The organism is Mesorhizobium sp. CO1-1-11 (assembly GCF_020164995.1).
Taxonomy (GTDB): Bacteria; Pseudomonadota; Alphaproteobacteria; order Rhizobiales; family Rhizobiaceae; genus Mesorhizobium; species Mesorhizobium australicum.
Window position 1 is genome coordinate 1 of the sequence record NZ_JAIUHE010000012.1, and the last position, 56,132, is coordinate 56,132.

General features: G+C 60.3%; 58 protein-coding genes and 1 pseudogene (2 of these 59 only partly in view). 34 read left to right on the forward strand and 25 right to left on the reverse strand.

Features of this window, described 5'->3' with window-relative positions:
• Positions 1 to 784 precede the first annotated feature (784 nt).
• Entirely contained in the window at positions 785 to 1,096 is a 312-nt protein-coding gene (locus LB554_RS15445) for a DUF736 domain-containing protein (protein ID WP_140787357.1), read from the forward strand.
• Positions 1,097 to 1,190: 94 nt separating this feature from the next.
• Here the strand turns inward: LB554_RS15445 and LB554_RS15450 are convergent, their stop codons facing one another.
• Positions 1,191 to 1,715, reverse strand: coding sequence for a MucR family transcriptional regulator (locus tag LB554_RS15450; protein WP_411962631.1), 525 nt, complete (start codon positions 1,713 to 1,715; stop codon positions 1,191 to 1,193).
• 428 nt (positions 1,716 to 2,143) lie between these two features.
• Between LB554_RS15450 and LB554_RS15455 the strand changes: the two genes are divergently transcribed.
• Positions 2,144 to 3,349, forward strand: a complete 1,206-nt coding sequence (locus LB554_RS15455) for a DUF932 domain-containing protein (protein WP_411962632.1) — start codon at positions 2,144 to 2,146, stop codon at positions 3,347 to 3,349.
• 167 nt (positions 3,350 to 3,516) lie between these two features.
• Here the strand turns inward: LB554_RS15455 and LB554_RS15460 are convergent, their stop codons facing one another.
• Positions 3,517 to 3,744 carry a helix-turn-helix domain-containing protein gene (locus LB554_RS15460; protein ID WP_224585390.1) on the reverse strand — a complete coding sequence of 76 codons (228 nt, stop codon included), beginning with the start codon at positions 3,742 to 3,744 and terminating at the stop codon, positions 3,517 to 3,519.
• A gap of 77 nt (positions 3,745 to 3,821) precedes the next feature.
• Here LB554_RS15460 and LB554_RS15465 point away from each other — a divergent pair, with 77 nt between their 5' ends.
• The 7 genes from LB554_RS15465 (at position 3,822) to LB554_RS15495 (ending at position 7,639) form a co-directional block, all read left to right on the forward strand.
• A complete protein-coding gene (locus tag LB554_RS15465) occupies positions 3,822 to 4,100 on the forward strand; it encodes a DNA -binding domain-containing protein (RefSeq protein WP_224585392.1) in 279 nt (92 codons plus the stop codon).
• A gap of 135 nt (positions 4,101 to 4,235) precedes the next feature.
• On the forward strand, positions 4,236 to 4,445 hold the full coding sequence (locus tag LB554_RS15470) for a transcriptional regulator domain-containing protein (RefSeq protein ID WP_224585395.1): 210 nt from the start codon (positions 4,236 to 4,238) through the stop codon (positions 4,443 to 4,445).
• Positions 4,446 to 4,515: 70 nt separating this feature from the next.
• A complete protein-coding gene (locus tag LB554_RS15475) occupies positions 4,516 to 5,034 on the forward strand; it encodes a DUF2285 domain-containing protein (protein WP_224585397.1) in 519 nt (172 codons plus the stop codon).
• A 132-nt stretch (positions 5,035 to 5,166) separates the two neighbouring features.
• Complete coding sequence (locus LB554_RS15480) at positions 5,167 to 5,442, forward strand: helix-turn-helix transcriptional regulator (RefSeq protein WP_224585398.1); 276 nt, start codon at positions 5,167 to 5,169, stop codon at positions 5,440 to 5,442.
• Between the two features lie 24 nt (positions 5,443 to 5,466).
• The gene (locus tag LB554_RS15485) at positions 5,467 to 6,228 is read left to right on the forward strand and encodes a replication initiator protein A (RefSeq protein ID WP_224585401.1); all 762 of its coding nucleotides are present in this window, start codon (positions 5,467 to 5,469) and stop codon (positions 6,226 to 6,228) included.
• Complete coding sequence (locus LB554_RS15490) at positions 6,225 to 7,415, forward strand: TrbI/VirB10 family protein (RefSeq protein WP_224585402.1); 1,191 nt, start codon at positions 6,225 to 6,227, stop codon at positions 7,413 to 7,415. Before LB554_RS15485 ends, LB554_RS15490 begins: the two co-directional genes overlap by 4 nt.
• A complete protein-coding gene (locus LB554_RS15495) occupies positions 7,412 to 7,639 on the forward strand; it encodes a DUF2274 domain-containing protein (protein WP_224585405.1) in 228 nt (75 codons plus the stop codon). The genes LB554_RS15490 and LB554_RS15495 overlap by 4 nt, the downstream gene beginning before the upstream one ends.
• On the opposite strand, the gene LB554_RS15500 is transcribed toward LB554_RS15495, so the two are convergent.
• The 5 genes from LB554_RS15500 to hisC all read right to left on the reverse strand — a co-directional run bounded on the left by LB554_RS15500 (position 7,631) and on the right by hisC (position 11,605).
• Positions 7,631 to 8,077 carry a LysR family transcriptional regulator gene (locus LB554_RS15500; RefSeq protein WP_224585407.1) on the reverse strand — a complete coding sequence of 149 codons (447 nt, stop codon included), beginning with the start codon at positions 8,075 to 8,077 and terminating at the stop codon, positions 7,631 to 7,633. The genes LB554_RS15495 and LB554_RS15500 overlap by 9 nt on opposite strands.
• 83 nt (positions 8,078 to 8,160) lie before the next feature.
• A complete protein-coding gene (locus tag LB554_RS15505) occupies positions 8,161 to 8,757 on the reverse strand; it encodes an acyl-homoserine-lactone synthase (protein WP_140787389.1) in 597 nt (198 codons plus the stop codon).
• A gap of 81 nt (positions 8,758 to 8,838) precedes the next feature.
• Positions 8,839 to 9,618, reverse strand: a complete 780-nt coding sequence (locus LB554_RS15510) for a helix-turn-helix transcriptional regulator (RefSeq protein WP_140787391.1) — start codon at positions 9,616 to 9,618, stop codon at positions 8,839 to 8,841.
• Between the two features lie 82 nt (positions 9,619 to 9,700).
• A complete protein-coding gene (locus tag LB554_RS15515; protein WP_224585408.1) occupies positions 9,701 to 10,480 on the reverse strand; it encodes a TetR/AcrR family transcriptional regulator in 780 nt (259 codons plus the stop codon).
• Between the two features lie 9 nt (positions 10,481 to 10,489).
• Positions 10,490 to 11,605 (reverse strand): histidinol-phosphate transaminase, encoded by a 1,116-nt coding sequence (hisC, locus tag LB554_RS15520; RefSeq protein WP_224585411.1) that lies wholly within the window; start codon positions 11,603 to 11,605, stop codon positions 10,490 to 10,492.
• 225 nt (positions 11,606 to 11,830) lie between these two features.
• On the opposite strand from hisC, the gene LB554_RS15525 reads away from it, so the two are divergent.
• The 8 genes from LB554_RS15525 (at position 11,831) to LB554_RS15560 (ending at position 21,129) form a co-directional block, all read left to right on the forward strand.
• Complete coding sequence (locus tag LB554_RS15525; protein ID WP_411961419.1) at positions 11,831 to 13,474, forward strand: ABC transporter substrate-binding protein; 1,644 nt, start codon at positions 11,831 to 11,833, stop codon at positions 13,472 to 13,474.
• 33 nt (positions 13,475 to 13,507) lie between these two features.
• On the forward strand, positions 13,508 to 14,560 hold the full coding sequence (locus LB554_RS15530; RefSeq protein WP_224585413.1) for an ABC transporter permease: 1,053 nt from the start codon (positions 13,508 to 13,510) through the stop codon (positions 14,558 to 14,560).
• Positions 14,561 to 14,645: 85 nt separating this feature from the next.
• Positions 14,646 to 15,572: a nickel transporter permease gene (gene nikC / locus LB554_RS15535; RefSeq protein ID WP_224585617.1), complete on the forward strand. Its 927-nt coding sequence runs from the start codon at positions 14,646 to 14,648 to the stop codon at positions 15,570 to 15,572.
• 17 nt (positions 15,573 to 15,589) lie between these two features.
• Positions 15,590 to 16,435, forward strand: a complete 846-nt coding sequence (locus LB554_RS15540) for an ABC transporter ATP-binding protein (RefSeq protein WP_224585415.1) — start codon at positions 15,590 to 15,592, stop codon at positions 16,433 to 16,435.
• Positions 16,432 to 17,196 (forward strand): ABC transporter ATP-binding protein, encoded by a 765-nt coding sequence (locus LB554_RS15545; protein WP_224585417.1) that lies wholly within the window; start codon positions 16,432 to 16,434, stop codon positions 17,194 to 17,196. Before LB554_RS15540 ends, LB554_RS15545 begins: the two co-directional genes overlap by 4 nt.
• A 51-nt stretch (positions 17,197 to 17,247) precedes the next feature.
• The gene (locus tag LB554_RS15550) at positions 17,248 to 18,306 is read left to right on the forward strand and encodes a porin (protein WP_224585419.1); all 1,059 of its coding nucleotides are present in this window, start codon (positions 17,248 to 17,250) and stop codon (positions 18,304 to 18,306) included.
• A gap of 103 nt (positions 18,307 to 18,409) precedes the next feature.
• Positions 18,410 to 19,585 carry a serine hydrolase domain-containing protein gene (locus tag LB554_RS15555; RefSeq protein ID WP_224585421.1) on the forward strand — a complete coding sequence of 392 codons (1,176 nt, stop codon included), beginning with the start codon at positions 18,410 to 18,412 and terminating at the stop codon, positions 19,583 to 19,585.
• A gap of 62 nt (positions 19,586 to 19,647) precedes the next feature.
• A complete protein-coding gene (locus tag LB554_RS15560; RefSeq protein ID WP_224585423.1) occupies positions 19,648 to 21,129 on the forward strand; it encodes a M81 family metallopeptidase in 1,482 nt (493 codons plus the stop codon).
• 32 nt (positions 21,130 to 21,161) lie between these two features.
• Here LB554_RS15560 and LB554_RS15565 read toward each other — a convergent pair whose 3' ends face one another.
• Positions 21,162 to 21,602 carry an Lrp/AsnC family transcriptional regulator gene (locus tag LB554_RS15565; protein ID WP_140787409.1) on the reverse strand — a complete coding sequence of 147 codons (441 nt, stop codon included), beginning with the start codon at positions 21,600 to 21,602 and terminating at the stop codon, positions 21,162 to 21,164.
• A gap of 134 nt (positions 21,603 to 21,736) precedes the next feature.
• Between LB554_RS15565 and rocF the strand changes: the two genes are divergently transcribed.
• Complete coding sequence (gene rocF / locus LB554_RS15570) at positions 21,737 to 22,672, forward strand: arginase (RefSeq protein WP_224585425.1); 936 nt, start codon at positions 21,737 to 21,739, stop codon at positions 22,670 to 22,672.
• Positions 22,669 to 23,724 carry an ornithine cyclodeaminase gene (locus tag LB554_RS15575; RefSeq protein WP_224585427.1) on the forward strand — a complete coding sequence of 352 codons (1,056 nt, stop codon included), beginning with the start codon at positions 22,669 to 22,671 and terminating at the stop codon, positions 23,722 to 23,724. The genes rocF and LB554_RS15575 overlap by 4 nt, the downstream gene beginning before the upstream one ends.
• A 52-nt stretch (positions 23,725 to 23,776) precedes the next feature.
• Here LB554_RS15575 and LB554_RS15580 read toward each other — a convergent pair whose 3' ends face one another.
• Genes LB554_RS15580 through LB554_RS15595 form a run of 4 tightly spaced genes read right to left on the reverse strand, consistent with a single transcriptional unit; the run spans position 23,777 to position 27,784 of the window.
• Positions 23,777 to 24,709 (reverse strand): 3-keto-5-aminohexanoate cleavage protein, encoded by a 933-nt coding sequence (locus LB554_RS15580; protein ID WP_224528416.1) that lies wholly within the window; start codon positions 24,707 to 24,709, stop codon positions 23,777 to 23,779.
• Positions 24,710 to 24,751: 42 nt separating this feature from the next.
• On the reverse strand, positions 24,752 to 25,600 hold the full coding sequence (locus LB554_RS15585; RefSeq protein WP_224585429.1) for a carbohydrate ABC transporter permease: 849 nt from the start codon (positions 25,598 to 25,600) through the stop codon (positions 24,752 to 24,754).
• Positions 25,597 to 26,532 carry a carbohydrate ABC transporter permease gene (locus tag LB554_RS15590; RefSeq protein ID WP_224585431.1) on the reverse strand — a complete coding sequence of 312 codons (936 nt, stop codon included), beginning with the start codon at positions 26,530 to 26,532 and terminating at the stop codon, positions 25,597 to 25,599. Before LB554_RS15590 ends, LB554_RS15585 begins: the two co-directional genes overlap by 4 nt.
• 1 nt (position 26,533) lies before the next feature.
• Positions 26,534 to 27,784 (reverse strand): extracellular solute-binding protein, encoded by a 1,251-nt coding sequence (locus LB554_RS15595; protein ID WP_224585433.1) that lies wholly within the window; start codon positions 27,782 to 27,784, stop codon positions 26,534 to 26,536.
• 138 nt (positions 27,785 to 27,922) lie between these two features.
• On the opposite strand from LB554_RS15595, the gene LB554_RS15600 reads away from it, so the two are divergent.
• From LB554_RS15600 to LB554_RS15615, 4 genes are all read left to right on the forward strand, one after another.
• Entirely contained in the window at positions 27,923 to 28,858 is a 936-nt protein-coding gene (locus LB554_RS15600) for a BadF/BadG/BcrA/BcrD ATPase family protein (RefSeq protein ID WP_224585435.1), read from the forward strand.
• Positions 28,855 to 29,877, forward strand: a complete 1,023-nt coding sequence (locus LB554_RS15605) for an SIS domain-containing protein (RefSeq protein WP_224585437.1) — start codon at positions 28,855 to 28,857, stop codon at positions 29,875 to 29,877. The genes LB554_RS15600 and LB554_RS15605 overlap by 4 nt, the downstream gene beginning before the upstream one ends.
• 127 nt (positions 29,878 to 30,004) lie before the next feature.
• Positions 30,005 to 31,210: an ROK family transcriptional regulator gene (locus LB554_RS15610; protein ID WP_224585439.1), complete on the forward strand. Its 1,206-nt coding sequence runs from the start codon at positions 30,005 to 30,007 to the stop codon at positions 31,208 to 31,210.
• Positions 31,211 to 32,542: 1,332 nt separating this feature from the next.
• Complete coding sequence (locus LB554_RS15615; protein ID WP_224585440.1) at positions 32,543 to 32,683, forward strand: hypothetical protein; 141 nt, start codon at positions 32,543 to 32,545, stop codon at positions 32,681 to 32,683.
• Between the two features lie 5 nt (positions 32,684 to 32,688).
• Here the strand turns inward: LB554_RS15615 and LB554_RS15620 are convergent, their stop codons facing one another.
• Entirely contained in the window at positions 32,689 to 32,895 is a 207-nt protein-coding gene (locus LB554_RS15620) for a hypothetical protein (RefSeq protein ID WP_181763205.1), read from the reverse strand.
• Positions 32,896 to 33,241: 346 nt separating this feature from the next.
• Between LB554_RS15620 and LB554_RS15625 the strand changes: the two genes are divergently transcribed.
• Positions 33,242 to 35,983: a PAS domain S-box protein gene (locus tag LB554_RS15625; protein WP_224585443.1), complete on the forward strand. Its 2,742-nt coding sequence runs from the start codon at positions 33,242 to 33,244 to the stop codon at positions 35,981 to 35,983.
• Complete coding sequence (locus LB554_RS15630) at positions 35,973 to 36,470, forward strand: response regulator (protein WP_224585446.1); 498 nt, start codon at positions 35,973 to 35,975, stop codon at positions 36,468 to 36,470. The genes LB554_RS15625 and LB554_RS15630 overlap by 11 nt, the downstream gene beginning before the upstream one ends.
• Positions 36,471 to 36,937: 467 nt before the next feature.
• Here the strand turns inward: LB554_RS15630 and LB554_RS15635 are convergent, their stop codons facing one another.
• Positions 36,938 to 37,672 (reverse strand): Crp/Fnr family transcriptional regulator, encoded by a 735-nt coding sequence (locus LB554_RS15635; protein WP_224585448.1) that lies wholly within the window; start codon positions 37,670 to 37,672, stop codon positions 36,938 to 36,940.
• Positions 37,673 to 37,882: 210 nt separating this feature from the next.
• On the opposite strand from LB554_RS15635, the gene LB554_RS15640 reads away from it, so the two are divergent.
• From LB554_RS15640 to LB554_RS15650, 3 genes are all read left to right on the forward strand, one after another.
• On the forward strand, positions 37,883 to 37,987 hold the full coding sequence (locus tag LB554_RS15640; protein ID WP_224585450.1) for a putative RiPP precursor: 105 nt from the start codon (positions 37,883 to 37,885) through the stop codon (positions 37,985 to 37,987).
• 309 nt (positions 37,988 to 38,296) lie between these two features.
• On the forward strand, positions 38,297 to 38,620 hold the full coding sequence (locus LB554_RS15645; RefSeq protein ID WP_224585452.1) for an ArsR/SmtB family transcription factor: 324 nt from the start codon (positions 38,297 to 38,299) through the stop codon (positions 38,618 to 38,620).
• Positions 38,621 to 40,248: 1,628 nt separating this feature from the next.
• Positions 40,249 to 40,452 carry a hypothetical protein gene (locus LB554_RS15650; protein ID WP_140792069.1) on the forward strand — a complete coding sequence of 68 codons (204 nt, stop codon included), beginning with the start codon at positions 40,249 to 40,251 and terminating at the stop codon, positions 40,450 to 40,452.
• Between the two features lie 312 nt (positions 40,453 to 40,764).
• Here the strand turns inward: LB554_RS15650 and LB554_RS15655 are convergent.
• The 3 genes and pseudogenes from LB554_RS15655 to LB554_RS15665 form a co-directional block, all read right to left on the reverse strand.
• Positions 40,765 to 41,484: pseudogene (locus tag LB554_RS15655) on the reverse strand (NADH dehydrogenase ubiquinone Fe-S protein 4); the annotation flags it as partial.
• A gap of 74 nt (positions 41,485 to 41,558) precedes the next feature.
• Positions 41,559 to 42,068: an Hsp20/alpha crystallin family protein gene (locus LB554_RS15660; RefSeq protein WP_141907422.1), complete on the reverse strand. Its 510-nt coding sequence runs from the start codon at positions 42,066 to 42,068 to the stop codon at positions 41,559 to 41,561.
• 87 nt (positions 42,069 to 42,155) lie between these two features.
• A complete protein-coding gene (locus tag LB554_RS15665; protein ID WP_141907421.1) occupies positions 42,156 to 42,632 on the reverse strand; it encodes an Hsp20 family protein in 477 nt (158 codons plus the stop codon).
• 1,066 nt (positions 42,633 to 43,698) lie between these two features.
• Between LB554_RS15665 and LB554_RS15670 the strand changes: the two genes are divergently transcribed.
• Complete coding sequence (locus tag LB554_RS15670; protein ID WP_224528394.1) at positions 43,699 to 43,908, forward strand: helix-turn-helix domain-containing protein; 210 nt, start codon at positions 43,699 to 43,701, stop codon at positions 43,906 to 43,908.
• A 48-nt stretch (positions 43,909 to 43,956) separates the two neighbouring features.
• The gene (locus LB554_RS15675; protein WP_224585454.1) at positions 43,957 to 44,220 is read left to right on the forward strand and encodes a hypothetical protein; all 264 of its coding nucleotides are present in this window, start codon (positions 43,957 to 43,959) and stop codon (positions 44,218 to 44,220) included.
• Here LB554_RS15675 and LB554_RS15680 read toward each other — a convergent pair.
• The 5 genes from LB554_RS15680 to LB554_RS15700 all read right to left on the reverse strand — a co-directional run bounded on the left by LB554_RS15680 (position 44,210) and on the right by LB554_RS15700 (position 48,429).
• Entirely contained in the window at positions 44,210 to 44,995 is a 786-nt protein-coding gene (locus tag LB554_RS15680; protein ID WP_224585456.1) for an anti-sigma factor family protein, read from the reverse strand. The two genes, LB554_RS15675 and LB554_RS15680, sit on opposite strands and share 11 nt — an antisense overlap.
• Positions 44,982 to 45,515, reverse strand: a complete 534-nt coding sequence (locus LB554_RS15685) for a sigma-70 family RNA polymerase sigma factor (RefSeq protein WP_140792079.1) — start codon at positions 45,513 to 45,515, stop codon at positions 44,982 to 44,984. The genes LB554_RS15680 and LB554_RS15685 overlap by 14 nt, the downstream gene beginning before the upstream one ends.
• Before the next feature lie 938 nt (positions 45,516 to 46,453).
• Entirely contained in the window at positions 46,454 to 46,942 is a 489-nt protein-coding gene (locus LB554_RS15690; RefSeq protein ID WP_224528389.1) for a hypothetical protein, read from the reverse strand.
• A gap of 259 nt (positions 46,943 to 47,201) precedes the next feature.
• A complete protein-coding gene (locus LB554_RS15695) occupies positions 47,202 to 47,759 on the reverse strand; it encodes an SH3 domain-containing protein (protein ID WP_224585458.1) in 558 nt (185 codons plus the stop codon).
• Positions 47,760 to 48,021: 262 nt separating this feature from the next.
• Positions 48,022 to 48,429, reverse strand: a complete 408-nt coding sequence (locus tag LB554_RS15700) for a hypothetical protein (protein ID WP_224585460.1) — start codon at positions 48,427 to 48,429, stop codon at positions 48,022 to 48,024.
• 1,036 nt (positions 48,430 to 49,465) lie between these two features.
• Here LB554_RS15700 and LB554_RS15705 point away from each other — a divergent pair.
• Both LB554_RS15705 and LB554_RS15710 read left to right on the forward strand, forming a co-directional pair.
• Positions 49,466 to 49,882: a BA14K family protein gene (locus LB554_RS15705; protein WP_411908856.1), complete on the forward strand. Its 417-nt coding sequence runs from the start codon at positions 49,466 to 49,468 to the stop codon at positions 49,880 to 49,882.
• Between the two features lie 651 nt (positions 49,883 to 50,533).
• The gene (locus tag LB554_RS15710; RefSeq protein ID WP_224585466.1) at positions 50,534 to 51,643 is read left to right on the forward strand and encodes a helix-turn-helix transcriptional regulator; all 1,110 of its coding nucleotides are present in this window, start codon (positions 50,534 to 50,536) and stop codon (positions 51,641 to 51,643) included.
• A gap of 258 nt (positions 51,644 to 51,901) precedes the next feature.
• Here LB554_RS15710 and LB554_RS15715 read toward each other — a convergent pair whose 3' ends face one another.
• The gene (locus LB554_RS15715) at positions 51,902 to 52,363 is read right to left on the reverse strand and encodes a cupin domain-containing protein (RefSeq protein ID WP_140792130.1); all 462 of its coding nucleotides are present in this window, start codon (positions 52,361 to 52,363) and stop codon (positions 51,902 to 51,904) included.
• Between the two features lie 105 nt (positions 52,364 to 52,468).
• Here LB554_RS15715 and LB554_RS15720 point away from each other — a divergent pair, with 105 nt between their 5' ends.
• Complete coding sequence (locus tag LB554_RS15720; protein ID WP_224585468.1) at positions 52,469 to 54,031, forward strand: winged helix-turn-helix domain-containing tetratricopeptide repeat protein; 1,563 nt, start codon at positions 52,469 to 52,471, stop codon at positions 54,029 to 54,031.
• A gap of 637 nt (positions 54,032 to 54,668) precedes the next feature.
• Here LB554_RS15720 and LB554_RS15725 read toward each other — a convergent pair.
• Entirely contained in the window at positions 54,669 to 55,415 is a 747-nt protein-coding gene (locus LB554_RS15725) for a hypothetical protein (RefSeq protein WP_224585470.1), read from the reverse strand.
• Between the two features lie 371 nt (positions 55,416 to 55,786).
• Between LB554_RS15725 and LB554_RS15730 the strand changes: the two genes are divergently transcribed.
• Positions 55,787 to 56,132, forward strand: partial view of an isochorismatase family protein gene (locus LB554_RS15730; RefSeq protein WP_224585472.1) — the 5' portion only. Its footprint extends 26 nt past the window's final position; the window shows 346 of its 372 coding nt (coding positions 1-346); it begins with the start codon at positions 55,787 to 55,789; its stop codon lies off the right edge, out of view.
• On the reverse strand, positions 56,090 to 56,132 hold the final stretch of the coding sequence (locus tag LB554_RS15735; RefSeq protein ID WP_224585644.1) for a hypothetical protein. It continues 143 nt past the right edge of the window; only the last 43 of its 186 coding nucleotides appear in the window; the start codon falls outside the window, past its right edge — the gene reads right to left on this strand; it ends in the stop codon at positions 56,090 to 56,092. The two genes, LB554_RS15730 and LB554_RS15735, sit on opposite strands and share 69 nt — an antisense overlap.

The window sequence follows — 56,132 nt, forward strand, 5'->3', positions numbered from 1 at the left end:
GGCCGGGTTGCCGGGGGCCCGGAACCTCGACAGCACGACACCATCAATCGGAACAACGAAAAGCCATTCCAAACGCGACACGCTTCAATCCCACGACGCGGCGGACGGCGGGGGACTTTCCCGCCGAAGCTCCGGCGGGGGACGCAGGTTTTTCGGTGGCCGATCATACTGCAACGCTGGGGAGGATCATTTGGGCATCGTCCGCGCTCTGGTCTCGACCAGGCTCGCACAGACCGGGGCGGCGGTCGGATATCCCGCTGGATGTGGCAGTAGTCGCTGCCCTGGCGCGGGTATGGCTTTCCGTGCCGCATCGAATGCAATGGGTTTCAAGGCAAAGAGCGGCGAAAGCCTGGATCTTCCATCGTCACCATCATATTTCCGCGGGGCAGGATCCCTCCCTTGCCGTGTATTGGCTTCCCTGATCCACGAGCCCTTTGCGCTGTGAATCCAATTGACCGCCATTGCGGCGGTTCCTCTTTCGTCTGCCGGCAAGCCACGCCCACGGCGTCCTCGAATGGATTGGGTCTGACCGAAGACCGGCTTCGCCTCGATCGCTTCCCGCAACGGCGGCGCTGCGTTTTCTTCCCCTGGCCGAACCACCCCACCACGAAGCGTGGCGGGGACCCCGGTTTGCGCGGCCATTCCTCGCGGTCCAAGAAAGCCTCGCCCTGCCGTCTTCCACTTCGTTTCAGCCCCTTCGGTATGCGGACCGATCGTCTCCAGTCTCACGACCACCATCGAGGCCGCGATGGGCGCGGCTCGAGCAATAGAAGGAACCACCGCAATGGCTACGATCGGCATCTTCACCAGGACCGCAAAGGGCTTCAAGGGCTCAGTCAAGACCCTCAACCTCAACGTCAAGACCGTCGATTTCGTCCCCGCCGACGGCGACAACGAAAAGGGACCGGACTACCGCATCTTCGCCGGCGCCACCGAATTCGGGGCGGCATGGAAGAAGACCTCGCGCGAAGGCCGCGATTATCACTCCGTCAAGCTCGACGACCCGAGCTTCCCCGCTCCGATCTATGCGAGCCTGGTCGAGACCGAAACCGAAGGCGAGTTCTCACTCATCTGGTCACGCCGCACCGCCGAGTGAAATCAACACCGCCAAGAAGCCCCGGCGCGCCGCGCCGGGGCTTCACCATGCTCAGTCCGCCACCGCCCGACCGTAGTCAGTTCGATGGAGCAGGCTAGGCCTTGGCAACTTTCCGTGTTTTCTTGACCGGCGACTTTGCAGCAGGCGAGGTTATGGTCGCGGCAGCTGCACGAGTCGTCCGTTTCGGCTTCTGCGCCTTGGTTATTTCTGGTGCAACCGGCTTGCGCCCGAGACCGACCGCCTTCGCCAACGCCGAGCGGGTAGCGGCATAGTTCGGGGCGACCATCGGATACTCGGCAGGCAGGCTCCACTTCTGCCGGTATCCCTCGGGGCTCAGATTGTAATGCGTGGCCAGGTGCCGCTTCAGCGATTTGAACTTCTTTCCGTCTTCCAGACAGATGATGTAGTCCGGCGTCACCGACTTCCTGATCGAAACGGCAGGCTCCAGTTTCACCGCAGGTTCGGCCACGGATGTGCCGACGTTCTGCAGAGCGACATGAATATCGCCGATCAGTTTCGGCAGCTCTGCCGCCGGCACCGGATTGTTCGACACATAGGCGGAGACAATATCGGCAGCGATCGATACGAGATCGGCTCTGGTCTGTAGGTCCTCGGACACGGTCATGAAATCTTCCCTCTTGATTCTCTTGGGCAGCAATTAAAAATTTGTGTGGCTGTCTATCTGATCATCAAGCAAATAATTCGTTATCATCTGACGATCGCCATTCTTGCGAATATCAACTCGGCAAGCACCACTACCATGATCTGATCGCAACCGAACGACGCTGGCGATCGTTTTCAGGGAAGCGAGGAGACTTCCCCCTCGCTTCCCCGCCATTGCCGCCTGTGCAGAGCAGGACCGCCGGCTCGCAAAGCGGCCGACCGGTCGCCAACCATCAATCAATCCATCCGCTCCGCTCGACCGTGCAGCCCGGCTCCGCGCGCCGGCAATGGCCCCCATCACTCCCGCGCGCTCACGCGCCCCCGGAAGGCATGCCGAGGGACATGCCTTCGGCATTGACGGAAAAAGGAGCGACCCCAATGAACATGACCACGAACACCAACAGCATCGACAACAGCCAGCAGCAGCCAGTTTCCGGCGGCTTTCGCGTCGACATCTCGCGCGGCGAGCGGATCGGCCGTGTTTCGTCGGAATGGTTCTCGCGCCCCGACGATGAGCGCTATCTGTCGCTGACCGAGCTTTACGATGCGGTGCGCGCCCGCACGGATCACGCCACAGCCCGCACCGTTGAGAGCCGCGCCGTCCGTGTCGAGGCGAGCCGTGAGAATGCGGAAAGGCTTTCGCTAATTGTTCCCGGACAAGACCAGCCGATTGCGCCCACCCATTGGAGCTTCGGCCAACTTTGCAGCCTTGTCGGCGCTCCCGCGACTTACATGCGCCAGCTTCCCGCGCCGCTGGCAGGCATCAACCTGCAGCACGGCCTGCTCAATCACCGCGCCGAGCTTGTCAAAACCTTGGAGGCAGAAGACGGACGCGTCGAGCTTCGTGCCGTCACCGGCCCGGACTACGGGCGCATCTGGGATCACGAGCTAGTCGCCGCCGTCATGAAGATCGCAGGCAACGGAATCGGCGACACCATGTGGAAGGTCCCGGGCATGCTGGATTGGGCGACCATGACGCACAATCCCTTCATGGACATCACCAAGGACACCACCACGCTTTACGCGAGCGATCGCGACGTGTTCCTGTTTCTGGTCGACGACACCCATCCCATCGAGGCGGGACGCCTGCCGAACGGAGAGCCGGATTTGTACTTCCGGGGATTTTATTGCTGGAATTCGGAGGTCGGCAGCAAGACGCTTGGCATCGCCTCTTTTTATCTTCGCGCCGTGTGTATGAACCGCAATCTTTGGGGCGTCGAAGGTTTTGAGGAAATCAGCATCCGTCATTCGAAATTCGCGGCGCAGCGCTTTGCCCACGAGGCGGCACCTGCCTTGACCAGTTTCGCCAACTCCTCACCCGCGCCGTTTATCGCTGGCATCAAGGCAGCCCGCGAGAAGATCGTCGCTCGCTCTAATGACGACCGCGAAACCTTCCTGCGCAAGCGCGGGTTCTCGAAGGCTGAAGCCGGCAAGGTCATCGAAACCGTCTTGCAGGAGGAGGGTAGGCCACCCGAAAGCATTTTTGATTTCGTCCAAGGCATGACTGCGCACCCTCGCACCAAATCCCATCAGGACAGCCGCCTTGAGCTTGAAGGGAAGGCCAAGGCCTTGCTGGAGAAGGCTGCCTGACCGTCCCACACTGCGCGGTCAGCCTCTGACCGCGCAGCTTCATGTCGGAACTCTCCACCATCCACGGCGGCGGGCCCCCCGGGGGGGGGGCCCCCCCCCCCTCGCCGGCTCTGCCCGGCTCGCGATGCGATTGCGGTCACAACGGCGACAAGGACAGCCTAGCTCCACTATCTTGTAGCGCGCAACGGAGGTCGCTTCAGCAGATCCGCTGCCTCGATACCGAGAACTTTTGCCAATTTATCGACGACATCGATCGTTGCTCCATAGATGCTGCGTTCCAGCGCGCTGATGTAGGTGCGATCGACTTCTGCACGGTGGGCCAGCTCTTCCTGCGAAAGCCCAGCCGACTGTCGATGCCGCCTCAGATTGCGGGCAAATACCTCGCGTATCTCCATGCCTGCGACTGCAAGGCATTGTCGAGTATTCAACCACGGAGTATTCTCTACAAAATGATTTCAGCGAGGAATTGCACTTGCTCAAACCTCTGCTCGATCCCGATGTCGCCGACGTTGCGCCGGATGCCTCCATCCTGACCGGATACGACGAGGAGCGTCTGCTCACATACATTCGTCTTCTCGATGCGGCAGCCGAGGACGCCGACTGGCGCGAGGTGGCCAGGATCGTTCTGCACATCGATCCCGAGAAGGAGCCCGATCGCGCCTTCAGGGCTTGGGAAACGCATCTCGCTCGTGCGCGATGGATGACCACCAACGGCTATCGCTATCTGCTGGCCGGTGGCGCACCACACTAGGCCTTATCGAGCCAAGAGTTGTGCTGAACCAACAAACCGGTTTGCTGACTCTCTGACTACCGGAGTGAACCGTCGTCCCGGAAGCTGATTGCGAAGCTCGCTGCCGAATGCGGGCCTCCGATGAGGACCGTTGCCATGTCGCACAGCGATTGGACCGATCCGGCGGCATACGAGCATATGCGCGGCTACGAAGCCGTCGAGTTCGCCGCCGAATACCTGATCCGGAACGTTGATTTCGCGGCCGAATGCGACCGGCTGGCTTCGGTTGCACCGGCAAGCGGAGAACTCATCGGCTCGACGGACTTCGCCATTCGTTGGGGCGCGCGATTTCGCGATCGTTGCTGACAGGCCATTATCCCCAGATCACATCGTCTGGACGGAACAGGCTTGGCCACGAGTTCTTCGCGCAACAAGGTTGAGAGCCGGCGCTGGATCCTCGCAGCCGGCTATTCGGCCTGCTAAGCTCAGCAGCGCTCACAACCGGACCGAAGCCGAGCAAGTTCATGTTCTCTGGCCGTCGGCATCTGCAACGCACCATATCGTCTCCGGTGACCCAGACGGTCTGCTCGACATCAACGCCATTGTCCTGCCGCTCGATGAGTATTTCGAAACGAGGCTCGACGCCGCACGCACGTTCTGGCGGGCGCTGACTGGCCGTCCACCCGGCGCTCGCTACGGTTCCCTGCCTCAACAAACCAGGCTGAGGCATATTCTCAATCTCCGCGCCTTTGATGGAAGAAGCGCGGGGGCTCCGTACCGCCGGCTTGCCGAGGAACTGCTCTCGCGCGAGCGCTTCGCTCCGCGCGACTGGCGCGATCATCATCTTCGCCACAAGGTGCGGGCGATCCTGCGGCGGACCGACCGCCTGATCGCCGGTGGCTATCGCGACCTTCTCCTCTATCCCCAAAGTCGCAGCCGCAAACCGGTCCGCTGAAATCCTTCGGCAAGGGGTAGCAGAAACATGCCCCCCGATCTTTGCCCTCCCTGCCTTTTTCTCAATTCGCCATCGTCCGTTCGCACGTCCCGGCAGGCCAGGGCGACAGCAGAACCGAATGGAGATCAAGCGATGTCGAAGGCGGACGCGCCCCAAAAATATCTTCGCACCAAGGAGGCCGCACCTATCGTTGGTCTCTGCGCCCGGACACTGGAAAAACACCGGACCTATGGCACTGGTCCCAAATACCGCAAGGTCGGTGGCCGCGTTCTATACGACATCGCCGACCTGCATGCCTGGATCGAGCTTGGCGCGCGCACGTCCACCAGCGACACGAACGCCGCCTATGTTCCGCCCGCCAAGCCACATGCGGCGCGCGCGCCTGCCTACGCCGGCAAGTCGCGCTGAGATTTCGAGCTGCGGGATCTGGACATGCGCCCAACACCGACAGACCTGGAGCCGATCGCGCTGTTTCATGCGCGGCCCGGCAAGATGGCGTTGCGCGATGCGCAGGACTTGATGGCCTGGCCATTCTTCTCGCTTGCCAAATCGCGGCGTATCACGCCGATCGATTTCCGAATGGGTGAAATCGCCATCCGTGTCGAGGCTACCATCGAGCACGGCATGGCAACTATCTGGGATGCCGACATCCTGATCTGGGCCGCCTCGCAAATTGTCGATGCCCGTGACAAGGGGCTGGGGACCTCGCGCATGATGGCGGCGACGCCGCACGAAATCCTGACCTTCATCGGTCGCGGTACGTCCGCCCGCGAGTATCTGCTGCTCAAGGCAGCGCTCGACCGTCTCCAGTCGACCACCGTCGCCACCTCGATCCGCCAACCCACCGAGCGGCGCATGCACCGCTTCTCCTGGATCAACGAATGGAAGGAACGGGCCGACCATCGCGCTCGACCGCTTGGCATCGAGCTTGTCCTGCCCGACTGGTTTTATGCCGGCATCATGGTCGAATTCCCGTCCGGTATCGGCCAGGGCGAAATGCCGCCGCTGTTTGTCATCGGCCCGTCAGGGGGCTCGGAACTGGTCAACTACCGTGCCCGCCAAAATTATTACGTCGTCGACCGCCTGTTTGCCGCGGCCGAACTGAGGCTGGGCGACAAGACGAGCGAGAAACGCGTCCGCATCGTGCGAACGGATGGAAGAAAGCCACAGCGCAGCGTGGGGCTGTTTCGATGAGCGACGCCGCGATTTCATCTAACCCGGACGCCCGGGCGGAACTGCGGCTGCGGCCAGAACCGGCCAGGGTGACGCGCCTGTCGCGCAAGGTCCTCATCGGTCTCGGCGGCGTCGCCAGTGTCGCCATCCTCGGAACGCTCATCTGGGCGCTAGACACCAGACGTGTCCACGAGCGAGCATCCGAACTTTTCACCACGGAAAACCGTACCACCGCTGACGGGCTCCAGACACTGCCGAAGGACTATGCTGGTGTTCCCAAGCTGGGGCCCGCATTGCCTGGCGATCTCGGACGGCCGATCCTGCGCGCGCAGGAGCGCGGACAGCCGGTGCCGGACATCGGCGCACCACGCGTCGATCCAGAAGAACAACGCCGCCTAGCTGAGATCGAAGCCGCCCGCGTGGCAAAACTGTTCACCGACGCCAACGCCTCGGCAAATCCCGCCAGACGTGGCGTTGGTCCCGCAGACGCCGTCGTCGAGACCGGCATGGCGCTGCCGTCGGCGCTCGATCCTGGTACCGATCCAAACATGCAGGACCGCAAAACTGCATTCATCAACGCAGCGCCGGACCGTCGTACGGTAAGCCCCGAGCATCTCATGAAAAAAGCCTCGCCCTATGTCGTTCAGGCGGGCACGGTGATCCCAGCGGCCCTGATCACCGGCATCCGTTCCGACCTGCCTGGTCAAACCACTGCTCAGGTCACCGAGAATGTCTATGACAGCCCGACTGGGACGTACCTGCTGATACCGCAAGGTTCGAGGCTGATTGGGCAGTATGACAGCCAGATTGCTTTCGGCCAGTCACGCGTGATGCTGGTCTGGACTCGGCTCATCCTGCCCGATGGCAGCTCCATTGTTATGGAGCGCCAGCAGGGAGCGGACCCGTCTGGGTTTGCCGGCCTTGAGGACGATGTAGACCATCACTGGGGCCAGATGTTTCGGGCCGCAGCACTCTCGACCCTCCTCGGTATTGGGACGTCGCTTGGCTCAAGCGACAACGAAAGCGACATCGCGAAGGCCATTCGTGAAAGCGCTCAGGATTCCGCAACGAACATCGGTCAGCAGATCGTGCGCCACCAGCTTAACGTCCAGCCGACGCTCACCGTGCGACCTGTTTTTCCAGTTCGTGTCCTCGTCAATCGTGACCTTGTGCTGGTGCCGTACGGCGCCGAGAAGGGGCCTGCATGACCAAGCTGAAGCTCTCCGGCATTGTCGATGACCGGCCAGTCAAAGTGACGGTCGAACTGCCGGCGTCCGTTCACCGGGACCTTGTCACCTATGCAGAGGTCCTTGGCCGCCAAACGGGGCAGGCGGTTGCCGACCCGGCCAAACTCATCGCGCCTATGCTTGCACGGTTTATGCTAACTGACAGGGCATTCAGTCGAGCGCGGCGCGACAGCAAGTCAGCGTGACTGTTCAGGGCCAAGCTTTGCCTTCACCAAACGGAGCTCGACGTCCGGGCGCTCCCGAATAAAGTCGACAACCACGTCCAGGAACTCCGTCACCTGCATCAGGGCGTCGGGTCCGGACGTCAGGTTTCCGACAGCTTGTGCCTTTCTGTTTGGCTGCGCTATTGCGAGCGTGTCGTCGAGGTCTGAAAGGACACGACTGAGATTGCGCAGGAGTTTCGCCCCGACCCTGGTTGGACGAACACCAGTCGCATGGCGTTCGAAAAGCGTTACCCCAAGCGAGTCCTCAAGGTCACGGATGCGTCGACTGAGCGCGGAATGGTGCATTCTTATTCGTCGAGAGGCGCCGAGGAAGCTGCCTTCCTCGGCGACAATAAGGGCACAGTCGAGCGAAACGAGTTGGATCCGCCGGCGCGGTGCGCTTGTGTGACTTAGTGACAAATCACGGCTCTATGGCTGAGCAAGGAGGAGTGGTACTTCCTATTCGGCAGGAGCAGTGAGCCGCATTGTGCGACCGCCATCGCCTATACCGAGAGCGCACTCGCCTTGCGGGTCTCATGCAATCGTCTTAGCGTCCGCTCATCAAACCGCGCGGTCACTGCAACCGTCTCTTCGCCCCCGATAAATTGAGGGACCCCGAGCGGCGTTACCCTGAAATGCAATTGCACGAGCCGCAGCAGCCAGAGCGGATTCATCTCAATGATGATTGTGTCGACCCCGCTGCGAAGGCCCCACTCGACGATGCCGCACAGAAGTGCGTTAGCGACCGGGCTGAGCATTCTGCCGCGCTCGCGATGCCCGGCCGCGACGCAGTAGCGCGTCCATTCCCAGATGTGAGGTCCAGCAGGCGGCTCGCCATCGCAGAGGTTCCGCAGAACTTCGGTGAGAAGGTGTGGCCTTGTCGATGGGAGCATCCGCTGATAGCCGATAACCCGGCCATCCGCGATGAAAAGCATGTGGACAGCGTGCTCGTCGTCAAAGCGGTCCCTTTCGCGACCGTCTTCGCGCGCAAGTTCGATCCAGTTCTTTTCTTGAACGAAAACCTGGTGGCGGAGCTGGAAAGCTTGATCCAATTCCGCGCCATAGAGATCGGCATTCTGATTTGTCACGATATGCAGCATTAGGGTTGTCCTCCGTTTTGAGTCCAACCCCAAGGTGCTCTTTACAAAAACAGCGACGTATCACGCGATCCCGTGAGCTGCTCAACTGATCAGGCCGAGGCGCAAGGCTTCCGCCACCGCGTGAATAGTGCTCGAAACGCTCAGCCGCTCCCGGACAGAACGCAGATGGCTGTCTGCCGTGTTGCTGCTGATGTTCAGGCGTTGAGCGATCTCATCGACAGTCAGGCCTTCCGACGCCCACCGAAGAACGTCCCGCTGCCTGGGCGAAAGGTGGACAGACTTACGACACAGTTCTCCACCGACGAGGGCTGAGGCGCAACCAAATGCGTAGGCCATAACGAACTGGAGAGCCAACCTGTCACAAGGGTCGGAATCCAGTTTCTCCCCGGCAATCGAAAACCCAACTGGATTTCGTTCGAGGGTCGAGAAAGCTATCGTAAGTCCCTGATCCAGGCCGAACTCCTTAGCCTCATCCATGATGCGGCGGCCAGACGGGCAGACCTTGCACAGGTCCCCAACCTCGCTCCAGTGAAACGGCGCGCTGGCCTGTCTGACAAGCTGGATCGTCGGGTCCCGGGCAAGATAGCCGTTCGAGAAATAGCGCGCGGTCCACTCCTCGGGCCAGGCCGCCAACACCACATGCGCGAGCTGTTCACGTCCAGACACGAAGGGCGGTGGAATGACGCCGGCAAGCAGGTTCGTGGCGCCAAACCGTCCAACGTAGCCCAACAACAAACTGCAGATGCCCTTGGGACTGCTGCATTTGCGTATCTCGTCGATTGTTACGCAGGTTTCGCTCAGTCTTCGGCGCCAGCTGCCAGAAGCTATTTCCGACCTTGATGAACTGGCTTTTCTGGTCACTGCTTTTCACACGGGCTATAAACGGGCTCAGCAGTCCAGGATGGTTCCGGCGCAGGGCAGATCGACAGTCCCTGGCGCGAGGTCAGCCATCTGCAGTCGGGGCTGGTACATCCGCTTGCCCGTCCCGGACGCCCTTGGCCTGGGCCTCAAGACCAAGGATGAGGGTTTCGATCAGGAAGTTGTAGCCGTCCGCAAGGGGTGCGATATCGCCACTCTTCCAGCGCATCACAAACGATCGGTTGTACATTTGCGGCAGGTGTCGCTTGACCAGCGGAAAGCGCGTTTCGTCGAGCGCATCGAGACCCGCGTTGAAGGCCCCGACCCATTCCGAGTCCTCCGTGGCGCCATCGGCGGCCAGTTCCATCGTGATGTAGCCTTCAAGCGCACCGACCACAGAGTTGAAGGCGTTGATCAGTGTTTGATCTTGGAACCCGGCCTGCGTCAACGCCTTGAGGATGATTTCAACCCAAGGAGCGTTGGGGGCGCCGTTTGAGCGAATATGCGGACCGAGCAGCGGCGCGGCGCGGGGATGCTCGTGGACGCGCGCACGAAGGCGCTGAAACAGAAGCCGGATCGTATCGCGCCAGTCACTTGGAAGGTGGGTCGGCGTCATCAGGGTGGCAATCAGCGCACCCGAGATTTCGGCGAGCAAATCCGACTTGGCGCCGCCGATATGCCAGTAGAGGGCGGCCGGATAGACGTTGATGCGACGGGCGAGGGCACGAACTGAAAAACCCGCTATGCCTTCATCGTCGATCAGCGCGATTGCTGCCTCGATCACGCGCTCCCGGGTCAGGCCGATGGCTGCCGCACGCCCCACGGAGCGCTTCTCCGACACAGCCTTTTTCGTCAATGCACCCACCGTTTTCCCCTAGGCAAGCGCCAGGGTGCGAGCAAGCTCCTGCGCAAATCTCTCATTGTCCTCTGCTTTTCCGACACTGACCCTGAGGTGGTCGGTGTAGCCCGGCTCCATCCATGGTTTGACGATTATGCCCTTTTGGAGCAAGGCGCCAGCCACGCGCGCAGCATCCGTTTCCAGATCGAGGAACAGGAAGTTCGCCTGGGAGGGAACAACCCGAACGCCAAGGCCGCGTAGACGCTCGGCAAGACTGGCGCGGCCGCGGCGCATCTCTGCAGTGGTCTCTTGCATCCAGTCGCTATCCTGGAGCGCGGCAGCGGCAGCAATCTGCGCCGCGGCGTTGACGTTGAAGGGCGTCAGACACGCGCGCATGGCCTGGGCGATGCAACGATCCGATGAGACCCCGTAACCCACGCGCAGACCCGCAAGGCCGTACGCCTTCGAGAATGTGCGCAGCACTACCCAGGACACCCCCTGGCGCTCAATCAGAAACTTCAGACCGTCGGGGTAACCAGGGCCGACCATTTCGAAGTAAGCTTCGTCCAGGACGAACAACGTCCCGGGCGGGACCGCGTCAACCAGGCGGGCGAGTTCCCGCCGCGCAAGCGCCGCTCCGACCGGATTGGAGGGCGAGGAGATGAAAACGATTTTTGGGCCCAGTGCCAATTTCTGCGCCAATGCGTCGACGTCATAATCAAACTCTTTGGTCATTGGCACCTTGACCAGCTGAGCGCCCGCCGCCATGGGCTCGATCTCGTGCAAGCCAAAGCAGGGCGAAATGGTCAGAACAGTGTCCCCTTTTCGCAGATAAGCCCGGCAAAGTGCCGAAATCAAATCCTCCGATCCATTGCCGCACACGATCCGGTCGGGGACGATTCCGAGCTTCTCCGAAAGCGCTTGCCGCAGTGCGCCGCACGCCGGGTCGCTGTAGCGGGATGGCACCAAGGACCCGAGTGCCTCGCTGACCCGCGGTGACGCACCATAGGGATTTTCGTTGCTGGCCAGTGCAGCGATGACATTCCGCCCACTGATCCGCCTCGCGGCAGCAACGGTGATTCCAGCATTGTATGTCGGCAGTGCCGCCACTTCCTCACGCGGCGCGAGGGCGTTCTCGGGATCTGTCTGCATTGTCCTACCTTTCTTGATCTCGGCCAAATCTCGGGAACCGGCCGTCGCGATGCTGCGCCCACGGCGAGCAAAAAAGCACCATTGACACCGGAAAAGTATATACATAATGTTTTTATTGTCCACCGAACAATAAACCACACAGCGGCGGACGAGGGTTCTCCAGGCCGTTTGTCGGCTCAGGATCACCTGGAGTGAGGAGCTCCGGCAAAAAAGGGAACAGTTCACATGATGATGGAAAAGATTGCCTCTCGTCCCCGGCACTGGCTCACAAGTACGGCCCTGTCAGTGCTGCTCATCAGTGCCGCGCCGGCGTTTGCAGTTACGCCCGCCGACACGCTGGTCGAAGGCTTCGCCATCGACGACATAATCACCATGGACCCGGCGGAAGCGTTCGAGCTGTCGACCGGCGAGGTGAGCGCAAACGTCTACGACCTTCTGGTGCGGTTCGACCGTACCGACACCTCGAAGGTCAAAGGGGATCTTGCCGCGAGCTGGAGCATCTCGCAGGACGGTCTAACCTACACATTCAAATTGAGGCCCGGCCTGAAATTCGCCTCGGGGCACCCACTCACAGCTCATGACGTCGCTTGGTCTTTTGAGCGCCTCATCAAGCTCGACAAGAGCCCTGCCTTTATCATTGGCCAGCTGGGCTTGACCGGCGACAATGTGACCGAGAAGGCGAAAGCCCTGGACGATACCACCTTCCAGTTCACCGTCGATAAAGCCTACGCACCGAGCTTCGTGCTGAACTGCCTGTCGACGACCGAGGCTGCGGTGGTGGACAGGGAATTGGTGGTGGAGCACGCCAAGACTGTGACACCTTCCGATGAATACAAATACGACAATGACTTCGGCAATGACTGGCTGAAGATGCATACGGCCGGATCGGGTCCGTTCAAGCTACGCGAATGGCGCGCAAACGAAGCCGTCGTCCTGGATCGCAACGACAACTATAATGGCGAAAAGGGCAAGCTTGCCCGCGTCATCTATCGCCACATGAGGGAAAGTTCCGCCCAGCGCCTCGCGTTGGAGGCAGGCGACATCGACGTGGCTCGTAACCTGGAGCCGAACGACCTTCAGGCCGTTGAAAAGAACCCGGCCATCAAAGTTACCAGCGCCGGCAAGAACACGATCTATTACATCAGTCTCAATCAGAAGAACGAGAACCTGGCCAAGCCCGGGGTTCGCCAAGCCCTCAAATATCTCATTGACTACGATGCCATTGGGGCAACCCTGATCAAGGGCATAGGGCAGATCCACCAGACCTTCCTGCCCAAGAGAATGCTGGGCGAGCTCGATGAGAGCCCTTTCAAGCTGGACGTCGCCAAGGCCAAGGAACTTCTCGATAGGGCAGGGCTGAAGGACGGCTTCAGTGTGACCATGGATGTCCGCAACACCCAGCCGGTGACGGGCATCGCTGAATCCATTCAGCAGACCGCGGCCGAGGCCGGCATCAAGATCGAGATCGTTCCTGGCGACGACAAACAAACGGTGACCAAGTACCGCGCCCGCAACCACGACATCTATATCGGCGAGTGGGGCGGGGATTATTTCGATCCCAACTCCAACGCACAGACGTTCGCGTCCAATACCGACAATTCGGACGAGGGCAAAAACAAGACACTCGCCTGGCGCAATGCATGGGCGGTTCCGGAGCTCTCCAAGGAGACGGAAGCCGCTCTGCTTGAGAAGGACACTGCCAGGCGCGCGCAAATGTACCGGCATCTCCAGCAGGAGGTTCTCGACGCCGGTCCTTTCGCCATCATTTACCAAAAGACCGAAGTGGCGGGACTGCGCGACAGCGTCAAAGGCTTCGAACTCGGGCCAAGCTTCGACACCAATTTCTTGAGCACCATCACAAAGGAATAGCCGGTGGAACCGTCGAGCTTAACCGCTGCTGGAATGCCGGCCGCGAGGAGCCGCGGTGCAGAACGTGCCATTGCGCTTCTAGCATCCGTCGCCTCGTTTCTCGCCATCGCGGCGATCACCTATCTTGGCCTCCTCGCTGTGACGTTTTTCATTGGCAGGGTCATACCCATTGATCCGGTGCTGGCCGTGCTTGGCGATCGGGCACCAGCCAGTGTCGTCGAGCGTACCCGGCGCGAGATGGGTCTCGACCTGCCGTTGCTGGAACAGTTCTACATCTACATCAAGGGAATCCTGAGTGGTGATTTCGGCAGATCGGTCCTGACCACAAACCCGGTGATGGTCGACATCCGCCGCGTCTTCCCGGCTACCGTCGAACTGGCAACGGTGGGTACCCTGATCGGTTCGTTCATCGGTGTGCCGCTCGGCGTCTTGGCGGCTGTCCGGCGTGGCAGCCTTTTCGATCAGCTCGTTCGCGCCATAGCTTTGGTCGGCTATTCAGTCCCCATCTTCTGGCTGGCGCTTCTTTGCCTGCTGCTGTTTTACGCCAAACTGCACTGGGTGGCATTCCCCGGCCGCATCGACATCACATACGAGTACAGCTTCGAGCCGCTTACGGGCTTTTACCTGATCGATGCGGCTTGGCAGGGACAGTGGGATGTCTTCCGGGACGTCTTTCGCCACCTCATCCTTCCGGCAGCGCTGCTCGGTTACTTTTCGATGGCCTACATCAGCGCCATGACGCGCTCTTTCATGCTGAACGAGCTGTCCCGAGAATATGTGGTCGCGGCGCGGGCGAAGGGCCTCTCCGAAACACGCATCATATGGAGGCACGCACTGCGCAACGCCGCGGTGCCGATGGTGACCGTCATCGCGCTTTCCTACGCCGGACTGCTTGAGGGCTCGGTGCTGACGGAGACTGTGTTCTCGTGGCCAGGTATCGGCCTCTACATCACCAACTCGCTGCAGAATGCGGACATGAACGCAGTGCTTGGCGGCACGGTCATCATCGGCTCGGTGTTCATCGCGATCAACTTGTTTGCGGACCTGCTCTATCGGGTCCTCGATCCAAGGACGAAACCGCAGTGACCTGGCTGTCTGCTTTGGCGCTAGGCAGCTGCCCCGCGCCGGACTGTGAGAGGCTCCTTAACGCCATTCCTTGGAACGATCCCTCATGAGCTCGTTAGAACAAACAACTCTGTCATATCGCCACTGGCTGCTTTCGGAGCACCCTTCGTCACGCTCGCAGGCCCGCCTCGGTCGCGCCTATACGATGTGGCGACGTCTGGTTGCAAACAGGCTGGCAATGGTCGGGGCCTTCATTGTCGTGGCCCTCCTGTTCACCGCCGTCTTCTCCTACCAGCTCGCGCCCTACTCGCCGCTCGTCGGTGACTTGAAAAACGCCCGGCTGCTGACGCCGAACGCCGAGCATTGGTTTGGCACCGACGATCTGGGTCGCGACATATTTTCCCGCATCATCCATGGTTCGCGGCTGACGCTTTTCGTGGTTGTGCTGGTCGCCATTATTGCAGCACCGATAGGCCTCGTGGTTGGCACGACGGCCGGTTATGCCGGCGGCTGGGTAGATGCAGTGCTGATGCGTATTACTGATATCTTCCTTGCGTTCCCAAAACTGATCCTGGCGCTGGCCCTCGTCGCCGCTCTTGGCCCCGGCATCGAGAACGCGGTGCTGGCCATCGCTATCACCTCCTGGCCGCCTTATGCTCGCATTGCGCGCGCCGAGACACTGACCGTGCGCAACTCAGACTACATTAAAGCCGTGCAACTCATGGGCGCCTCGCCCCTGCGCATCGTGCTTCGACATATCATGCCGCTGTGCACCTCATCGCTGATCGTCCGGGTGACACTCGACATGGCCGGCATCATCCTGACTGCGGCCGGCCTGGGCTTCGTTGGCTTGGGTGCGCAACCGCCGCTGCCGGAATGGGGCGCGATGATTGCCTCTGGCCGCCGTTTCATCCTCGACCAGTGGTGGGTCGCGGCCGCGCCAGGCGCTGCCATCCTGATTGTCAGCCTCGGCTTCAACCTTCTCGGTGGGGGGCTTCGCGATGCACTCGATCCGCACGGCAACGACCAATGAACATGAGGCCCGCCAACATGAGTGCAGCGAGCGGTGATCTGCTCCAAGTAAAAGATCTGCGCGTCACCTTTCCGACCCGCACCGGCATGATCGAGGCGGTACGCGGCGTCTCCTTTTCGCTCGGCCGCGAGCGGCTGGGTATCGTCGGCGAGAGCGGCTCGGGAAAATCGCAGACTGGCCGCGCCCTCATGGGGCTGACGCCGCCCCAGGCGCAGGTGTCCGCCACAAAACTTACCTTCGACGGGCTCGATCTGCTCACACTGCCGCCGCGCAAACGGCGGAGCTTGCGAGGAAAGCGCCTGGCCATGATCCCGCAGGACCCGAAATATTCGCTCGACCCGGTGATGAGCATCGGCCGCCAGATCGTCGAGACGCTGCGCACCCATGAAAAGGTCGGCAAGGCCGAGGCGCGCGAGCGCGCGCTGGCCATGCTCGAGGCGGTGCAGATCCGTGATCCCTCTCGCGTCTTCGACCTGCATCCGCACGAAGTGTCGGGCGGCATGGGCCAGCGCGCTATGATTGCCATGATGCTGATTGCCGGACCGGAAATGATGATCGCCGACGAGCCGACCTCGGCGCTCGACGTCACCGTGCAGCTCGACGTGCTCGGCATCCTCGACAGGCTGGTCAGTGAGCGCGGCATGGGGTTGATCTTCATCTCGCACGATCTGCGCCTGGTTTCCTCCTTCTGCGACCGCGTCATCGTCATGTATGCTGGCAAAGTCGTCGAGCAGCTCAAGGCATCGGAATTGAGTCAGGCCCAGCATCCCTACACGCGCGGGCTGCTCAACTGCATGCCAAAAATCGGCGCCGACCGTCACCCGCTGCCGGTGCTCGACCGCAAGCCGGAGTGGGCGCAATGACCGCAGCCATCGCCATTTCCGGCCTGGAGGTCACCTTCAAGAGGTTTCGTGCGTTAAAAGGCGTGAGCCTTGTCGTGCAGCCCGGCGGATCATTCGGCCTTGTCGGCGAATCTGGGGCTGGCAAGTCGACGCTGCTGAGGGCTATCGCTGGGCTGGCGCCGATCACATCCGGAACTGCGCTGGTCCAAGGCCGGCCGCTTGGCCACCACCGCGACATTGCATTTTATCGGCAGGTGCAGATGGTCTTCCAGGACCCGTACGGTTCGCTGCATCCGCGCCAGACAGTCGATCGGCTGCTGCAGGAGCCTCTCGCAATCCATGGCATCGGCGATGGCGAGAAGCGGATCCGGCGAGCGCTAGACGAAGTCGGACTGGGCTCTGGCTTTCGTTTCCGCTACGCGCATCAGCTGTCCGGCGGCCAACGCCAGCGCTTGGCAATAGCGCGCGCCCTTATCCTCGAACCATCAATCCTGCTGCTCGACGAGCCGACCTCGGCACTCGACGCCTCCGTGCAGGCCGAAGTGCTGAATCTCCTGCAAGACGTGCGGCAGCAGCGCAAGCTCACTTTCCTGGTGGTCAGCCATGATCTCGGTGTGATCCACCACATGTGTGAACGGCTGATGGTGATGCAGAACGGCGAGAGCGTCGAAGAAGTCGCAGCTGAAGACCTCGTGGCCGGCCAGGTGCGCCAGGAATACACGCTCAATCTGCTTCGGGCCAGCAAAGGTTTCGAGCGCAGCCCGAAAGGCCTTTTGGACTGAGGCGCTCCGAGCCGAAATAGATCAATTCCATAACCAATTAGGTGGGAGATGATGAGACAGGGCCAGATCCTTGAAGGCCAAATTCTTGGCTGGATGAGTGCTTTACTGTTCGAAGTGCCGCTCGTTCACGCGACGGACGCCGTATCTCTCAGGGATTACGATCCCTCTCAAAACGTAAGTATTTGTGCTACAATGGGGGAGGGGTTTGTTCAGCTCCCGCAAAGCCCCACCTGCGTTAGGATCGGCGGATCCGTCGAGTACGAAATTACAGCCGGCGCCGACCCTTCCTCTGGTGAGCGCCGAAAAACTTGGGGCCAATCTACCAGCGCTACCCTGTACGGTGATGTCCGGACCCAAACTGAACAGGGGATGCTGCGCGCACATTTCGAATTGGAATCCAACATCGTTGACGGCGTCAATGAAGGCGTCACCTTTTCTGAGGGGGTGATTGGCCTGGGTGGTATCCAAGTCGGCGCCTCCAGCTCGCAATTTGATAGCTGGCTGGATTCGGCCGGCAATGTTCTAAACGACGATGTCATCCCCTACGCTGGCGGCAAGACAAATCAGCTGAATTACACGGCCAGCCTCGGGAGTGGGATTTCCGCGATGCTTGGCGCCGAGCAAGGGGACGAAGGCGACGATGAAAAGGGCGATCAAGGGCATGCAATCGACAGCTATATGCCTCACCTCGTCGGCGGGCTGAAGCTCGAACGGAACTGGGGGGCGATTGGCACGGTCATCGGCTACGACTCCATGGCTGAAGAAGTCGCGGCAAAGGCGCGGCTGGACCTCAAGCTTGGCGACACCTTCTCAGTGTTCGCCATGGGTGGGTATCAATCAAATCCTGGAATCCCGAATTACTTTGGAGCGTGGAACGGGAGTTACGCGGCCTGGGGCGGCCTTTCTGTATTCCTGTTGCCAAAGCTCACCCTCAATGGCCAAGCGGGCTATGAAGATGCCGGCACCTATGCCTTGGCGTTCAACTTTGACTACGAGATCGCTCCAGGGTTCACCGTAACGCCCGAACTCGATTACACCGTCTTCGGCAGCGATCCCTCGAAGCCCAGCGACGCGCTGGGCGGCATGATCAGCATTCAGCGTGATTTCTGACGGGAACATGTCGCCAAGCGATTGCTCCACTGACGCCACTGATGCGCGGACCGGCCATCAGAAAAATCAATCTGCCAGACACTTCAAGACAAGGAGAAGGATCATGACCTCAACCCGGCGTTCGCTGCTTAAGATGGGACTGGTGGGCTTGCTTGTGCCGCAGGCGAGGGTTGTTTTGGCGGATCAAAAGCCAAACCAGACCTTCGAGACCTGGCGCCGCAACTTCGAAACCGGAGTTCCGGCACGCATGGCCGTGGCCAAGGTGTCAGGAGCCGCCGTGGGGATAATTTCGAAAAATGGCTCAACCAGCTATTCGGCCGGCTTTGGCTTTGCCGACATTCAACAGCAACGAAAATTCACTGCAGACACTCCAACGCATCTGGCATCGGTCAGTAAGTTGTTTACGGCCTCCGCCCTAGTCCAGCTGTTTGAGCGCAAGGGCCTCGACCTGCATCGAGACGTGAACGAGTTCATCGACTTTACCGTTATAAATCCCCACCACCCCAACATCCCGATCACGCCCCATCAACTCATCACCCACACGTCCAGCATCTCTGATGACGGATATGGAGACTACTCCGTCGTGGGAGATCCAACGCAAAGCCTGGCTGACTTCCTTCGCGACTATCTTGTGAAGGGTGGGGACACCTATTCGCCCAGGAAATCGTACTACAAGGCAAAACCTGGCAGGAAGTGGTCCTATTCCAACGTTGCCGTTGCCCTGGCAGGTTACGTCGTTGAGTGTCTCAGCAAACAGGGCTTCTCCTCTTATGTGGAGAAGCAAATATTCGAACCGCTCGGCATTCGCAACGCGCATTGGCATCTGAAACAATTTGCGCCGGACGTGATTTCGACACCTTACAGGTTCGAAAAGGGGGCTTTTGTTCCACTGCCTCAGGAAGGATATCCCGATGTCCCTGCAGGCATGTTGCGCTGTTCGGTCAGCGACCTTGCAAAGATGCTGCGTGCAATGCTCGGGGGTGAAACGGCCAGTCAGGCAATTCTATCGCCTGCCGCCGTCACCGCCATGCTGCGCGACCAGATCGACCCAGCGATCGTTCATTACCAGGGGCTTGGCTGGATCGAGGAGGAAATCAACGGGACACCCTTTGTTGGGCACTCCGGCAGCGATTTCGGCGCTTCCAACATGGTTATCCTGACGAAGGACCATCGCCATGCAGTCGCTGTGCTGATGAACATCGATGGAACGGAAAAGACTGACACGTTCAGGAGTTCGGTAATTGAAGATCTGCTGGCCGGCGCAGACCTCGCAACGTGAATTGGTCCAGAAGGAGACTTACTCCGAATAGCGGAGATTCATGCCTCTAGCAGGAAGAGCAAATGACGCATTGTGTTTTGACGGCCGAATTCACTCACGAAACGAACACCTTCAACGTGATCAAGACGGACTATGAAGCCTTTCGGAGCAGCCGCATCCTGGAAGGCAATGACGCCATTTCGGCTCGCGGCGATGCCAATACCGAATTGGCCGGATTTCTGGATGTTGCGCGCAAATACCAGTGGGATCTGGTGCATACGATCAGTGCCGATGCCGAACCTGCTGGTCCGGTCACGCGTGACGCGTTTGACCGCATCACCGATAAGATACTGGCTAAGGCGGCGGCTTTGGGCGACAAGCTTGATGGCATTTTGCTTGGCGTGCATGGCGCCATGGTGACCGATTTTTCTTCAGATGGCGAAGGTGAATTGCTTGAGCGTTTACGTCGAGTGCTGAAGCGCCGCATACCGATCGCCGTCACGTTGGACCCGCATGCCAACGTTACCGCCAGCATGTGTGAAAACGCGGACGTCCTGATTTCTTTCAAAACTTATCCACATGTCGATATTCGCGAAACCGCTCGCCATGCCGCCGAGTTGCTGCACAAGGCAATTCAAGGTTCCATCAGACCCAAGACTCTTTTGATGCGAAGGCCAATGCTGGAGGAGGCAAATGCCGGCCGCACGGATATCGGGCCAATGATTGATTGGATAGAAGAAGCAAGGGAGCATGAAAGGAGTGCCGGTGCACTCGCGGTCAGCATCAATGGGGCCTTTCCAGGTGCCGATGTGAAGGAAGTCGGCCCCACCGTGGTGGTGACCTATGACGGCGAGCCCGACAGACACATAGCTTTTGCGGAGCGCATCGCCGACAAAATCTGGGACAATCGCGAGAATGTCCTCAACAAGTTCTACACGCCTAAAGAGTCGGCCGAGATTGCTCGCTGCTACATGGGTGAACGGCCGCTCATCATCGCTGACTACGCCGATAATCCGGGTGCCGGCGCGTATGGCGACGCCACCGCGCTTCTCGATGCACTCTTGAAGGCGCGCGTCCAGAATGCGTGTTTTGGCCCAATGGTTGATGCCGGGACAGTTAACCAGCTATCAAATGCGAAGATCGGTGATACCGTTTCCGTTTCCCTGGGCGGCAAGATGGACCCGCGCTTTGGCGGACCACCATTGCAGGTTGAGGCTAAGCTTTTGCGTCTAAGCGACGGAAAGCTTGTAGGCACCGGGCCGCAGTTGGGCGGGCTCCAATTCAGTTTTGGTCCCACGGCCGTCATCTCGGTCGGTGGAGTGAAGGTGCTCGTCGTCACTGAGCGCTCGCAGTTGCTGGATCAGGAGCAATTCCGAGCCTTTAGCATAGAGCCGACGGCACACGACGTCATCGTTGTGAAATCCCAACAGCATTTCCGCGCGGACTTTGAATCTATCGCTGGAGAGATCATCATCTGCGATTGCGGTGCCCTGTCGACGATGGACTACGTCAAAATGCCGTTCAGGAACGTGCCGCGGCCGATTTACCCGCTCGACAAATTCTAGTGCGAGAACACGGACGATCCCGAGCGCCGGTACTATGTTAGGCGTGCTCGCGTCGTGCGCGGCGTAGCTAGCAGAAGGCTGGTTTCGCTCCCGGTTATGCCGCCAATCAGACGGATGCGGCGCAGCACCGCATCGAAATCAGTCAGCGAGGCGGTTCCAAGTTCCACAACCAGATCCCAGCGGCCGTTGGTGGTATGGATAGTCGACACTTCGGGAAACCCGCCCAGTGCCCTGACGACGCGGTCGGCGGCATGACCCTCAATTTCAATAAGCATGATGCCCCGAATGCGTTGATCGACGGCGTCCGCGCGCAGCACCACCGTGTAGCCGATGATGTCGCCGGATCGTTCCAGCCGCTCCATGCGCGTCCTGACCGTGGCGCGCGAGACGCCGAGATCGACGGCAAGATCAGACACGCTGCGCCTGGCGTCATGCCGAAGCAGGGTCACAAGGCGTTCATCGAGAGCGTCCATTGAGGTACCATTTTGATCAATTTCGCTGCCATTACGATAAACAATGCTTTTCGGATTGCCAATTCACCTGCTTCATATCGCCGGCTCACCGTGATCTCATCCCGGCCATTCGAAACTTGGTCGTCGGGAAAACAATGCGTTGCAAAATCGTCGGGGCGCCAGTGCAAGATGGCGCTGGCAGGATGGGATGCGAGATGGGGCCGAGCGCGCTCAGGACCGCCGGGCTGGCCGAGGTGCTGGCCGGCCTTGGCCATATCGTCGAGGATCTGAGGGCCGTCCAGCCGCTTCCGGCAAAGCGCGTCGTGCATGGCAATCTGGCCCTGAAGGCCCTGCCCGAAATATCGGCCTGGACATCTGCCATCGCCGAAGCCGCCTATGCCGCAAGCGAGGACGCCATGCCGATCTTTCTGGGTGGCGATCATTCGATCTCGGCCGGGACCATCGCAGGCCTCGCGCGCCGCGCCGCCGAAACCGGACGTCCGCTGTTCGTATTGTGGCTCGACGCGCATCCAGACTTCCACACGCTCGACACCACCGCCAGCGGTAATCTGCATGGTGTTCCGCTTGCTTACGCCAGTGGTCAGCCCGGCTTTGGGGGCTATTTTCCGGAGCTGCCGGCAGCGGTCGATCCCAAGCGTATCTGCACCATGGGCCTGCGCAGTGTCGACCCGGCTGAGCGAACGGCGCTCAATGAGGCCGGAGTAACCGTGCACGACATGCGCGCCATCGACGAGCATGGCATCGCTCCGCTGCTGCGCGCTTTCCTGGCGCGCGTGTCGGCGGAAGACGGCCTGCTGCATGTCAGCCTTGATGTCGACTTCCTCGACCCGTCGATCGCTCCGGCAGTCGGCACCACCGTTCCTGGCGGCGCGACTTTCCGCGAGGCACATCTGATAATGGAGATGCTGTCCGATAGCGGCCTCGTCTCAAGCCTGGACCTTGTCGAGCTCAATCCCTTTCTGGACGAGCGTGGCCGCACCGCGACGCTGCTGGTCGACCTGACGGCCAGCCTGATGGGCCGCCGCATCATGGACCGCCCCACCCGCAGCCATTCCGGGAGCTTTTCATGAACACGATGAAGCTGAACGTCGTCCCCTTCGTCAGTGTCGACCGCATGATGAAGCTGGTGATCGCCATCGGTGTCGAGCGCTTCCTGACCGAGCTCGCCAGCTACATCGAGGAAGATTTCCGTCGCTGGGAACTGTTCGACAAGACGCCTCGCATCGCCTCGCATAGCCATGACGGCGTCATCGAGCTGATGCCGACAAGCGATGGGCGCCTCTACGGCTTCAAATATGTCAACGGCCATCCGAAGAACATGCGCCAGGGCCTGCAGACGGTGACGGCCTTCGGCGTGCTCGCCGATGTCGGCAACGGCTACCCGATGCTGCTCACCGAGATGACCATCCTGACCGCGCTTCGCACCGCTGCCACGTCCGCGGTCGCCGCGAAGTATCTGGCGCCGAGCGGCGCGCGCACCATGGCCATCATCGGCAATGGGGCCCAATCTGAATTCCAGGCGATCGCCTTTAAGGCGCTGACCGGCATCGATCGGCTCAGGCTCTATGACCTCGACCGGTCCGCCTCGCTGAAATGTGCGAAGAACCTGGCCGAGATGGGCTTCGACATCACCATCTGTGGGAGTGCACAGGAGGCGGTTGAAGGTGCCGGGACTATCACTACCGTTACCGCCGACAAGCAGAACGCCACCATTCTCACAGATAACATGGTCGGGTCCGGCGTCCACATCAATGCCGTCGGTGGCGATTGCCCCGGCAAGACTGAACTGCACAAGGACATCCTGCTGCGCTCTGACATTTTCGTCGAGTTTCCGCCACAAACCCGCATCGAGGGCGAAATCCAGCAACTGGATTCCACCCATCCCGTCACCGAACTCTGGCAAGTGATCGCTGCCAAGGCGCAAGGTCGGCGAGACGCCAAGCAGATCACGCTCTTCGATTCCGTCGGCTTTGCGATCGAGGATTTCTCGGCACTGCGATATGTTCGCGATCAACTGCAGGCGACCGGCCTCTATGAGGAGCTCGATCTGCTGGCCGACCCCGACGAGCCGCGCGACCTCTTTGGCATGCTGCTGAGGGCGGCCCTGCAGCCGGCAGCTTAATGAATCGGCCGAGCTAACGGAGATCGGTGACCGCGCTCATTGGTGTTTTACCTTAGAAAGAGACCTTGTCGCCGCCCTTGAGCTGCAGGATCCGCCGCGCCTCGTCGGGGGTGGCGATGGAGGCGCCGAGCCCCTCGATGATCTGGCGCACCTTGTTCACTTGCTCGGCGTTGGATTTTGCCAGCTGGCCCTTGCCGATCCACAGCGAGTCCTCCAGCCCAACGCGCACATTACCACCCAGCGCTATGGCCTGCGTGGCGATCGGCAACTGGCTGCGGCCGGCGCCCAGCACGGACCAATGATAGTCATTGCCGAACAGGCGGTCGGCGGTGCGCTTCATATGCGCGACGTCCTCCGGATGGCTGCCGATGCCGCCCAGTATGCCGAACACGCTCTGGACGAAGAACGGTGCCTTGACCAGGCCGCGCTCGACGAAGTGGGCAAGCGTATAGAGATGGCCGATGTCGTAACACTCGATTTCAAAACGAGTGCCGCTTTCCGCGCAGGTGCGCAGGATGTGCTCGATGTCACCAAAGGTGTTGCGGAAGATGCGGTCGCGAGAGCCTTCGAGATAAGGGCGCTCCCAATCATGCTCGAAGGTCTTGAAGCGCTCCAGCATCGGATAGAGACCAAAATTCATGGAGCCCATATTCAGCGAGGCGACTTCCGGCGCGAAGGTCGCGGCCGGCTTGACCCGCTCCTCGACGCTCATCGTCGCGGCGCCGCCGGTGGTGATGTTGATGACGCAATTGGAGCGCTGCTTGATCACCTTCAAGAAAGGCGCAAAGGCCTCGGTCGACTGGTCGGGCCGGCCGTCGGCGGGATTGCGCGCATGCAGGTGTACGATGGCTGCACCAGCCTCGGCCGCCCCGATCGCGGCGTCGGCGATCTCTTGCGCGCTCACCGGCAGATGCGGCGACATTGACGGCGTATGGATCGAGCCGGTGACCGCGCAGGTGATGATGATCTTGTTCTGGTTCGCCATTTGAAGGTATCCTGGTCCTTTGAGCGCTTGGTTCACCGCGCCTTATTTCACCGCACCTTGCGTGATGCCTGAGATGAACTGCTTCGACAGCACGACATAGAGCAAGGTGATCGGTAGGGCCGCCAGCGTCAGCCCGGTGAACAGCACGCCCCAGTCGGTGGTGAATTCGCCGACGAAGACCGTGAGGCCCTGCGGCAGCGTCTTGAGATCGTCGGACGTGATCAGCACCAGCGGAAAGAAGAAATCGTTCCAGATCGGCACCGCATTCTGGATCGCAACGATAACCAGGGCCGGGCGCGCCAGCGGCAGCATGATCGAACGCATGATGCGAAATTCGCTGGCACCGTCCATACGCGCCGACTCCTCCAGTTCGCGAGGCAAGGTCCTGAGAAAGCCGGTCATGATGAACACCGCGGAGGGAATGCCCATGGCAACATAGACCAGCACCAGGCCGGCATAGCTGTCGACCAGGCCAAGCGAATCCAACTGGATGAACAATGGAATGATGGCCAGTTTCAGCGGCACGGTCATGCCGCTCAGGAAGAACATCAGCACCAGCGCGCTCAGCCTGAACTGGTAGCGGGCGATGGCATAGGCGGCCATGGTGCTGAACAGAAGGATCAAGGCCACGGCGGCCATGGTGATGCCGAGGGAATTGGCGAGGTAGCGGACGAAATTGGTTTCGCTCCACACACGCTCGGCATTGGCCAGCGAAAAGTGCGCCGGCAGGGCAAAGGGCGACGAGAAGATCTCGGCATTGGTCTTGAAGGATGACATCACCATTACGAACAGCGGATAGATCATGATCAGGGCATTGATCGCCAGCATCAGCTGGATGGCCCCGTTCTTCAATAGCTCGCCGGGTTCCCTGGTGCCGACCGCTGCGCTCACAGTTCGATCTCGCGACGGCGCAGATAGCGAAGCGCGATTGCGGTAACGCCGGCAACGATGACGAACATCATCACCGCCAGCGCGCTGCCCTGGCCGAAATCTTGAATGCCTGTCGTCGTCGAGCCGAAGGCGGTGCGGTAGAAATAGAGGCCGAGCACATCCGTCGCGCCGCCGGGGGACCCGGTTAGGCCGGCCATGACATAGGGGATTTCGAACCAGTTGAAGCTGCCGATGAAGGTCAGGATGGTGACGATGGTGACGCTCGGCGCAATCAGCGGCCAGATGATGCGCGTCATCAGCACATAGTCGCCGGCGCCATCGAGACGGGCAGCCTCGATCACCTCCTTGCCGATGCGCTGCATGCCGGCGAGCAACACCAGCGTCGGGAAGCCGAGCCAGTGCCAGACATTGGCGAACAGGATGCTGCCCAACGCGGTGTTTTCATTGCCGAGCCACGGGATGGCACCGATGCCGACAAGCGCCAGCGTCTGGTTCACAAGACCAAACAGCGGATGCAGGAACAGTTTCCACAGGAATCCGACGATGACGGCCGACAAGACGACAGGCAGAAAGACGATGACTTGGTGGATGCGATGGCCGGGCAGCGCCTTCAGCAATGCGTAGGCAAGCAGGAAGGCGGTGCCGTTCTCGAACACCATCAGGGCCACGAAGGCGATGATGTTGTGTTTCAGGGCATTGTAGGTCCAGCCGCTATAAGGCTGTTCGAACAGCACCTTGCGGAAGTTTTCGAAGCCGATGAATCCGGTCGGCTGCAGGCCGTTGAACTCATAGAAGGCAAGCCGGAAGGCCGAGAGCAGCGGCCACAGCACGAACAGCACCATGACCACCAAGGCCGGTGTCAGCAGCGACGCGATCCAGAGTGACCGGCGCCACGGGAAAGCTTTTGGGGTGTGGCGCCGACCGCTGCTCATCTCACTTGCCCTGGAAAGGCTTGTACCATTTGGCGAGGCCGTCGGTCAGGTCGGCGGCCAGTTGGTCCGGGGTGATCGAACCCGACATCATCTTGGTGATGTCGCCCTGAAGCAGCTCCGATCCCGTCGGCTTCTCGAAACGAAAGTAGACGACATTGATATGCGGCATGGCGGTCTCGTTCAATTTGGCGACCTGGGCGAGCAGCTCGTCCTTAATGACCACGCCCTTGATCGGCGAGATGTTGCCGAGCAACGCCGAGAACTTGTCGCCGAATTCCTTGGTGCCCATCCAGTTGACCAGCTTGAGCGCGGCCTCCTTGTTGGCCGACTTGGCGTTAACGGCGTAACCGCCGTCAAAGAACTTGGTCGCCTGCGGCACACCGCCGGCCTTGGCCATTGGCGGGGCGACGAAGTCCATGTTCATGGCGGGGTTCTGGGTCCGGTAGCTGGCGATGTCGAAGCTGCCGCCGGCCAGCATCGCCGCCTTGCCGCTGATGAACAGCTGGCCAGCGGTGTCGTAGTCGATGCCTTCAAAACCGGGAGGCATGTAGTTGCGCAATTCGAGCAGCTTGCCGAGTGCCGCGATGTAGCGTGGGTCCTTGAAGGTGGTCTTGCCCGACGTCAGATCTGTGACAAAGTCCTGGCCGAGGAACGGGTTGGTGAAGATGGCGACGAACATCTCGTTGAACCAGCTTGTCCCCATGCCGTTGGCCAGGGGATAGATACCCTTGTCCTTCAGCGCCTTGCTGACGGTTATGAATTCGGCCCATGTGGTCGGCGGGGTCAGTCCGGCCTTGGCGAAGACGTCCTTGTTGATGAACAGACCGAGCGTCTGCGAGGCGAAGGGCAGGGAATAGACCTTCTTGTCGGCGCGGTAGGTGCCGGCCACCAGCGCATCGGCGGGCTGGTTGGCGAGTGAAGGAACCGTGGTCAGATCCTGCGGCTCGAAATAGCCTGCTTTCACGAACTGCTCGAGCCAGCCATAGGCGTGGGTATGGATGACATCGCCACCCTTGCCGGCGGCCAGCGCCGTGGAGACGATGGTCGGATAATTCTCGTCCGGGAACGACTCGAACTTCACATGGATGTCCGGGTTTTCCTTGGTGAAGTCGGTGAAAAGCTCGTTGTAGGCGGCCTTGTCTTCCTGACGCCAGGTCCAGAACGAGATGTCGGTAGCGTGAGCCACGCTTGCCGTGAGTCCCCATGCGAAAGACGCGGCCGCGAGGGCCAGACCAATCCTTCTCCTGCTCATGTTGCAATCTCCCAATCGCGCTTGATGCGCTTTTTACGACGATCACCAAATCATAGTTGTTGCCGTCTGGGAAGATAGTTTGTAAAGTTTCCTAACTAAATGATCGGACGCGGCAACCCGCTCTGTCCGGCATGCGCGGTGGATGTCTTGACCCAGAAAATCATTGCAGGCGTGGATATAGGCGGCACCAAGACGCGCATCATGGCATGCCTGGGCGAGCGCACGATCGCCGACGAGGTGCTGGTCACGGAGAGTTGGCGTATTCGGCAGATGGAAACCGATGCCACGAGGCTCGCCGACATCGTCGCCGGGTTGTGCGGTGGCGTGGCGCCCGTTGCGCTGGCAGTCGGCGCGCACGGCTGCGACACGGGTGAACAATGCCTGCGCTTCCAGGCGCTGCTGGCGAGCAGGACCGGCGGCGCGGTGCAGGTGGTCAATGACGCCGAACTGATGGTGCCCGCCGCCGGCCATAGCGATGGCATCGGCGTCGTCGCCGGCACAGGTTCCATCGCGGTGGCGCGCACGGCCCAAGGCAAGATGCTGGCGGCCGGCGGCTGGGGCTGGATCCTCGGCGATGAGGGCAGTGCGCCGGCTTTGGTCCGCGAAGCCGCCAAGGCGGTCCGCCACAGCCTCGACAGGGGCGAGGATGGCGACCCGCTGATTGCCGCACTGATGCACGAACTCGTTACTGACGACCAGACCAAGCTCGGCATCCTGCTCAACGAAACGCGCGGTGCCGCGGTCTGGGGGCGCTATGCCAATGCCGTGTTCGACGCGGCCATCGCAGGATCGGCTCTGGCCATCCGCGTTATCAGGGAAGGCGGGGCAGGACTTGCCGCGCTTGTCGAACTGTTGATCCAACGCGGCGCCAATCCTGCTCTGGTCGTGGCTGGCGGCGGTGTCATCTCGGAGCAGCCGATGCTGATGAAGGCATTCGTCGAGGCCATGGCCGAAGTGTCGCCGGCGAGCCAGATCGTGCTGCTGCGCGAGCCGCCGGTGCTCGGCGGCGTCGCCTTGGCCCGGCGGCTGCTCGTCGGCCAGGGCTATCCTCCCACATTGGAGCTGTTTGAATGATGAAGCGTATTGGCTATCGCCCGGCGGTGACGCGCCAGACGGAAAGTCTCGAGATCGGCAGGCGCTCAGTGGCCGCGGCACTCGATGGCCTCGATCTGCGAGCCTTTGCCGGCAAGACGATCGGGCTTGCCGGCATCGGCGCCAGCTACCAGGCGGCGCTGGCCGGCGCGCTTTATCTGCGCGCCTCAGGCATCAGGGCCTTCGCCTATACGCCGACAGAGCTCTATGGCCGCACGGATGCGGCCGCCGATGCCTTTATCGCATTGTCGGCCTCTGGGCAGAGCCGAGAAATTTTCGATGTCATGCGCGAGGCATCCGCGTCGCCACGCGTGGCAGTCTGCCGTGGCAGCCACAATCCGCTGGCTGATTTGACCGGCGCTGTTCTTGCCACGGAGTCGGGCGACGACAATGGCGCCAGCTCGACCGGCTACACCGGGACCTTGCTGGCGCTTGGCATGCTGATCGACAGCCTTGCCGGCAACAGCTTCGACTGGACGCGTTTGCCCGGCGCGGTCGCGACCGTCCTCTCCGGCTCGGAACATGCTGCCGGGCAGGCGGCGCGGCTGCTGCAGGGCAGAACATCCATCGACATCGTCGGCGCCGGTGTCAGCTTCGCCAATGCCGGCGAGGCGGCGATGCTGATCCGCGAGGCTGTTCGCTTGCCGGCATCCGGATGGGATACGCTTAACTATCTGCATGGACCAATGGAATCGCAGGATACGGCGACCGGATTGATCGCCATCGGCGATGGTCGTGAGGTGAAGATCGCGCAGGATGTCGCCGGCTTCGGCTGCCCATCGGTGCTGGTCACGCGGCGCATGGACGTCGTTTCGGCCGACAGGCTGGTGGTGATTTCCATCCCAGCCCTTGGCAATACCATCGCCGATGCCATTCTGGAGATCGTCGCCATCCAGCTTGTCGTCGGCGATATGCAGGACGCCGCCGGCCTGACCGACATTGTTTTCCGTTACCGGCAGACCGATACCAAGCTGAAGCCGTGGTCGCCGACGGAAGTCTGACATCCTTGTAAATTGCCAAACCGGTCACCAATGGGGCATTGAGGACGGGATGCGACTTTGAGTCGTGGCGGCGTTGTCGCTGCACCGACCGGAGACAGGATTTCAGGGCAAAGGTCGAACGGCTTAGATGACGGCTGCGGAAATCCCCAATCTGACCGACAGCGCCCGAGCCGTGCTGCGCGTGCTCGCCGCGCATGGGCCGGTCACGCGGCCGAAGCTCGGTGCCATGCTCGACCTGTCGAAGCCGACGATGTCGGCAGCCGTGTCGGAGCTGAGCGCGCTCGGTCTCGTCGCCTCACGCGGCCTGGAACGCGGCGCCATTGGCCGCACCGCGACCATCTACGGCATCGGCTCGGGAGCGGGCTACGCGATAGGCATCGATGTCGGCGCCGCCCAGGTGCGGGCGGTTGCCTATTCGATGGACACACAGAAGCTGGCATCTGCGGAAGAACCGATTCCGGAAGCCAACGTCGGCGATGCCGACGAGGTCGGCGCCATCGTCCTGTCGGTGGCGCATGCCACGATGGCCAAGGTCGGCAAGAGTTTTCGCGCGCTGCGGGCCATCGCCGTGGCGGTGCCGCGCATTGTATCCAATGATCGTTTCGACCGCCCTGGTGGGCCGTCCGCGGTGCTTGACCTGCTGCGCCGTAGCATCGAGGTGCCGATCATCCTGGAAAACAACGTAAACTGCGCGGCTATCGGCGAAATGCATTTTGGCGCCGCGCAGGGCCACCGGACCTTCGCCTTCCTGCAGGTGGGCGTACGGATCGGGCTCGGCTTCATCACCGAAGGACGCTTGTTTCGCGGCGCCGGCGGTGCGGCCGGCGAAATTGGCCGCATGCCGTTTCCGTGGTCAGCCAGCGAAACGCCTTATCGTGAGGGGCTCGAACATTATCTCGGCTCACGGGGGCTGATCGAGCGTTGCCGTGCCGACTGGCCCTCCGGAGAGGGGGCGCCGCCGGATTCGGCCAAGGGTCTGTTCGCGCGCGCGCTTGAAGGGTCACGGCCGGCCATAGTGGCCGTCGAGCGTCATGCCGCCGATATCGGCAGGCTGGCGGCCGGCTGCATCGGCATGCTTGATCCCGGATTGATCGTGCTTGGCGGCGGGGTCGGCCGAAACCCGCTGATGACGGAAAGTGTTGGAAGGGTGGCGGCGGAACTTGCATGGCCCACACGGATCGCCGTCAGTTCGCTTGAAGATGGCGGCACCGCGCTGGGGGCGGTGAAACTGGCCATGGACTACAGCCTCGGACTGATGCTGCGCGAAGGCCGGCATCCGGCTGTCGTGCTGCCGCCGCTGTCCGAGTTGCAGACGGAAGCAAGGAACACTTGATAAAAAGGAAAGGCAGGCCCGGGGCGCGCCTGCCTTCGATGCGGGATGACGCCGTGCCCTACGCGGCCGCAGCGGCTGCGCGTCGGGGCCCACAACGGCAGAAGCTCGATGCCTCGTGGAAAAAGAAGCAGAACTATGCAATCGCGATGAAATCTGACGAGCCCTGGAGTTGTCAGGCATGCGTTTAGGTGCCTGCGTGATGCCCGCAAGGTGAGACGCGCGCGGAGTTCGCAGCCTATGTGCGCGAGCACGTTGATCAGCTTGTCGGTCGAGCCTTCGCGCTCGACAGGCGGCTGCCGTTGAGTAGACTGCCGCCGATCGGCGCGCCCGAGGCGCCGCGTCGCGCCCTCAACAACTGCCAAAGCAGAGACGCGCCGAAAACCGCACGCGAATGCGCTCCTCCCGGCTCTTGCGGCATTTTCTCGTGCAGAAAACGGGGCGCCGCGCGGGTGTTGCTCAATGCGGTTCCACAGTGAACCCTGCCGTCTGTTCGAATGACGCCAGTCCACAGCCACAATGCTAGTGTTGTCGAAGCTTGGGCGGTTGTCAGTTAGGCTCGGTGGCGTGGCGCCTTGCGCCGCGAAACCGCCTCGCCGATGCTTTGCGTAAACAGATGCCGAGGCACCGCCATGAAACGAATCTATGAAACGCCTGTTCTGACCAGGCGTGAATGCTTGTCGGCTGTTGCGGCCGCGATCCCGCCGTCGGTTTTGATACTCACTCCGCCCGGCTAAGGAACCGCCTCGTTATGAAGAGGCCAGCTTGCGGCTGGCGGCGTTTTGACGCTTGGGCCGCGTTGGCGATGAGTTCCCTGAGCTTGACACCAAAAGCGGTAGTCCACATTTCGACCGGCGAAATTCGCCTCCAGTGCGCAACAGGCCGCGGAGATAGCCGCCTCCGGTCCGCAGAGTTCGATTGCTGCTCTGACGGCGCGCCCATCTCCCACCGTGCCATGCGGCCGACAGCGCGACCACCCTCGAATCTCGCGCTGCTGGCTCCGGTCGGCGGGCAAACTCGTGACTCGCCATTCTAGCTATGGCAGCCTACAGAGCCACTGATCCATACGGAGCAGCGGCCTTAGTCAGAGGTATAGCACTGACCGCCGAACGTCCGACATCCTCATCTTGGAGGACGAACCTCTGATCGGGCTTGAAGTCGAGGCTTTTCTGGTCGAAGCGGGCTTCAACGTCGCCATGGCTGCAAGTTGCGCTGAGGCAGAGAAGGTATTGGAGGAACTCCATCCGGACGCTGTCGTACTCGACGGGCGGGCACTGCCGCCTCTGCGCTTCCGTACCTGCCTGCCCGGCGGCTGCATTGTCGACCTGAGTCTTGATGGGACCTTGGCCACCCTGCCGCGACGGCACCAGCCTCAAGGTCAGGGGGGCCGCGGACGGAGGCAAGGAGACGGTGCTTGCCCTGGCGCTGAACGGCTTTCCCAGCGCGATCGACAGGATGGTCGCGCTGTTGAAGTAGACGTTCTATTCCCCGTATCGCTGCTCCAGCGCTTCGGCAATTTGTTCGCAAAGCAACTCCCCGCTGACAATGGTGACGTGGAGACGCATGCGTGCGCCCTGGGGATCGACCATCGTGACCACCGCGCCGCGGTCGGAGTATTCGAACGTGTCCAGAACCTTGTGAATGACGAAGTCAGCTACATTGGGCTCCGCGCCGGCGTGGTCTTCCACGGCCTTCCTCCATCCCGAAATCACTGGGCATCCCTTTGGTCGGAAGTCGTCTGCCAAGGAGGTCTCCTCCGACAGCTGCCCGATGCGGATGTATTAGCGTCGATAAGAATATCAACCGCTCCGCAGCTAATTTGCGTCATGTTTCTGGCGCGGGCGGCCTCTCGGCAGAAGCCAAGCCGGGAAACCCAAATCTTTGACGGGCTGCTTTATGGATAGGTCTGACAAGCGCCAGGTCGCGGTGATGTGCAAGCCTGCGGCGAATGGCTCGAAATCATCGAGTTACCGGATTTGCTAGCCCAGCACCGGCTCACGCCTTCCCACCATCAACATTTAATTGTGCAGCCGGTTGGAACCTGTTGTGACGTCGGGCGTTGATGTGCGTTTAGGGGGAATTCAGCCTTTCATGGAACAACGAGCTTTGCCCTCCAGCATTTCTGGCGCGAAATCCTTGGGCCGTGGAGAAGTGGAAGGGCACGGTGCGGTCCTGCTCCCCGCCAGCGAGACGGAAGATTTCTTCGAGAATGCAGCCGTTGCTCTCCACCTGGTGGCGCATGATGGCACTATCTTGCGCGCCAATCGAGCCGAACTGAACTTGCTCGGCTACGCCTCGGAGGAATACATCGGCCGCAACATCCGGGAATTTCACGCCGATCCTACCGCAATCGACGATATTTTGAACCGTCTCTCTCGGCATGAGCACCTTCAACATTATCGCGCGAGGCTGCGCGCCAGAGACGGCTCCATCCGTTGGGTGGAGATAACATCGAACGTGCGTTCGGATGACGGTCGGTTCCTCAACACGCGCTGCATCACCATCGACGTGACTGAAAAGGTCGAAGCAGAAGAGTTGTTGCGCGAACAGCAGCAGAGACTTGCCCTGACTTACCACAGCGCTGGTGTGGGAATAGTGGAAGCTGACGCTGAAGGTCGGCTGCTGCGTGTGAACGGACATTTATGCCGTCTTTTGGGCTATACGCAGGAGGAGCTTGTTGGTCGATCGATTTTCGATCGGACCTTCCCTTCCGACGTCGAGGCGGATCGCGCGAAATATTTCCAACAGGTTGCCGGCGAGATCGAAAGCTACACAATCGAGAAGCGGTTCGTCCGTAAGGACGGATCGCTTTTCTGGGCTGTCGTGACGTCTTCCAGCGTTTACGACGGCAACGGACGGTTTCGTTACGCAGTACGGGTGCAGCACGATATCAGCGAGCGAAAAGCGATTGAGGCGACACTCGCCCAAAGGGCCGAGGAGCAGGCTGCGCTGCATCGATTGACGGAAATGCTGCAGCACGCCCATACCCGGGAAGACGTCTACGAGGCTGCGCTCGGCGCCATCCAGCGCGGTCTAAGATGTCAGCGCGCTTCCATTCTGCTTTTGGAAGGCGGGATCATGAAGTTTGTCGCGTGGCGCGGCTTGTCGGACGCGTATCGAATCGCCGTGGAAGGCCATTCGCCCTGGTCCGCAGCAGACCACGACCCGCCGCCCATTTGCATCCGCGATGTGGAACAGGCAGAGCTCCCCAGCACCTTGAGACACGCAATCCGAACAGAAGGCATCGGCGCAGTTTGTTTCATTCCGATAACCGAAGGCGGGCGTCTGCTGGGCAAATTCATGGCCTACTTCGACGAGCCGCATGATTGCTCGGCAGAAGAGATTGAAGTCGCTCGGACAATCGCGCGCCAGCTCGGGTTCGGGATTGAGCGTGTGAGGACACAGGATGCGGCCCAGCGACTGGCGGCAATCGTGGAGTCGTCCCATGACGCCATCGTGAGCAAAGATCTCAGAGGCATCGTCTCGAGCTGGAACCGCGGTGCCGAGCGCTTATTCGGTTATACGGCCGCGGAGATGGTAGGCAAGCCCATCACCACTATCATTCCCGAGGATCGGCTGGATGAGGAGCCGCTGATATTGAGTCGCATCCGCAACGGCGAACTCGTGGATCATTTCGAAACGGTTCGCCGCCGCCAAGACGGAACGCTGGTGGATATCTCTCTTACAATATCGCCGGTGCGGGATGCGTCAGGCCGTACCGTCGGAGCTTCCAAAATCGCCCGAGACATAACTGAAAGAAAGGTAGCGGAAACGAAGATACGAGACAGCGAGCGCCACCTTCAAGACCTGCTCGCCGCCATTCCTGCCGCGATCTACACCACTGATCGCGACGGGAAGATCACCTACTTCAATGAAGCGGCGGTGCAACTCGCCGGCCGAACGCCCGTGATTGGCACCGACGAATGGTGTGTGACATGGAAGCTTTACTGGCCGGATGGGACGCCGCTTCCCCACGATCAATGTCCGATGGCTGTCTCACTACGTGAGGGGCGGCCCATCCGGGGATATGAAGCGGTGGCCGAGCGGCCGGATGGTACCCGGGTTCCCTTCATCCCATATCCGACCCCTATGCGCGATGCGGCTGGAAACATCACCGGCGCCATAAACATGCTGGTCGATGTGAGCGAGCGTAAGCAGGCCGAAAGCCAGCAACGGATCTTGCTCGACGAGCTCAATCATCGCGTCAAGAACAACATGATGATGCTGAAGTCCCTGCTTTCGGTGGCCGCGAGGACGAGCAAGAGTTCGGAGGCTCGGATCGTTCTGGATGAGGCCAGCAAGCGCGTGGCCGCCATGGCTGCCGCTCAGCGGGTCCTCTATGACACGCCCGATGCCATCAACTTCGGTGCTGAACCTTTCCTGGGAGCTGTTTGCGAGACGGCAAAACAGATGTTCCCTCCAGCCGTTCAATTGGTCTGCCAGGCAGATCCGATCCAACTGCCAAACGACATTGCGATGCCGCTGGCGCTCATTATCAACGAGCTTTTGATCAATGCCGTGAAGTATGGCTTGCCCGGAAATGGGCATGGAACCATTCGCGTTTCCATCAGGCAAAACGGCCGACGCATTGGCCTGGTGGTCGAGGATGAGGGCCCGGGCTTCGAATTGGATTCTGTGCGCTCCTCTTCGTCAGGCCTGCGACTGGTCGAAGGCTTGGTGCGACAGATCGGCGGGACTTTCGAAGTCAGCCGGCACCCGTCCAGATGCACCGTGACCTTTCGTCAGATGCCCCAGGAGAATGGCCTTGCCAGCTAAAGCAGCAATACATGAGTTGATCCACGCGGCGGACGTCAATCGATCCTTCAAGCCGCGGGTGGTGTTCTCCCGGGATGATATGAGCGGCGGACAGGCCGAAACCACTCGGAGCCAAGTGATCTTGGTCGTCGAAGACGATTATCTGATCGCGCTGGACATAGAGGCCGGACTGCTGGCCGAAGGCTTCTCGCTGGCAGGCCTCGCCACCAACGCCGATGAGGCGATAAGCATGGCGCTCTCGACCAAGCCGGTGCTTGCCCTCATGGATATCCGCTTGCTAGGCAAGCGGGACGGCATCGAGGCCGCTCTGGAATTGTACCGCGACCATGGCATACGATGCATCTTTACGACGGCGCATGGTGATCGCGACGTGAAGCTTCGAGCTGAAGCGGCCAGACCGCTGGGATGGGTGCAGAAGCCTTATTCGATAGCGACGCTAGTCGCAGCCATTCGAAATGCTTTTCAGGAGCTCGAGAAGGAGAGCTGAACGCGGGGGGAGGTCATTAACAGTTGGACGCGCCGAGCGCGCCACGTCAGTGCTTGGTCCCTGCAATATCCGCCCCTCGGCAGCACGGCTGAGGTCACTGTGCCGAAACAATTCGCCTGCTGTGCGGACCTCCGGATCCTTAGAATGCTCCATTCAAAGTTTCGGAGGCGGAGGTTGGGGCTTGGTGGCAGCCTCTCCAGGCTCGCCGCTGGTTGAGGTCCGGGCCTCAACACCCCGCGTTTCTGCCGAGGGGCGCGGCCGACCTTTTTTAGGGCCAAAGATGCCACGCAGGTAGACAGGCTCAGGCACGTACGAACCGACCGCCAATCTCGCGGGGTCATCGACGCGGAGCGCAGAGCCGGTGAAGCGAAGACAGCTCGTCTAAGCGCCCATCGGCTGGCGCAGCGTTCCGTCCTGCATGCAAATGTCGAGCGGAAGACATGTATCGTGGGCAGGCTGGCGGCCTGTCATGCAACGTCAGGGACAGAACTCTCGCGTGGCTGGGCATGTAATTTACGGAATGGGCGCTGCTCTTCCTCGCCGTAAGCACCGTTTGACACAATGACCAATCCGGCGCGATCGAGGATCTCAACCGCACCACGTTTGGCGCTGATGAGGCCTCGATATTCCAGCATTTGCATTGCCGTGGTCACGCCGGGGCGCCTGGTTCCAAGCATCATAGCCAAGAATTCATGGGTCAGTTCGATCCTATTGGAATCCACGCGGTCATGAGCCATCAGCAGCCAACGCGCCAATCGCTCTTCGATGTTCGAGCGGCTGTTTACGAGCGATGTGCGTGACGACTGAATCATGAAAGCGTGAGCATATCTCAACACGGTATCGCGGAGGCTCGAACTTTCGGCCAGTGCCGTGCGGAGCATTGTTGCTGACAGGCACGATCCGTTGCTGGCGATTTGGATAAAAGTTTGGTCTGGCGACCTGTCTTGGCCGAGCGCCAGTGCAAGACCAGTCATGCCCTCGCGTCCGATGACGCCGACTTCGCTTTGATGTCCGCCGGCCAGCGTGGCGACGACGGAAGCAACACCCGCCTCTGGAAAATAGACAAGTTTGATGGGCTCATTGGCCACCACCAACGGCGTCTTGATGCCGAGAACGACAGGGTGCAATGAAGGCCGCACCAGCGCGAAGTCCGCGGGCGTTAGTGCCTTCAAGATATGATTGCGAAAAGTGGATTGCGGCATAGCTCTCTTCCCATTTCGGGCAAGAGCATGGTTCTCTCTCACGGTCGGACGCATCCGGCGAAAACGGCGGCCGATAGGCCACCGTATACCCCCTGTGCTGCGAATGCAAAAACGAGGATCGACGCAAAAACTGCTGATCTCACGACGGGCGATTGACAAATCTCGCTGCCGCAACGCATTTTGGGTTCGAGGTAAGCGAGGAGCACCACCATGAAGAAAACCTATGACAAGCCTGCTCTGACCAAGCGTGAACGTTTGTCCGCTATTACGGCCCTGACTGCTTCGTCGATTACCGTTACAGGCCCGGTCGACTAACTGAAACATCTGCCTTTCACCACCCGCCCGCTGGCTCAGGCCGGCGGGCTTTTTTGCTTGCGGCGGGAACCAATTCTATCTGGCCAGGTTCACTCCCCGGCGTCCCTCGACACCCCCCGGACAGGAGCGCCGGAAAGTTGCTCGACAGCTTTCAAACAAAGCCCGCCACCGTCCCCTCAGTGGCGGGCTCTGGTGTGTTTAGCGCGGCGAGGTGGGCTTGAGTACGTGAGACAGCGTCTCGCTGAAATCAAAGCTGATCCTTCACTTCGGAGGCGTTCCCGCGTCAGGCGACGGCTTAGGCTAAAACAGATGTCCCTTGCTTCGGAGCTGTTTGCACCCTTAGGTTTCCGCAAACGGCTGCTGATCGTCATCTACCTCGTTGAGGGGGAGCGATCCGTTTCCGACCTGGTGGCACTGATTGGTGGGTCACGGACCGCCCTTTCACAGCATTTGAGCGGTATGGCCAAGCTGGGTATCGTCCAAGCCCGCAACCAAGGTAGCCAGCGCTGCTATTCCTGTGTTTCGAACGAGGCGAAGATGCTTGTGCGCGCTCTCAGCGACATCGCTGACAGAGACAAACTTCCGATGGGAAGACGGTCGGCAAAGAGATCATCTTCGTGGCGCCAGGGATAGTGCGATGACCAAAGCCTGTTAGCTCCGGCCGGCGAGCTTTTTGTGCGCGGGAACATTGTCCGGTAGCGGAGGTTAAGTGGTCGATTCCTTACAGGATGCATCCACTCCATAAAGAAGCCCGTCGCGGGAGGCCACGCGGCGGCTTTCCGTTTCATAGCGGCCACAGTTTCCATTGGCACCGAAATTGCAGCGTCTATCTCAGCTTGGTTCACCAACGCCCAGGCAGTCCCTTTTACTCATCCCCAGGGACGCCCGCCGCTGCCGTGAATGGGGCGGCGGGCAATTTGGGCAAAACACGTCGAAGTGCTATTGTGATCCACAACTGGACGGAGGCGTCGCATGCGAATCCTCGTGGTTGCAATCGTGGAGCTTGTCTTTATGGCGGGCGGCTTCTGGCTGGCGGCGGACTGGGTAGTTAGCCGTCCTGCGCTGATCATCATTCCCGGTTGACAAGCGCCGACTGAGCCGCTTTACGCTGCCCAGCCATGGAAAAGGTCGATCCTCCCGAACCGATACCGGACAGCATTCTTTTGGCCGCTGCAAGGTTGCAGGCGGCTCTTCAAAGACGGTCCGGCGCCGGTAGCAAGGGGAGTGAAGTCGGCCGACGCAGTGCCTGAGAGCTACCCGTCGGCCAGGCGACCTACAGGTCCGCCGCGCGCTGACAAGACAGAATGATGGTCACGCCGTCAACTAATTGCTGGGACTTCAGTCGGACTCGCTGCAGCCAAGATTCGGGGTATTATCCCGTCTTCTTCTGTTTGTCAGCGAGGGGTCCCGATGGGCAGTTTGAAGCGCATACTTCCGCCTGGATTCACCACTCAAGAGCTTATACGAGCTGTACGTCCCGACTGTCGCCAAGGGGATGTGATCTCTATCGGGGAAACCATCCAGGAGCTTCGCGCACGCGCGCCTGGTTGCGCCGATACCGACGAGGCCCTTACGGCTGCTATCGTGAAATTCGCAACTGGTAGGGCCATGGCGGTCAGCTTCGATGGGCGAGAGCGTCCAACGTCGCATTGACACTGACCAAGAACCCCCATCCGCCGCCAATGTGTCGTTCTAATACGCATGTCCTGGCACCAGCCTTGCACGGCCATTTCATCTTGGGAGAAGATGAAAATGGCTCTATCCAATCAGCTGCTCGACAAAAACCTGACCTTTCAATGTCCGAGCTGCAAAACCCCACTGGTCAGGAAAGGCTCGTGGGTCAAGTCCGTAACGACGTTCACCTGCAAGCGATGCGGCGAAAGGGTACGGCTCTCGTACAGCGAGAAGCTTGAAATTTTCAGGTTGGGTGCCGCTGCGCTCGACACTGGAACCTGACGTCGCGTTGTCTTCTTTGTTCGTCCGTTTGAATGACCCGGGTCAATGGCCACGATGCTAATTTCAGATAAGCTGGCTACGGTTTTGCCAGTTAGGCTCGGTGGTTTTGCCCTGCGAGATCAAACCACCGAGCCGCCGCGTGGTCAGATGGGCCTTTCCATGCGGGCTGCAACATACCATGCAAAGGTCTAGAGCTAATTAGCTATAACTAATTGAATCGCGGTTGGGTAACAATCGCGGACGTGAGGGTCGGAGTATCGAGTTGAGATTATGGCCGGCGGGTCGTTGTGTCTTCGCAGGTGGTCATGGCCCAGGTGCCATTCAAAGCGGCAGAAGCACACCTCGGCCAGCCGGTCACATTGAGGCATCAGGAAGAAAACTGGCTGCGTGTCACCGAAATAAGAGGCGGGAAGCGAACCTTCGCTTATGTTCCGTCGGGTGAGGGCGGCATGAGCACTCGCCGCGTCAAACTTCTCGACAAGGCGGCTGAGCAGCCAGTCCAAACGTGATCTCGGTCTCGGAGGCTATTCAGAAGCTTTTCGCCGACGCCAAGGCGATCGGGATCAGCAGTACCGAGTTCGAGGATGGCTGAAATGGGCGGTCCGGACGGTCCGCTATCGGAGGTCGAGGATCAAATAGCGGCCGTTGAAGGGCTCCGATTCAGCGACGGCTTTCGACCTCATTTGCGTCGGCTGAGACGCGGGAGGCGCATTGTCGTGGGAAAGCGGAAGGCGGCATAGGACGGCGTCGCCACGCCGATCAGCCATTTGCCGTCGCACTGAGAGCGAGGCTCTCTTGCCTGAACCATCCCGGTTGGCGGCAACCTCGCGTTCGAGCGCGAGCAGCGCCTGCTCGACCTCATCGAGACGCGACGGCCGACTGTTTTCAGGCATGCACTCATTGGTCGCCTGGTCGATCAGGTACTCCGTCAAGACCCAGTTCATCAGGATCGAGCGCTTCGCCTCCAGCGGCAGCGTCAGATCGCGGACCAGGTCCATAGGCGATGTCCAGCCATCCGATCCGGAGGGATCGTTGCGATTGGCGGCACTGTCGAGGGCGCGCCCGTAGCTCTCCTGAAGGACGGCAAGTCCGAGCCGCTCAAGCACAGCATCTGAGGAAGCGCGCGTAGAACTCCCGGCCTGTGCAGGCATCTCATCGAGCCGCAGGCAACGGCCCTTGCCGACCAGCGCGGTCGGCGTCTGGACGACATAGGTCAGGCCCTGCCGCTCGGCGTAGCGGATGGCCGATTCCAATGTCGGAAAGCCAAGCTCGACCTGGGCCAGCGTGTCGTCGCCGCTCGTATAGCCCATCAGCGGCTCGATGAACGGCGCTGTGCGTCGCTCGAAAACGAGGCGCCAGCCCTTCGAGCGTGCCTTGCCGAACGTGGTCACCGCGCGCGACGGCTTGTAGATGCGCGCGACCGCATCGTCTGTGAAGAGCGAGCGCCCCATCGAAAGGGGCTTGTGCAGGTTGTCGTTCGACGGCCACCCCTGCGGGTCTGGCATTCTGGTTGATCTGTCGACCTGTCTCGTCATCTCCATTGTTCATCCCTCCCTGTCTGGCGAAGGATGCTGCCGGCGGCGGCAGCTGGCCCGCCGCCGGCGCCTGCCATGCGTTAGCTCTTGATGGCGATGCGCTTGACCTGCGACTGCGCCCTCTCGCTCTTGGGCAAGGTCACGGTCAGCACACCATTGCTGAAGCGCGCGTCGACCTTGTCGTCCTTGACCTCGTAGCCGAGTGGGATGCGCCGCTCGAAGTGGCCATAGAAACGCTCGGAGAACTGCCGGTCCTTGTCCTCCGTCTCGGAGTGTTTTTCACCCTTCAACGTCAGCACACCGTCGTCGAGCAGAACTTCGATGTCCTTCTCTTCGAGGCCAGGTATCTCGGCTGTCACCTTGATCTCCTTCTCACTGTCGGAAATCTCGACGCTCGGCCAACCGCCGCTGAAGGCGGAAGGAGTGTTGAAAGAGGGATGTTTCGAGCCGAAGCCGCGAAAGACGTCGTCGAACAGCCGGTTCACCTCGCGATGCAGGGACAGGAATGGGTCGCGCTCGCTATCGCGGAACACAGTTGGAACCTGGTTGCCGTTGCCGCGGTTCCAGGGGATCAGATCACGGACATTCATTGTTCTTCTCCTTCTGTTTGTTCGTTTGTTCCCGCCAGCGCCGGGGATTGCCTGACGCCGTGCCCAATTGGCGCTGTGGGAGCGGCTTCAGGCGGCCTGCTTATCGGCCTCGATCTGCTTCGTCTCGACCTTGGGCAGCGCCTCGCCGGCCGCAATCTCGATCTTGCGGGGCTTCATTTCCTCGGGAGTCTCGCGCTTGAGATCGATCGCCAGCAGGCCATTGACTAGGCTTGCGCCTATGACCTTCACATGGTCGGCCAACTCGAAGCGGCGCTGGAAAGGACGCTCGGTCATACCGCGATGCAGATACTGGCCGGTGTCCTCGCCAGCCTTTTGACCGGACACCATGAGCATGTTCTGCTCCTGGGTGATGGTCAGATCGTCCTGCGAAAAACCGGCCACCGCCATGGTGATGCGGTAGTCGTGCTCGCCAGTCTTGACGGTGTCATAGGGAGGCCAGTTGTCGATAGTTTCGACGCGGCTTGCAGCCTCCAGCGCGTTCAGCATTCGGTCGAAGCCGATGCTCGACCGGAATAGGGGAGAAAAGTCGAGAGTGGTTCTCATAGCCACATCCTCCTTTGAGCAATATGGATACAAGGTCTTCTGCCACCGGATGCTCTCCGGCCGGCATACCGGCCCCGATGGCGCCGGCGGTCATGATTTAGTTCACTGGATTGGCTGTTCAAGAGGCCGGCGTCTTACTATGCCTTTAACCGGAACTCGACTGGGTGCTGATGTCTTGGCACGTCTTCACCAGCCAGACTTCAGCGACTGACATAAAGATCGGACCTGCCCCTCGGCGACGCCCGATTGAGATCAGCACTCTGCGATGAGCAGACCAGGGCTCGCCCGCTGCCGTACTCAAGCAGCAGGCCCAGCGCATCGCGTCCCACCTGCTCAAGCTATTTTTGAACGGCCTGATAACCTAGGAGCAACTTCTGGACGCCGAGAGGAACCGGGCCGGACGGCTAGAGCATCCGCTTCCGCCCCAGAACGTTGTGGCCGACAGCCAGCTGCACGTCGGCTAGGAAGTTTGCCCAGCTCCCCGGCCGGGTGCCGCCTGCCTTTTCACAGACGGAAGGGAAGCAATTGAGGAAGCGTGTGTGAAGGCTGGAGCAGGCGCTGAAGCCAGCCAGTTCACAGCCGCTGTCGTGAACGAGACAACTGAGATTGGTGATGTCGGAGCTCAAGTTCCGCACCCCGTCGAGCGAGAGCCAGGTAGCGCCAAACTCACGGTCTGGATGGACGTCCGCCCGGCCTTCACATTGTTGGCCATTTGGAAGGCGGCGCGGTGGTGCCGCGGTGCCCGGCAAGACCGGCCGTAAGCACAGAGGCTCTCCCTGTGCTATTTGCTTACGATCAAGTCCACCAACCGAGGATCTACGATCGGGGAGCCGGTATATACCCGGACAAGTTCCTCAGCGTATTTTCGCCACTTGCTCTCCGGGATGCCTTCTTCCAAGACCGATTTTTGGAAGGTCGTCCTCAGAATATCCGCATCGAGTGCTGACAGTCCGTGTTTCGCCATGTTTCCTTCGTGCCCCCCGGCCCGGCTGCATCTCGAATGTAAGCCCGTAGGGGACCTGTTTCCCGAAGCTTCAAGCCGCGCGGTCAAGCGGCCTTCCTTTTGATGGACCGCAACCTCCAGGAGAAGGTGTCGGTCACCGAGATGGCGGCCAGATTGAATTGCTCCGGGCGCCAGCTGGAGCGTCTCTTCGGCATAGAGTTGGGCGCAAGCCCCATGGCCGCCTATCTAGCTCTGCGTGTGCACGATGCGAAATCGCTTCTCGACGCCAGCGATCTGCAGATCGGTGAAATCGCGTTCCGATGCGCCATCTAACGTGAGCGGTCCGGCATAAACCCCGCGGAACGCCGGACCGCTAAGGAAGTGCTCGCGCGTTCGCACTTCCTCGATCGAAAAGGCTTAGAGCTGCAACGCCGCAGTAACCGTATTCATTGGCGCCCAACCGATGCGCTGAATTTTGCAAGGCCTCACGTCGACCGCAAGTTTGTGTCCTGCGAAAATCAGGCCGATACCGCTCGCAAATTCCAGTTTTCAGTCACCTACTGCCAAGCTTCCAAAGCCCTCAATGCCGTGCTCCTGAGCCATCCGTTCGTCCCTGCTACGGCCGATCAGCAGCTTAACCTCTGACCTTGGGGGCGACATTCCTGCGGCTAGCCACTTCGATTTCCTTTGCTTCCTTCTCTAGGCGATCCGGCGTGGCAGAACCCATCAGCGCATATGCCGTGCCACCTGACTGCCAGTACACGGTGGGCACTCGACCATCAGTGGCCGGAGTTGGGGGGACGGCGTCTTCCCCGTTCATGGGAACTGCCACCAGCGTAATGCGGCCGACGCTTGGGGTATCCGCCGTCACAACCAGGCTCTGCTTCCCGTTCCAGGGTTGAACCTGAACGTCCTTCACCTGCCAAACAGTCGGAAGAGCGGGCATGCTTATGTTTACCGCTCCGATCAGCCGTTCGATCTTATCCTGCTTCGGCTCGCTGCCCTTCTCAGGGCCGGCATTGAGCTGGGCGACCCGTAAGGCGTCCCGCGCGGCGAGAATGAAAGTTTCATCCGCCTTTTGACCGCCTTGGCGAAGCGGCTCGGTCAACGAATTGGCTGACCAGCCCAAGAAGACCAGCGCCGCCGCAGCCAGCTGCAATTTGAACACGGCAAATACTTTCCTTCGTCGGAAGGCGTTCTCCAACTCCTGGGCCCTGTCCAGGCTTGATCGAGGGGGAAACAGGCGCTGGGGCTGTAGATTGCGCAACGCTTCCATGCGCTGTGCTTGTGCGAATACCTCCGCCGCTGCTTCGGGCTCGCGGGCAAGACGCGCCTGGAGTTCAGACCTCCGGGACGGCAACAGCTCGCCGTCAAGAAACCGGTTTATCTCCTCTTCGGAAATTCGGTCACTTGGCCACATCACGGCCTCCCACTATCTTCAATTGAGCACGTGCGGCGTCGTTCGTCTTTTCCATATTGAGTTTCAGGGCAATCCGGCCGCGGCTCAGACGAGACATCACTGTTCCCACGGGAACCCCAAGCACCGCGGCAGCATCCGAATAGGTGAAGCCTAAGACGGCGACCAAATGAAGCACTTCGGCTTGGTCAGACGGTACTCCCTCTAGCGCCCGTTGAACGTTGGAGAGCTCCGCGCAGTGTTCTTGTGATGGCATCAGCAACGGGTCGCATTGTTGGGCATAAGCGGCCAAGCGACGGCGCTCAGCATCAGCTCGGACAGCGCTGGTGAAAAATGTGTTCCGCACGATCGTGATCAACCACGGCATAAGCGGGCGCGACGCGTCGTAGGTGCGCGACAACCCGAGTGCCCGAACAAGCGCCTCCTGCACCAGGTCATCCGCGTCGGTGTCATTTTTTGTGAGCACCCTGCTGTAGCGCCACAGGTCCTCCAAGTGTGGAGTGACGTCGAAGTTCACCTTCATGGCCCTATATACTGACTGGGAGCCGAAACTATTCCAACCCACTCGACTACAATTTGCTTGGCTGCCGGTCTGATCCTGCCGATGGGATCAAATCGTCGCCTGGGACTGGATCCATCAACCGTGTTTCCAGCCACTCGCTCTCTCAATGAGATAATCGCGACTGACATTCATCTGGCTCGCCAGAGTTGCCAGCCCATCTACAGTTTTTGGCGCCAGTGGCACACCTAGCGGATTCCGCAACATAAAGGCTGCGCAAGGTCCGAGCGCTGCAATCCGCTACTTCGTGGCCGGCCGTGTCATTCCTGGCGCCAGACAGTGGATGATCCTTTCGACGAGGGAGGCCCAGCAGTGAAAGGACAACCAAGGAGGGCCTGCTGGGCCTGACAGGCGAGGGGCGACTAGCTTGCCTGTCTTGGAATATACCGGACAGCACCGGAAACTATTCCAAGGCCGCCGGATTTTTGCCCGCCCATGCCGAGACGGATCACAGCTGTATCTCCTTCTCGGGGGACGAAGAGATCGGCGCGGGCGTTAAAGAGATTAACGCCCCGACACCTTCAAGCGTCGTGCTTGGCATCGGGAGTGAATGGGTGCCGCCAAGCTGGATGATCACCAGCTCAGGCCGCTCTATCAGAGGCTGCGGGCAAACCAAGGCCGATGTCTGCAAGAGGCAAGCGAGAATGACCGGAACTAACAATCGGATCGGACGGACCGGTGCGAAAACCTCTTGCTGCCAGCAAAAGCAGGACAACTGCGAGCGCGACCAACGTGATCACGATAGCAGTTTTGAAAATCTCTCTCATGCCTTCCCGTTCAAGATGGTGAGAGTGAGCCTGCTGACATGCGCGGTGGCTCGCAGTCGATGTCGAGGCCATGAAGGCCTCTCACCAACCCGGTCTTTGACGAGGTCAGCAGCACAAGCAGGGCCATTGGAATTTCTATTTGCACGCGCTACTCGCCTGCAATGCGGCGCTCAATCCCATCAGGGAATATGCGTACTGGGTTTGGGTGCCCCTCCAAGACGTGGCGAAAAGCTTCATGTTGCTCCCGGCCCGCATGGCACTGACCATTGACCGATCCTCATTGGCGTTCTGAAGCCAGGCATTGTTGTCCTGCGTGAACATCGAGAAGCGCTGGTCTGCGATCACCACATGGATGTCTGACCCTGGCTTGAGCCGATACCCCATGATTGCGTCGGGCTGTTCCTCGACCGGTGTGCGCGAGACCGTTATGAAATTTTCGCCATGATCGATACCGGCCGGCAGTTTGGAAACGGGGACACTCAAGACATAGCACCTTGTCTTGTCAGCGCGATAAGAATAGACGCCCCAAGCGCCGTGCTGCGAGAGGAGTCTTGGGGCAGCCTGCACCCAAGTGATGGAAACTAATAAACATGCGACGCCCGCTCCAACTGATTTGATGCCCATTATTCCTTCCAGCTTAGCAGCGCCATAGAGTCCCCGAAGGGTTTTCGCCTGGCAAAATCGGCTTTCGGCTCCACTTGGTGATTGGAGGCTCGTGACCCCGTCAGCTTGCCATCACCACGATTCACAAAATGGTGAGTGGAAGGCTCCGGCCCGGAACAGGCAGCACGTTGTCCACAAGATAGGGGGTCGCTCAACAATCCGTCCTCTGGAATGCTTGCCTGTGATCGTCTGCAAAGCCACTCGACCCGCGTGGGCCACTTCAAAGCACCTCGCCGGGATAGACGCCCCACATACTCGTCTGCCTGATGAAGCCGGATTTGGGCCCTAGTCCAACAGCACACCATTGTCCGTCGCATCGGGTCAGTTCTACCCGCACGCAAGGCTGCAGCCAGGCAACAACCGAACTTCCAATGGACGGTTTGTCGCGCAGGGCAACGTTGTCCTTGGCCCAGGGCGCGACAACGCCCGCCCTGCGGCCTGACAGAAGCGCTCCATAAATCCATCCGCTGGTTCCGTCCCAGTCTCTGACCCGTCGCCAATTGTCATACTGTTGATAGACTTCCAGCGGCATTCCCGGGCGCATAAGGACCCATTCAACTTGGTACCCCATGCCAGGTCCGACACGAAGGTTGGCTGATGAGGCTCTAAGCGTGGCAAAGCGAGGCAGAACAAGAAGACTAGCCTTGGGGTGGAGTCCAGTCGCCGTTGCGGATCCTGCGAGCGATGCAGCTATCAGAATGAACCGGGCAAGAGAGATAGACCAGTGATGCCCGGCTTTGCTGAGGACCTTCGGGCCGAGATTCGCCGTCGCTTTCATGCAATCTGCCACGGAATGTGGAAAGGCAATCTCGCATAGCCACAAACGAGAGCGTTGATTGCCGGACGCCGTCCTATGCTCTTGTAGAAGCCCGACTGAGCTTTGAGGCGAGGTGGATTCCAATGCCGCGAGAAGATGCACAATTCGTCGTCCAGGTAGCGTCTGGCTCGGGCCACCGCACTTCAAGTCACCACGGGTCTCAGGTCAGGGCTTACGGGTTGCGACATACGCCTGTGAGGTTCTCGCCAGCAGACGTATGGCATCAGCCCTTCGTCTGATCCTCAGACACAGTGCTCGTCGGAATCGCGTCCAACGCGATCAGTTTTTCCGCACACAGATCGGCGGCGCCCGGTGCATCCTTTTTTATTCCGGCGAATTTGACCCACCCACCGTCAGTAATGAAACCATCCCTCTGGTAGGAAGACGTTTCCTTCAGCTTGGCCAGATTTTGGCTCGCGTCGGATGCCGTGATAAACTTTTGGACACACAGATTGGCGGCCAGTTCTGCCCTGGCTTTTATGGCGGAGGTCTTGGCGATTTCCGCCGCCCTTCCTGCCAAGGTCCAGCCGCCGGCAGTGAATCCGATGATCATGGTGAGGACCACGGCGCCTACCAGTGACCAGAACCAGAGCGTCTTGGAAGGCCGATATTCTTCGAAGGGTTGCGACATTTCCTGGTTCTCCGTTTTGTTTGTTCTCTGTGGACTGGGCCAACCCCGGGTCCTCAAAAGCTTACTGCTGGCTGTCCAGCAGGTGGAGGGGTGGGGCATCTCACCGGCAGAGCTTCCGATTTGTCTGATGCACAATATACTTAGCAATCGCGGAATTTATTCCACGCCGGTCACATGTTTCCGAAGGCAAGCGCTACAGCCCTTGCCCTCAAGACGCGGATGGGCCTAGTGATCTGATAATAAGAACCTTTGCAAATCCCCGGCCTGGCGCGTCTGGCGGTCAGCAGGGAGATACCGATTCGCTCGAACTCCCAACTATCCGTGGCCGGCCGCAGTGGATTGACGAGACCCTGACTTGGGCTTCGGCGCGCAATGTTCAAGCTGCCCGAACAAACTGCTTCAGCTCCCTTCAAAACGCGAGCAAGGAAAGTGCCCGCCGCGGCACATTCCCGAACAGCCTTTCAGGATGGAATAGTTTCCCGGCATGCTCAGTAGATGGGGTGCGAGTAAGTTTCGATGTGCCTCGAGGCCATCGGCGGCCGCAAGGAGTGGTAGCGCGGGCTAAGTCTTGGGTAGCCAGCGCTTTGCGCTTAGGGAGGAGCGCCTTCCTATCAGCCCAGCGGCTGTTCCCTGGCCGCTGGGCCGGTCCGCATTTGTGAACAGATCGGCAGTCTTGACCATGGATACATTGCTCGAAAGCAGAAGATATTACCCGTCTATTTGCCCAGTCTGCGCGGGAACGGCACTCGAAGCCGATCTCCTGACGCAGCTGTGCGAATTTCAGTGCGGCTTTTGCGGGGCCTACGAAATCACTGGCGCCGCGCGCTCCGTAATGAAAGGCATCTCCCAGGAGTACAGGGAGTTGTGGCTGTCTCAGGCCCGAGACCGGGCTGTGGGTTCGCGGCACATCCCTCTCCTGGCTTGTATCAACGAAGAACCGGAGACGGCAGGCCGTCGTTGACACAGGGGAATGCTGCCGAGAAGTCCAACGCGCGAGCTCACGGCGGTTGCAATCCATCAACCAATGGAGACTTCAATGAAAAGATATTCGATGATGCGTAGCATGCTAGCAATTGTAGTTGCCTTGGGAACCGTCGTTCCGGCCAGTGCTGTGCCGGCGTTTGTTCCAAAGGTCCAGTCCGCTTCCTCGGACGTGGTCCCTGTTCGGTACGATCGAAATCGCCTGATGTTTAGAAGAAATCACGGGTACTGGCGTGGTCATCGGGGCTATAGACATCACCGTCCCGGATATCGGCGACATAACGGCTGGTGGTTTCCTCCGGCAGCATTTGCGTTGGGCGCCATTATTGGAGGCGCCATGAGTCAGCCGCACGTGGTCGGCAATCGACACATCAGCTGGTGCTATGATCACTATCGCTCATACAGGGCATCCGACAATACATTCCAGCCATATCACGGTCCGCGCCGGCAATGCCGATCGCCCTACGACTAAGCCGTCCATAGGCTTCGCCAGTTGCCCAGTTTGGCTATGGCTCAGCGATCGTAAAGGGTGGCCCGGTAATCTCCATATCGAACTGGGCCGCAATCTCCTTGATAGCCGCTAGGTCGCGGGGAATCTCCAGTCCCTGCACGGCAACCGCCGGGAAAAAACTTTCGAGACCACCCGGGGACAGAATGGCGATCCATCGCGCAGGCTCGATGACGACGAACGTGTGTTCAACGCCAGCGGGGATGTAGAATATTTCTCCGTCGGTACGTTCGGAAATTTCCCCCGAGCACCAGAAGCGCAGCCGCCCTTGGAGAAGAGTTCGCCGGACTGGAGATGGCGGTGGCGCGGCGGTCCGTCCCCCGGGCCAGCAGCGGATGCAAATGCCCCGAGCTTGCCGCCGGTCTCGCGTACCGTCAGAAGCGTTTCGTAATGCGTACCGTTCCAATCGGTTCGAGTACCAGGTGCTGCCCACGTTTGCATCGTCGCCACATGCGGTTGGAGTGAAGCTTGACGGCGTCACGAAAGCTACATTCAGACCCTAGGCCGTCGCCTCGTATGAACATATGAGATGCGGCGAGGAGTGCTTGTCAGCAAAGCCGCCTTCCGGCAAACTGTAAAACCCCTTCAGGCGAGGGAGCGGTGAATCCGGCACGCATGCACGACTTCGACGGCATGGTTGGGCAGATCTACGATGCGGCGGTCGAACCTGGCCGCTGGCGGCAAGTTCTCGAGACGCTGTCGGATTTCCTCGAGGGCGCCGCCACCAAGCTGACGTTTCAGAACGCAAGGACGTTGCACAGTGAGGCGAACTCGGTTCGCATGCCGCCGGAGGCGGACCTCAGCTATGCGCAGTACTACTACAAGACCAATGTGTTCCTGCCGCGCATCGCCAGGCTGAGCGCCGGCACGCTGATCCCGATTTGGGACCTCCTGCCGCGCGAGGTGTACCAGCGCTCGGAATTCTATAACGACTTCTGCCGGCCCGGCGACATGTGCCACTCGATCGGAGTGGTGTTGGCCAACGAGCCGGACGTGCGCGTCGTGTTCACCTGCGGACGGGCCGACGCGACAGGAGAGTTCGGCCCCGAGCACCTTGATCGGCTGCGCCGTATCGGGCCGCATCTGGTCCGGGCGGCGGGCGTGGGACTGCGGCTCTCGCGTGCTGAGATCGTCAGGAGTGCCAATGTCGAGGCGCTCCACCGCATCGCCCAGGGCGTGCTGATCGTGGCGGCGAACTGCGAGATCCTGTTCGCCAACCGGGCCGCCGAAGCGTTACTCACCCAGGCTGACGGGATCAGGATCGAGAAATCGTCGCTGCACGCGACCAGCCCTGCGCATGCCGTGCAGCTTCGCCGGTTGATTGCCACGGCCGCAGACCGGTCGGAGGCCGCGGGCGGCGATATAGCGCTCACGCGCCCGGCGCCGCGCCGGCCCCTGAGCGTGCTGGTGGCGCCGCTCAAGATCGAGTTGACGTGGTTCGTGCCCGGCCGCCCAGCCGCGATCGTGTTCGTGGCCGATCCGGACAGCGCGCCGCACACCCTGCAGGGCCAGTTGCGCGATCTCTACCGGCTAACCCCGGCCGAGGCGGCCGTGGCCACTGCGGTCGCCCGTGGTGAAGGGCTGCAGGCCGTTGCAGACGAAGTCGGCATCAGCCTGACCACGGTGCGCACCCACCTGCAGCACGTCTTCGAAAAGACTGAGACGCGGCGACAGGCAGAACTGGTGCGCCTCATCGCCGCCAGTGGGTTCTACGAGCGACACTAGCTGCACCGAAGCGAGGCTTGGCCCAAGCTGGTAGCAGAGCCTTCTGCAACTCGACGATTAGCACTAACGCCGATCCAAGGTTCTGATCCTCACTGTCCCTCTGCAGACCGGCCGGTCTGCTTTCGGGCTCCAATCAGCCGAAGCGTATCCTCACCATGGAGAGAGGGGCCGACCTTATCAGAAGGACTCGTTTGGGGTAGTTTCCCGCCGCACGCTCTGGCCGCGGGTTATGTCTGGACGGCCTTTTGCCAAGCGTGCTTACGCGCGCGTTGTCAAAGTTGAGAGCTGATTGGTGTCGTAGCGGTTTCGCAATTCGGCAAGCGCTTTTGGATTTGGCGCACCCTGTGCCGTCAGTTTGGCGAGTTCCTCGAAATAATGCTCATGTCCGGGCGGCGAGACGGTCATCAGGACACGAGCCGGACTTTCACTGATATTGGTGATGTTGTGCGGCACCCCCGGCGGGATGAACAGATAAGTTCCGGGCATTGCGCGAATCGTCCTATCGCCGACATGCCACTCACACTCGCCCTCAAGCAGGTAAAAAGTCTCTTCCTGCACTCGGTGAACGTGCAGCCCAGTGGCGAAACCCGCCGGAATCGTCCAATCGAACATGCTCGTGTGTTTGGAATTTTCGGCGGTGACGAGGAAAACCATAGGGTGCCCACGTAGCATGACGCCCTTCTTCTCATCAGGCATGCGAACAACGGTTTCGGCGCTCATTTGATCCTCCACCCAAGTGCTTACCATTGCAAGCACCTGTCCAAGATCTGCGGTTCGCGCCGGAAAGTGGTGAATTTCTTACCAAATATCTGCTAAAGTCGTCGAATGACAGTGGGGAGCGACTTCTACCAGTTTGGCCCGTTCCGCCTCGATGCGCAGGTGGGCCTTCTATACCACGGGACCGAGCCGACGATGCTTGGGCAGCGTGCCGTGGCGTTGCTGTGCCGGCTGCTTGATCACGCCGGCGTACCGGTGTCCAAGGATGCGCTGGTCGAGGCCGCCTGGGGCGGATTGGCGGTCGCCGATAACAATCTAACGGTGCAAATCGCATCCCTGCGCCGGGTGCTGGCGGAGACAGGAGATGCCAAGCCCTGGATCGAAACGCTTCCGCGCCGCGGCTATAGGTATGTCGGACCGGCCGTTGCCACAAATGCTCCTGACGCTTCAGCGGCCGCCCGGGCCATATCCGCACCGATATTACCTGACAAACCGTCCATCGCCGTTCTGCCATTCTCGAACCTGAGCCACGATCCGGAGCAGGAGTACTTCTCCGATGGGATGGTCGACGACATCATTACTGGTCTCGCGCGCATCAACTGGCTTTTCGTCATAGCGCGGAATTCCACCTTTACTTACAAGGGACGCGCCGTGGATGTGAAGCAGGTGGGCGGCGAGCTTGGCGTGCGCTATGTACTCGAAGGCAGCGTGCGGAAGGCCAGCGATAGGGTGCGCGTGATCGGCCAGATGATTGACGCTTCGACCGGCATGCACGTTTGGGCAGAGCGCTACGACCGAAGTTCCCGCGATGTTTTTGCGCTCCAAGACGAGATCGCGCTGTCCATAGTGGGCGCGATTGCGCCGAGCTTGCGGAAAGCGGAAATCGAACGTGTCAGGCGGAAGCGCCCTGATAGTCTCGACGCCTATGATCTCGTTCTGCAAGCCCAGCCCGACGTCGATTCAGGTATGCCGGAGCAGGTAGCCAGAGCTTTGATGCTTCTTGAGCGCGCGGTTGCGCTCGAACCCACCTATGCGCTTGCACATGGCAATGCTGCGATGTGCCACCACTGCTTGTTCCTTCGCGCCGGCCTGCAGGAGGCCAACCGTGCTGCTTCGATCCGCCACGCCCGATTGGCCATTGTCCATGGACAGGACGATGCACTTGCCCTTACGTGGGCCGGCTTTTCGATAGGCATGGATGCGCACGATCGCGCCGCTGCGTTCACGGCATTGGAAGCTGCCCTCGGCATCAGCCCGTCATCGGCGCTGACCTACATACTTGGCAGCGTCGTTCTCGGATGGGCAGGCGAAGCCGAACGCGCCTTAGAATGGAGTGAGCAGGGTATGCGGCTCAGCCCCTTCGATTCCTGGGCCTGGGCCGCATTCGATGCGCAAGCAATGAGTCACCTGCTGCGCGGCCATTACGAAGAAGCTTGTCACGCAGCCTATAAATCGGTTCAAGCCAATTCGGCACATAGCATCACTTATGTGCAATTGGCCGCTGCGCTAGCCAAACTTGGCCGGCTGGACGAAGCGAGGGCCGCCGCCGCGCGTGTCCGTGAACTGCATCCAATGTTTCGCTACAGTCGACAGTTCGCCGCGGTTAACTGTGCCCCGGCGCTCGCGGACTGCCTTGGTCACGCGCTAAATATTGCCGGCCTGCCGGAATAGCGTGCATGGATTCTGCACGTCTTCATATTCACCGACTCGCGCCATCATTCATCATCTTGGAGGGCTGCGGCTCAGGCGGCGATGTCGGGCCCGGACAAATCGGTCTGCTTCTGAAAATTTATCCCCAGGAACTGGAAGGTCTATGCTCGTCCCCACTCAAGTCCGACAATTAACCCCGGAACGAACGGTAAGTTTCGGGCAGTGACAGCATAGCGCCAAACGGCGAGGAAGAGGCGACTGAGAACGGTAGCCTACCGCGGAGCGTTCCCCATAGACGCACCGTCCGGACACGGCGCCGAAGCGGACTTCCGCTGCAATGCCAGCATTGCGCCTAAATCGGGACAACGAGCAGAGCACGGCGCATCAGAGGAGCGCATTAGGCCGCGTCGCGGCAACCGCAATGGGAACCAGCGGCTCCTGGAATTTTGCGTCAGCTGGACTTCAAGCATAAAGCGCCGGCGCAGAGCGAAGTTGGCCAACGCCGCCTCAAGCTGTCGGATGTTTCGCTAACCAGACGAACCGCTGGCGCGCCTGAACGCGGCAACGGGAGGCTGGTTTTCTGAACTTTGGCCGACTAATAAGCCGAGCCTTGATCAGAAACCGGCCGCATCGCTGTTTACGATCGATGGAGGATTTCCTAACCGGTCCGAGCCAGCATCGCCTGCAAAGCGCTCCGCATGCTCCCGCTGGATATGCTGAAAAATCCCCCGTAGGGCTGACTAAGGTCTGCGATAACGAACATAACGCTGCTGAGTGAGATCGCGCTTAGAAGCATGAGGGTCCATGTCAGTTTCGTTCGTGGAGCGATGAGACCGTGGCAGGCGAAAATAATCATGAGCCACACGATCAGAATTCCGTAGAAGGGTTGCAGCAATTCACTGCGTGCCGCCTCGATCACGCCGAGACGGGCCGTAGAGACGCTATCATATCGCGCACGGCACATCGCTGCGATCGCCGTTTGTTGCGGACCGGCCGGCAAGAGTTCGTTCACCTCGAGACTGATCTTGTTCATTAGCTCTTGAAGTTCCGGTGTGGCGCCCACAACAGGCATACGCGACGTGTCAGGGTAGGAAACACCGGTGGGCCGAGCTTCGTTAGGCCAAGTGCTCGCAATAACGGCAGCGGTGTAACCTGCTAGGTCGACGCGAATGCGCGCGGCGTCAGTTCCGTAGTCATGTAGGCACGCATCCATGAGGTCAAGCTGCAACGCATATTGCTGCCGGTCCAGAGCCGAATTGTCGTAGGCCTGCTTCACCGACGCGGTGAGAAGACCGAGAACAACCGCCGCAAAGGTCGCAAGCAAACCTACGGTTAACTGCATCAGCAGCGTGGCTTCCGGAGTCTGGTGCTGCGCGGGAAGCCAATCCCGGATAAGGATGCCCAAGCCTGCTCCAACGCATAGCAGCAGAAAGACCACTATTGCTGAAAACACCACTATCACATTGCGCCTCCATCGACTGTCCAATCCGCCCGCGATCACCGTACCTTCGTCTTTGTCGCGCGTAACCTCTCATTCTGCCACAGGACCCAAGGTGATATAGCCGGTCCCGCCCGCTGCCGTTCCACTCCGGTACGTGAGGGTAAAGTCGTCGAGCGTATGCCGGCCGGCGCCATGCTGAACCGTTGCGGGCATCGGCGATTCTCGAAGACGCGTTTCGAAAATTCGATGTCGGTCTCATGCCGCCGTGGGCGGGCCATCCTTTTAGTTGGCTTTACCTCGGTGGAATACTCTCTTCTCACGTGGCTTTCGGGAGAATGTTTAATGACTACAGCACTCATGATCATCGATGTGCAACAGGGGATCCTCGCGAATCTGGTCGATGGCGGTCAGCAGGTCGTTATCGACCGCGAACTCGAAGCCGTTGCGGCCCGGCTTGGCCGCTTGAACTCGCTGCGGAGGCGGCTGGCGTACCGGTCGTCGTCGTTCAGCACGACGGGGACGCAGGGCACCGCCTCGAAGTTGGGTCGCCGGGCTGGCAGCTGCGCGAGGAGGTGTCCGCGATCCAGGACACCATCCTCATTCGCAAGCGGAGCTGCGATGCCTTCCACAACACCGATTTAGCCTACCGGATTCGAGAGCTCGAGGTTGACCGCCTGGTTA

Bases quoted from the DNA above. Each gene is read 5' to 3' on its own strand.
- LB554_RS15445 (WP_140787357.1), top strand. From the start codon at position 785: ATGGCTACGATCGGCATCTTCACCAGGACCGCAAAGGGCTTCAAGGGC.
- LB554_RS15455 (WP_411962632.1), top strand. From the start codon at position 2,144: ATGACCACGAACACCAACAGCATCGACAACAGCCAGCAGCAGCCAGTT.
- LB554_RS15460 (WP_224585390.1), bottom strand. From the start codon at position 3,744: ATGGAGATACGCGAGGTATTTGCCCGCAATCTGAGGCGGCATCGACAG.
- LB554_RS15470 (WP_224585395.1), top strand. From the start codon at position 4,236: ATGTCGCACAGCGATTGGACCGATCCGGCGGCATACGAGCATATGCGC.
- LB554_RS15480 (WP_224585398.1), top strand. From the start codon at position 5,167: ATGTCGAAGGCGGACGCGCCCCAAAAATATCTTCGCACCAAGGAGGCC.
- LB554_RS15485 (WP_224585401.1), top strand. From the start codon at position 5,467: ATGCGCCCAACACCGACAGACCTGGAGCCGATCGCGCTGTTTCATGCG.
- LB554_RS15490 (WP_224585402.1), top strand. From the start codon at position 6,225: ATGAGCGACGCCGCGATTTCATCTAACCCGGACGCCCGGGCGGAACTG.
- LB554_RS15495 (WP_224585405.1), top strand. From the start codon at position 7,412: ATGACCAAGCTGAAGCTCTCCGGCATTGTCGATGACCGGCCAGTCAAA.
- LB554_RS15505 (WP_140787389.1), bottom strand. From the start codon at position 8,757: ATGCTGCATATCGTGACAAATCAGAATGCCGATCTCTATGGCGCGGAA.
- hisC (WP_224585411.1), bottom strand. From the start codon at position 11,605: ATGCAGACAGATCCCGAGAACGCCCTCGCGCCGCGTGAGGAAGTGGCG.
- LB554_RS15525 (WP_411961419.1), top strand. From the start codon at position 11,831: ATGATGATGGAAAAGATTGCCTCTCGTCCCCGGCACTGGCTCACAAGT.
- LB554_RS15530 (WP_224585413.1), top strand. From the start codon at position 13,508: ATGCCGGCCGCGAGGAGCCGCGGTGCAGAACGTGCCATTGCGCTTCTA.
- nikC (WP_224585617.1), top strand. From the start codon at position 14,646: ATGAGCTCGTTAGAACAAACAACTCTGTCATATCGCCACTGGCTGCTT.
- LB554_RS15540 (WP_224585415.1), top strand. From the start codon at position 15,590: ATGAGTGCAGCGAGCGGTGATCTGCTCCAAGTAAAAGATCTGCGCGTC.
- LB554_RS15545 (WP_224585417.1), top strand. From the start codon at position 16,432: ATGACCGCAGCCATCGCCATTTCCGGCCTGGAGGTCACCTTCAAGAGG.
- LB554_RS15550 (WP_224585419.1), top strand. From the start codon at position 17,248: ATGAGACAGGGCCAGATCCTTGAAGGCCAAATTCTTGGCTGGATGAGT.
- LB554_RS15555 (WP_224585421.1), top strand. From the start codon at position 18,410: ATGACCTCAACCCGGCGTTCGCTGCTTAAGATGGGACTGGTGGGCTTG.
- LB554_RS15560 (WP_224585423.1), top strand. From the start codon at position 19,648: ATGACGCATTGTGTTTTGACGGCCGAATTCACTCACGAAACGAACACC.
- LB554_RS15565 (WP_140787409.1), bottom strand. From the start codon at position 21,602: ATGGACGCTCTCGATGAACGCCTTGTGACCCTGCTTCGGCATGACGCC.
- rocF (WP_224585425.1), top strand. From the start codon at position 21,737: ATGCGTTGCAAAATCGTCGGGGCGCCAGTGCAAGATGGCGCTGGCAGG.
- LB554_RS15575 (WP_224585427.1), top strand. From the start codon at position 22,669: ATGAACACGATGAAGCTGAACGTCGTCCCCTTCGTCAGTGTCGACCGC.
- LB554_RS15580 (WP_224528416.1), bottom strand. From the start codon at position 24,709: ATGGCGAACCAGAACAAGATCATCATCACCTGCGCGGTCACCGGCTCG.
- LB554_RS15590 (WP_224585431.1), bottom strand. From the start codon at position 26,532: ATGAGCAGCGGTCGGCGCCACACCCCAAAAGCTTTCCCGTGGCGCCGG.
- LB554_RS15595 (WP_224585433.1), bottom strand. From the start codon at position 27,784: ATGAGCAGGAGAAGGATTGGTCTGGCCCTCGCGGCCGCGTCTTTCGCA.
- LB554_RS15605 (WP_224585437.1), top strand. From the start codon at position 28,855: ATGATGAAGCGTATTGGCTATCGCCCGGCGGTGACGCGCCAGACGGAA.
- LB554_RS15610 (WP_224585439.1), top strand. From the start codon at position 30,005: ATGACGGCTGCGGAAATCCCCAATCTGACCGACAGCGCCCGAGCCGTG.
- LB554_RS15615 (WP_224585440.1), top strand. From the start codon at position 32,543: ATGGGACCTTGGCCACCCTGCCGCGACGGCACCAGCCTCAAGGTCAGG.
- LB554_RS15635 (WP_224585448.1), bottom strand. From the start codon at position 37,672: ATGCCGCAATCCACTTTTCGCAATCATATCTTGAAGGCACTAACGCCC.
- LB554_RS15640 (WP_224585450.1), top strand. From the start codon at position 37,883: ATGAAGAAAACCTATGACAAGCCTGCTCTGACCAAGCGTGAACGTTTG.
- LB554_RS15645 (WP_224585452.1), top strand. From the start codon at position 38,297: ATGTCCCTTGCTTCGGAGCTGTTTGCACCCTTAGGTTTCCGCAAACGG.
- LB554_RS15650 (WP_140792069.1), top strand. From the start codon at position 40,249: ATGGCCCAGGTGCCATTCAAAGCGGCAGAAGCACACCTCGGCCAGCCG.
- LB554_RS15660 (WP_141907422.1), bottom strand. From the start codon at position 42,068: ATGAATGTCCGTGATCTGATCCCCTGGAACCGCGGCAACGGCAACCAG.
- LB554_RS15665 (WP_141907421.1), bottom strand. From the start codon at position 42,632: ATGAGAACCACTCTCGACTTTTCTCCCCTATTCCGGTCGAGCATCGGC.
- LB554_RS15670 (WP_224528394.1), top strand. From the start codon at position 43,699: ATGGACCGCAACCTCCAGGAGAAGGTGTCGGTCACCGAGATGGCGGCC.
- LB554_RS15680 (WP_224585456.1), bottom strand. From the start codon at position 44,995: ATGTGGCCAAGTGACCGAATTTCCGAAGAGGAGATAAACCGGTTTCTT.
- LB554_RS15685 (WP_140792079.1), bottom strand. From the start codon at position 45,515: ATGAAGGTGAACTTCGACGTCACTCCACACTTGGAGGACCTGTGGCGC.
- LB554_RS15690 (WP_224528389.1), bottom strand. From the start codon at position 46,942: ATGGGCATCAAATCAGTTGGAGCGGGCGTCGCATGTTTATTAGTTTCC.
- LB554_RS15695 (WP_224585458.1), bottom strand. From the start codon at position 47,759: ATGAAAGCGACGGCGAATCTCGGCCCGAAGGTCCTCAGCAAAGCCGGG.
- LB554_RS15700 (WP_224585460.1), bottom strand. From the start codon at position 48,429: ATGTCGCAACCCTTCGAAGAATATCGGCCTTCCAAGACGCTCTGGTTC.
- LB554_RS15705 (WP_411908856.1), top strand. From the start codon at position 49,466: ATGAAAAGATATTCGATGATGCGTAGCATGCTAGCAATTGTAGTTGCC.
- LB554_RS15710 (WP_224585466.1), top strand. From the start codon at position 50,534: ATGCACGACTTCGACGGCATGGTTGGGCAGATCTACGATGCGGCGGTC.
- LB554_RS15715 (WP_140792130.1), bottom strand. From the start codon at position 52,363: ATGAGCGCCGAAACCGTTGTTCGCATGCCTGATGAGAAGAAGGGCGTC.
- LB554_RS15720 (WP_224585468.1), top strand. From the start codon at position 52,469: ATGACAGTGGGGAGCGACTTCTACCAGTTTGGCCCGTTCCGCCTCGAT.